Annotated in this window: 34 protein-coding genes, 3 tRNA genes and 1 pseudogene; 18 read left to right on the top strand and 20 right to left on the bottom strand. The window is 34.2% G+C overall.

Annotated elements, in window-relative coordinates; genetic code table 11:
* A partial coding sequence (locus QO182_RS17785; RefSeq protein WP_371563164.1) for a transposase occupies nt 1-201 on the top strand: 201 nt, incomplete at its 5' end.
* A 115-nt stretch (nt 202-316) separates the two neighbouring features.
* Complete coding sequence (locus tag QO182_RS17780) at nt 317-487, top strand: transposase (RefSeq protein ID WP_371563162.1); 171 nt, start codon at nt 317-319, stop codon at nt 485-487.
* Nucleotides 488-622: 135 nt separating this feature from the next.
* On the opposite strand, the gene rpsT is transcribed toward QO182_RS17780, so the two are convergent.
* From rpsT to proS, 5 genes are all read right to left on the bottom strand, one after another.
* Nucleotides 623-874 carry a 30S ribosomal protein S20 gene (rpsT, locus tag QO182_RS17775; RefSeq protein ID WP_073207384.1) on the bottom strand — a complete coding sequence of 84 codons (252 nt, stop codon included), beginning with the start codon at nt 872-874 and terminating at the stop codon, nt 623-625.
* Nucleotides 875-911: 37 nt separating this feature from the next.
* Nucleotides 912-983 (bottom strand) — tRNA-Glu (locus QO182_RS17770).
* 41 nt (nt 984-1,024) lie between these two features.
* A tRNA-Glu gene (locus QO182_RS17765) sits at nt 1,025-1,096 on the bottom strand.
* Nucleotides 1,097-1,141: 45 nt separating this feature from the next.
* Nucleotides 1,142-1,213, bottom strand: a tRNA-Glu gene (locus tag QO182_RS17760).
* A gap of 78 nt (nt 1,214-1,291) precedes the next feature.
* Complete coding sequence (gene proS, locus QO182_RS17755) at nt 1,292-2,770, bottom strand: proline--tRNA ligase (protein ID WP_371543154.1); 1,479 nt, start codon at nt 2,768-2,770, stop codon at nt 1,292-1,294.
* Between the two features lie 101 nt (nt 2,771-2,871).
* Between proS and QO182_RS17750 the strand changes: the two genes are divergently transcribed.
* The 5 genes from QO182_RS17750 to QO182_RS17730 all read left to right on the top strand — a co-directional run bounded on the left by QO182_RS17750 (nt 2,872) and on the right by QO182_RS17730 (nt 8,391).
* Nucleotides 2,872-3,843, top strand: a complete 972-nt coding sequence (locus tag QO182_RS17750; protein WP_371563160.1) for a hypothetical protein — start codon at nt 2,872-2,874, stop codon at nt 3,841-3,843.
* 51 nt (nt 3,844-3,894) lie between these two features.
* Entirely contained in the window at nt 3,895-5,397 is a 1,503-nt protein-coding gene (locus tag QO182_RS17745; protein ID WP_371563158.1) for an OmpP1/FadL family transporter, read from the top strand.
* A gap of 210 nt (nt 5,398-5,607) precedes the next feature.
* Nucleotides 5,608-6,921, top strand: a complete 1,314-nt coding sequence (gene rimO / locus QO182_RS17740; RefSeq protein WP_371563156.1) for a 30S ribosomal protein S12 methylthiotransferase RimO — start codon at nt 5,608-5,610, stop codon at nt 6,919-6,921.
* A 53-nt stretch (nt 6,922-6,974) separates the two neighbouring features.
* Nucleotides 6,975-7,448 (top strand): hypothetical protein, encoded by a 474-nt coding sequence (locus tag QO182_RS17735; RefSeq protein ID WP_371563154.1) that lies wholly within the window; start codon nt 6,975-6,977, stop codon nt 7,446-7,448.
* A gap of 40 nt (nt 7,449-7,488) precedes the next feature.
* Nucleotides 7,489-8,391 (top strand): N-acetylmuramoyl-L-alanine amidase, encoded by a 903-nt coding sequence (locus QO182_RS17730; protein ID WP_371563151.1) that lies wholly within the window; start codon nt 7,489-7,491, stop codon nt 8,389-8,391.
* A 711-nt stretch (nt 8,392-9,102) separates the two neighbouring features.
* On the opposite strand, the gene QO182_RS17725 is transcribed toward QO182_RS17730, so the two are convergent.
* The 6 genes from QO182_RS17725 to QO182_RS17700 form a co-directional block, all read right to left on the bottom strand.
* Nucleotides 9,103-10,104: an outer membrane beta-barrel protein gene (locus QO182_RS17725; RefSeq protein ID WP_371543140.1), complete on the bottom strand. Its 1,002-nt coding sequence runs from the start codon at nt 10,102-10,104 to the stop codon at nt 9,103-9,105.
* Between the two features lie 938 nt (nt 10,105-11,042).
* On the bottom strand, nt 11,043-11,453 hold the full coding sequence (locus QO182_RS17720) for a hypothetical protein (protein ID WP_371563149.1): 411 nt from the start codon (nt 11,451-11,453) through the stop codon (nt 11,043-11,045).
* An 11-nt stretch (nt 11,454-11,464) separates the two neighbouring features.
* A complete protein-coding gene (locus tag QO182_RS17715) occupies nt 11,465-12,409 on the bottom strand; it encodes an NAD(P)H-dependent flavin oxidoreductase (protein ID WP_371563146.1) in 945 nt (314 codons plus the stop codon).
* Between the two features lie 15 nt (nt 12,410-12,424).
* Nucleotides 12,425-14,038 carry a S8 family serine peptidase gene (locus QO182_RS17710; protein ID WP_371563144.1) on the bottom strand — a complete coding sequence of 538 codons (1,614 nt, stop codon included), beginning with the start codon at nt 14,036-14,038 and terminating at the stop codon, nt 12,425-12,427.
* 113 nt (nt 14,039-14,151) lie between these two features.
* Nucleotides 14,152-15,339, bottom strand: coding sequence for a tRNA 2-thiouridine(34) synthase MnmA (mnmA, locus tag QO182_RS17705; protein ID WP_371563142.1), 1,188 nt, complete (start codon nt 15,337-15,339; stop codon nt 14,152-14,154).
* Nucleotides 15,340-15,414: 75 nt separating this feature from the next.
* Nucleotides 15,415-16,125 (bottom strand): toxin-antitoxin system YwqK family antitoxin, encoded by a 711-nt coding sequence (locus QO182_RS17700; protein WP_371563139.1) that lies wholly within the window; start codon nt 16,123-16,125, stop codon nt 15,415-15,417.
* Between the two features lie 467 nt (nt 16,126-16,592).
* On the opposite strand from QO182_RS17700, the gene QO182_RS17695 reads away from it, so the two are divergent.
* Nucleotides 16,593-17,555, top strand: coding sequence for a fasciclin domain-containing protein (locus QO182_RS17695; RefSeq protein WP_371563137.1), 963 nt, complete (start codon nt 16,593-16,595; stop codon nt 17,553-17,555).
* Between the two features lie 564 nt (nt 17,556-18,119).
* Here QO182_RS17695 and yidC read toward each other — a convergent pair.
* The 6 genes and pseudogenes from yidC to guaA all read right to left on the bottom strand — a co-directional run bounded on the left by yidC (nt 18,120) and on the right by guaA (nt 26,210).
* Complete coding sequence (gene yidC, locus QO182_RS17690; RefSeq protein WP_371563134.1) at nt 18,120-20,024, bottom strand: membrane protein insertase YidC; 1,905 nt, start codon at nt 20,022-20,024, stop codon at nt 18,120-18,122.
* An 84-nt stretch (nt 20,025-20,108) separates the two neighbouring features.
* Nucleotides 20,109-21,722, bottom strand: a complete 1,614-nt coding sequence (locus tag QO182_RS17685; protein WP_371543119.1) for a CTP synthase — start codon at nt 21,720-21,722, stop codon at nt 20,109-20,111.
* 153 nt (nt 21,723-21,875) lie between these two features.
* On the bottom strand, nt 21,876-22,109 hold the full coding sequence (locus tag QO182_RS17680) for a DUF3820 family protein (RefSeq protein ID WP_074722953.1): 234 nt from the start codon (nt 22,107-22,109) through the stop codon (nt 21,876-21,878).
* 89 nt (nt 22,110-22,198) lie between these two features.
* Nucleotides 22,199-22,595: pseudogene (locus tag QO182_RS17675) on the bottom strand (OsmC family protein).
* Nucleotides 22,595-24,556 carry a LysM peptidoglycan-binding domain-containing protein gene (locus QO182_RS17670; protein ID WP_371563131.1) on the bottom strand — a complete coding sequence of 654 codons (1,962 nt, stop codon included), beginning with the start codon at nt 24,554-24,556 and terminating at the stop codon, nt 22,595-22,597. The pseudogene QO182_RS17675 and the gene QO182_RS17670 overlap by 1 nt, the downstream one beginning before the upstream one ends.
* Nucleotides 24,557-24,680: 124 nt before the next feature.
* Nucleotides 24,681-26,210: a glutamine-hydrolyzing GMP synthase gene (guaA, locus tag QO182_RS17665; protein WP_371563128.1), complete on the bottom strand. Its 1,530-nt coding sequence runs from the start codon at nt 26,208-26,210 to the stop codon at nt 24,681-24,683.
* Between the two features lie 344 nt (nt 26,211-26,554).
* On the opposite strand from guaA, the gene QO182_RS17660 reads away from it, so the two are divergent.
* Nucleotides 26,555-27,082, top strand: coding sequence for a hypothetical protein (locus QO182_RS17660; RefSeq protein ID WP_371563126.1), 528 nt, complete (start codon nt 26,555-26,557; stop codon nt 27,080-27,082).
* A 17-nt stretch (nt 27,083-27,099) separates the two neighbouring features.
* Here the strand turns inward: QO182_RS17660 and QO182_RS17655 are convergent, their stop codons facing one another.
* Together QO182_RS17655 and QO182_RS17650 are read right to left on the bottom strand one after the other, a co-directional pair.
* Complete coding sequence (locus QO182_RS17655) at nt 27,100-27,801, bottom strand: hypothetical protein (protein WP_371543112.1); 702 nt, start codon at nt 27,799-27,801, stop codon at nt 27,100-27,102.
* Between the two features lie 193 nt (nt 27,802-27,994).
* Nucleotides 27,995-28,591 (bottom strand): hypothetical protein, encoded by a 597-nt coding sequence (locus tag QO182_RS17650; RefSeq protein ID WP_371543109.1) that lies wholly within the window; start codon nt 28,589-28,591, stop codon nt 27,995-27,997.
* A 261-nt stretch (nt 28,592-28,852) separates the two neighbouring features.
* Here QO182_RS17650 and QO182_RS17645 point away from each other — a divergent pair, with 261 nt between their 5' ends.
* From QO182_RS17645 to QO182_RS17620, 6 genes are all read left to right on the top strand, one after another.
* The gene (locus tag QO182_RS17645) at nt 28,853-29,263 is read left to right on the top strand and encodes a RidA family protein (protein ID WP_371543106.1); all 411 of its coding nucleotides are present in this window, start codon (nt 28,853-28,855) and stop codon (nt 29,261-29,263) included.
* Between the two features lie 44 nt (nt 29,264-29,307).
* Complete coding sequence (locus QO182_RS17640; protein ID WP_371563123.1) at nt 29,308-30,564, top strand: voltage-gated chloride channel family protein; 1,257 nt, start codon at nt 29,308-29,310, stop codon at nt 30,562-30,564.
* 67 nt (nt 30,565-30,631) lie between these two features.
* Nucleotides 30,632-31,639 (top strand): bifunctional oligoribonuclease/PAP phosphatase NrnA, encoded by a 1,008-nt coding sequence (locus QO182_RS17635; protein ID WP_371563120.1) that lies wholly within the window; start codon nt 30,632-30,634, stop codon nt 31,637-31,639.
* Nucleotides 31,640-31,645: 6 nt separating this feature from the next.
* Nucleotides 31,646-32,317 (top strand): gliding motility-associated peptidyl-prolyl isomerase GldI, encoded by a 672-nt coding sequence (gldI, locus tag QO182_RS17630; RefSeq protein ID WP_371563118.1) that lies wholly within the window; start codon nt 31,646-31,648, stop codon nt 32,315-32,317.
* Between the two features lie 19 nt (nt 32,318-32,336).
* Nucleotides 32,337-33,461, top strand: coding sequence for a peptidylprolyl isomerase (locus QO182_RS17625; protein ID WP_371563115.1), 1,125 nt, complete (start codon nt 32,337-32,339; stop codon nt 33,459-33,461).
* 41 nt (nt 33,462-33,502) lie between these two features.
* Nucleotides 33,503-34,753 carry a peptidylprolyl isomerase gene (locus QO182_RS17620; protein WP_371563112.1) on the top strand — a complete coding sequence of 417 codons (1,251 nt, stop codon included), beginning with the start codon at nt 33,503-33,505 and terminating at the stop codon, nt 34,751-34,753.
* A 92-nt stretch (nt 34,754-34,845) separates the two neighbouring features.
* On the opposite strand, the gene QO182_RS17615 is transcribed toward QO182_RS17620, so the two are convergent.
* Nucleotides 34,846-35,286: a hypothetical protein gene (locus tag QO182_RS17615; RefSeq protein WP_371539104.1), complete on the bottom strand. Its 441-nt coding sequence runs from the start codon at nt 35,284-35,286 to the stop codon at nt 34,846-34,848.
* A 535-nt stretch (nt 35,287-35,821) separates the two neighbouring features.
* On the opposite strand from QO182_RS17615, the gene QO182_RS17610 reads away from it, so the two are divergent.
* The 3 genes from QO182_RS17610 to QO182_RS17600 all read left to right on the top strand — a co-directional run bounded on the left by QO182_RS17610 (nt 35,822) and on the right by QO182_RS17600 (nt 42,723).
* The gene (locus QO182_RS17610; protein WP_371563109.1) at nt 35,822-38,665 is read left to right on the top strand and encodes a M16 family metallopeptidase; all 2,844 of its coding nucleotides are present in this window, start codon (nt 35,822-35,824) and stop codon (nt 38,663-38,665) included.
* 24 nt (nt 38,666-38,689) lie between these two features.
* Nucleotides 38,690-40,579: a heavy metal translocating P-type ATPase gene (locus QO182_RS17605; RefSeq protein WP_371539099.1), complete on the top strand. Its 1,890-nt coding sequence runs from the start codon at nt 38,690-38,692 to the stop codon at nt 40,577-40,579.
* Nucleotides 40,580-40,857: 278 nt separating this feature from the next.
* Complete coding sequence (locus tag QO182_RS17600) at nt 40,858-42,723, top strand: PAS domain-containing protein (RefSeq protein ID WP_371539097.1); 1,866 nt, start codon at nt 40,858-40,860, stop codon at nt 42,721-42,723.
* Nucleotides 42,724-42,915 lie beyond the last annotated feature (192 nt).

Genomic DNA, 42,915 nt, shown 5'->3' with positions numbered 1-42,915 from the left:
AACTTAGCGATTAAAAGCTTTAACACTATCATGAATACTATCAAGATCAATTATGATTCTATTTTAAACTACTTCGATAACAGAAGTACAAATGCTTCAGCGGAATCTTGTAATGCTAAAATAAAAGCTTTTAGAAATCAATTTAGAGGAGTAAGAAAAGTAGACTTCTTCCTATTTAGATTAACTAAATTATTTGCCTAGTCCCCAACTTTTGTTCCTGATCCGAATTCTTTCTTTTTAGGCTAACTAATATTTATGCCTAATTTTTATCGCTCCACAGGTTTTCGACTTGATCCTTAAAAGCTTTAACACTATCATGAATACTATCAAGATCAATTATGATTCTATTTTAAACTACTTCGATAACAGAAGTACAAACGCTTCAGCTGAATCTTTCAATGCTAAAATAAAAGCATTTAGATCTCAGTTTAGAGGTGTTCGAAATGTGGAATTCTTTCTTTTTAGGCTAACTAATATTTATGCCTAATTTTTATCGCTCCACAGGTTTTCGACTTGATCCAACTTTTGCGCTTGATCCGATTTTTGCACTAATTTTAAAAAAATAAGCAAAAAAAAAGCCCCTTATAAAGGAGCTTTTTATGATATATATAAAATGTAATAATTACAATTTAGCAACGTGTTTCGTTAATTTAGATTTTAAATTAGACGCTTTGTTATCATGAATGATATTCTTTTTAGCCAATTTATCAATCATAGAAATAACATTTGACAACTTAGATGTAGCATCTACCTTATCAGTTGCTATTCTTAACGCTTTAATTGCATTACGAGTAGTTTTATGTTGGTATCTGTTTAATACTCTTCTCTTTTCGTTACTTCTGATTCTCTTTAGAGCTGACTTATGATTTGCCATTTTATTATTTTTTTTCTTTTACTATTCTATTTTTTTGTAGTCCGTAAGGGAATCGAACCCCTGTTACCAAGACGAAATCTTGGCGTCCTAACCCCTAGACGAACGGACCATTATCCTCCTAAGTTTTTTTTTCAATCTAAATTGAAATTGTAGTCCGTGGGGGAATCGAACCCCCCTTTCCTGGATGAAAACCAGAGATCCTAACCGATAGATGAACGGACCATTTCCTTTTAAAGTTCAGGAATACTTTTAGCAAAACAAAAATTGTAGTCCGTGGGGGAGTCGAACCCCCCTTTCCTGGATGAAAACCAGAGATCCTAACCGATAGATGAACGGACCGTGCTTCTGTATTGCGGATGCAAAAATACAACTATTTTTAAGACGTGCAATAGCAGATGCAAAAAAAATTGCTTTTTTTTAATAAGCCTTCGCAAAAAGGACTCTTCTAACAGAAGAATTACCAGTGAGAATACAGCTTCCCGCCTCTTCTACACCATCCAAAGGAATACATCTAATAGTAGCTTTCGTCAGATCCTTAATTTTTTCCTCAGTTACTGCTGTCCCATCCCAATGTGCTGATACAAAACCACCTTTATCATTTAAAACTGATTTAAACTCTTCAAAACTGTTAACTTCCGTTATATGCGTGTCTCTATAATTTAATGCCTTATTAAACAAATCTGCTTGAATTTCTTCTAACAAATCTCTGATATAAGTCGAAATACCATCTTTAGACTGCACTTCTTTTGTCAACGTATCTCTTCGAGCAACTTCAAAAGTTCCGTTTTCCAAATCTTTTGGTCCAACCGCAATTCGAACGGGCACCCCTTTCAATTCCCATTCAGCAAATTTAAATCCCGGTTTTTGAGTTGTTCTATCATCATACTTCACCGAAACATGTAGTTTTTTCAACTCTGCCATTAACACATTTACTTCAGCAGTAATTTCTGCCAACTGCTCATCTGTTTTATGTATTGGCACAATCACAACTTGTATAGGTGCTAAATTAGGTGGTAAAACCAATCCTTTATCATCTGAATGCGTCATCACTAACGCTCCCATCAATCGCGTTGAGACTCCCCAAGACGTTCCCCATACATACTCTTGCTTCCCTTCGGCATTTGCAAACTTAACATCAAAGGCTTTTGCAAAATTCTGACCTAAGAAATGTGAAGTACCTGCCTGCAATGCTTTTCCGTCTTGCATTAATGCTTCAATACAATACGTCTCTTCTGCTCCAGCAAATCGTTCTGTCTCCGTTTTAATTCCTTTTACAACTGGAATAGCCATGAAATTCTCAGCAAACTCAGCATAAACATTCATCATCTTCTCCGATTCTTCAATAGCTTCACTTCTTGTAGCATGCGCCGTATGACCTTCTTGCCACAAAAACTCGGCTGTTCTCAAGAACAGTCGTGTTCTCATCTCCCATCGAACCACATTTGCCCACTGATTAATCAACAAAGGTAAATCCCTATAGGATTGTACCCACCCTTTATAAGTAGACCAAATAATAGCTTCACTGGTTGGACGAACAATAAGCTCTTCTTCTAATTTCGCATTAGGATCTACCATTAGCTTACCCGGCTTGTCTGGATCATTTTTTAATCTGTAATGTGTCACGATCGCACACTCTTTTGCAAATCCTTCCGCATTCTTCTCTTCTGCCTCAAACATGCTTTTAGGAACAAATAAAGGAAAATAGGCGTTTTGATGGCCTGTCTCTTTAAACATTCGATCCAACTCTGCTTGCATTTTTTCCCAAATGGCATATCCGTATGGCTTGATTACCATGCAGCCTCTAACTCCTGAATTCTCAGCTAAATCAGCTTTGACAACCAGTTCGTTATACCATTTTGAATAATCTTCTGATCTTGTAGTAAGGTTCTTACTCATATTGAATAGTTTGGCACAAATTTTGCGTTATTTTATTTAACTAAATAGTTCCACAAAACTAACTATTTTTGCATTGTGCAACAATAAAAAACTATACAGATATGAAAACTAATATTTATCCACCCAAATCTCTTCTTCTCTCCATCTCAATTTTCATTAGTCTCTTGGTGGTTTCGTGTGGTTCTTATCAGAATAGTTCGTACTACGAAAGTGACGGAATATACGCAAACAATGAGGTTCGAAATGTAGAAAGACCATCAAACGCAAATTCAAACAACCATTATCAGGATTATTTTTCTTCACTTCAAGACGACAATCAATCTACAGAAATTTTCACTGACATAGATAACTATAACAATAGTTACAACGACTCGGATCAAGTAAATGACGATTATTACGCAGGTTGGGGAAATAACGCAACTGAAACTTCTATAAATTTAAACTCTTATAATTCTGGCTTTTCATTTGGTTTAGGATATGGCTATTCTTCTTACGGATGGGGCTACCCTAATTACGGATGGAATTATCCATATTATGGTTATTCTAATTATGGATGGAACTACCCATACAATGGATGGGGATATTCTAATTACTACGGATGGAACTCTCCTTTTTACAATTACGGCTACTCTAATTATGGTTACGGAAATTATTCTGGAAATTATTACAACAGCCGAAATTACTCTAACAATCCAAGTAGAAGAGGTTCCTCTTACTCAAATTCTGCAAACACAAACAGAAGCTATAATTCAACTTCAAGAACTTACTCACAAGACAGAAGCAGCACGAATAGAAGTTCTAATAATATAGACTTTAGAAGAAACTCAAATACAAATAGAACAAACGGCGCTTTTAACAGAAGTAGTACAAACCAAAAAAACTCTTATAGCACTCCTACTAGAAGCAGAACCAATACAAATAGTTCTAGAAGAGAAAGTACTACTCCAACCAGAACATACACACCTACACCTAATACTTCCAGAAATGAAAGCTACTCTCCTAGCAGATCAAGTTCTTCAAGTTCTAGTAGCGGCAGATCATCTGGAGGAAGCTCAAGACGAGGTGGACGTTAAGAGAAAATGACCCTCAGTATTTTATATTAAAAACTTTATTTATAAAAAAAAATGAAAAAATATTTATTTGTATTACTCGCAGGTTTTTCTTTTAGTGCTGCTCAATCTCAAGAGGTTAGTGATGCATTGCGCTACTCTCAAGACAACCTAAACGGAACAGCTCGTTTCAGAGCTATGGGAGGAGCATTTGGAGCTCTTGGCGGAGACTTATCTTCTTTGAATGTTAATCCGGCGGGATCGGCAGTTTTCATAAATAACGAAGTCACTGTTACCTTAAGTAACAATGACATTAAAAATAACTCCAATTATTTTGGGACGACGACGACTGAAAATAAAAACTCCTTTGACTTGAATCAAGCTGGAGGCGTATTTGTTTTTAATAATCAAAATCCAAATAGCAACTGGAGAAAGTTCTCTGTGGGTGTGAATTATGAAAATACAAACAATTTCAATAATTCTATTTTCTCGGCAGGAACCAATCCAAACAATTCTGTCGACGGTTATTTTTTAAACTATGCGAATGGTGTTCCACTAAGTACTCTTGAAGATTCAAGCTATGGCAGTTTAAATAATGGCGCACAACAAGCATTTCTAGCCTACAATGCCTATATAATTGATCCAGCAAGCAACGATCCAAATAATATCGCCTATAATTCAAATGTACCAGGAGGCGGAAACTACTACCAAGAAAACAGTATTAATACTGAGGGCTACAACGGAAAACTTTCTTTTAATGCTGCAACCTCTTATAAAGACAAACTATATATAGGTATAAACTTGAATTCACACTTTACTGATTTTAGAAAATACAGTAGCTTTTACGAAGACAATAGCGCCCCTTTAACTTCAGACTATACCGTTTCTAAATTGCGTTTTGATAACGAATTATATACTTACGGAACAGGATTTTCTTTTCAACTGGGTGCAATTGCCAAAGTTACTAAAGAAATACGTCTAGGTTTAGCATATGAATCTTCGACATGGTACCACTTGAGTAATGAATTATCGCAGAAACTAGTTTCTGTAAGCAGCAGCTCAACAGGAGACGACATAAATGATGTTTCTGATCCAAGAATTACTAATGTTTATGCGCCATATAAATTACAGACTCCAAGCAAACTTACAGGAAGTTTTGCCTATGTTTTTGGAACAACAGGATTAATAAGTATTGATTATGCTATAAAAGATTACAGTAAAACGAAATTCAAACCTGAAAGCGATTCGTATTACAATGGTTTGAACAACTACATGAGTAACACATTGGACAATACAGGAGAATTAAGAATAGGTGCTGAGTATAAAATTGAAAAATTGAGTTTAAGAGCGGGATACCGTTTTGAGCAAAGTCCTTATAAAAACAAAACAACAGTAGATGACTTGACTGGATACTCTGGAGGTTTAGGTTATAATTTTGGTTCGACCAAATTAGATTTATCCTATGCTTACGCCAAAAGAGATTCGCAACAAGGATTCTTTGCACAAGGTTTTACTGATGGAGCCACAATCAATACCATTACAAATAACGTAGCACTAACATTATTATTTGAATTGTAATTCGAAGTACCAAAAAAATTATTAAACCGTCTTGTTCCTATTTTAGCAAGACGGTTTTTTTAGCCCTGATAGAAGCGGCATCCCACGCATTTTTTTTGCGTGGATATAGCGTATAGCAGGAATAGCTCCATAAATAAACACTAAAAGAAAGTCAAACAAAGTTCTGTTTCAATAAAAAAACCGTAATTTTGCACTCCAATTTACAAATCTATGAGAACCAAGTCATTAAAAAAGAATAAAATCAACGTGATCACTCTAGGGTGCTCTAAAAACATATACGACAGTGAAGTGCTGATGGGTCAACTACGTGCAAACGGAAAGGACGTTGTGCATGAAGCTCCAGTTGCCGAAGAAGGAAACATTATCGTTATTAATACCTGTGGATTTATTGACAATGCAAAGGCAGAATCAGTAAACATGATTTTAGAATATGCAGACAAAAAAGAAAAAGGTTTAGTAGACAAGGTTTTTGTGACCGGATGTTTATCAGAGCGCTACAGACCAGATTTAGAAAAAGAAATACCTAATGTTGATCAATATTTTGGGACAACTGAATTGCCTGCTTTATTAAAAGCTTTAGGTGCTGATTATAAACATGAGCTTTTAGGAGAACGTTTAACGACTACCCCAAAAAATTATGCTTATTTAAAAATTGCCGAAGGTTGCGATAGACCTTGTAGTTTTTGTGCTATTCCAATTATGCGAGGGAAACACGTATCTCAAACTATTGAGAAACTAGTCAAAGAAGCCGAAGGATTAGCAAGAGATGGAGTAAAAGAATTAATCTTAATTGCACAAGACTTAACTTACTATGGTCTTGATATTTACAAAAAACGTAATCTTGGTGAATTGCTGGAAGCCTTAGTAAAAGTAGAAGGAATCGAATGGATTCGTTTACACTATGCCTTCCCTACTGGTTTCCCGATGGATGTTTTGGAAATCATGAAACGCGAGCCTAAGATTTGTAATTATATTGACATTCCTTTGCAACATATTTCAGATTCTATCTTGAAATCAATGCGCCGAGGAACAACTCAAGAAAAAACAACGAAATTATTAAAAGATTTCCGTGCGGCAGTTCCAGAAATGGCGATTCGTACGACTTTAATCGTAGGATACCCTGGAGAGACTCAAGAAGATTTTAATATTCTAAAAGACTGGGTTCAGGAAATGAAATTTGACAGAATGGGTTGTTTTGCCTATTCTCATGAAGAGAATACTCATGCTTACTTATTAGAAGATGATGTTCCTGCTGATGTCAAACAAGACCGTGCCAATGAAATAATGGAATTGCAATCTCAAATTTCATGGGATTTAAATCAATTAAAACTAGGTAAAACATTCAAGTGTATAATCGACAGAAAAGAAGGTGCTCATTTTGTAGGAAGAACAGAATTTGACAGTCCGGATGTAGATAACGAAGTATTAATTGACGCCTCAAAACATTACTTAAAAACAGGAGACTTTGCAATGATAAGAATCATTGAAGCCACTGAATTTGATTTGTACGGAGAACCTGCATAAAATCCCCAATTATCAACTAACACTAATTGACAACCAAATTTTAAAAAATAACTATGAAAACAATTCAAATCTTATTCGTTTTGGCACTTATGTTATTATCCATAGATACTGTTTCGGCACAATACGGAAACAATGGTTATGGGAATAACGGTTACGGGAACAATAGCGGAGGCTATGGTGGAAATGGTAGAATGAGCCAAATACCCCAGGCCTCAAGCCAAGAAAAGCCAAAAGAAATCCCTGTCGAAGTTACTGTGGGGAAGATAATGGAAAAAATAAAAACCGAACTTAATCTTGATGCATTACAAGAAATTGCTATCTCAAATGTTTTGAAAGAAAGTCTAAGATCTCAAGGAATTTTAATAAAAGCGGAGACTCCACAAGAACAAAAAATAGAAGAAATCAAAGCCCTTTCTGAAACGACAGACCGAAAAATTAATGAGTTTTTAAATGAGGATCAAAAAGCAAAATACAAAGCATTGAACGAAGAAAATTTAAGCAAAAAAAAATCAAAAAGAAATAGATAATTATTCTTAAAATAAAAATGACCTTTTATCCTTTTATAGTATGCAAAAATATTTTTACTCACTAATCGTTGCTCTCGTTATTGCTTCTTGCTCTACTAATCCTTACAAGGCAAGTGAAAAAGAATATGATACTAAACTAAAAACTTTTAAAGAAACAATTTCAAGTAAAGAGCCTGAGCCATTACCAGTTGTTTCAAAAACGATAATAAGTATCGATAATGTATACACAAAACAATTGTATACCTTTAAGGATACTATATCTAAGATGGGATCTACTGCTTTAGACAATGGCATCCACACGGAATGGATTGGTACCGTAAATTTTAATTTACGAAAACCTAATTACATTATTATTCACCATACAGCACAAGATTCACTTCAACAAACAATAAAAACATTTACCGTAACCAGAACCCAGGTAAGTGCACATTATGTGATTGCTGATGATGGTAGCGTAGTACAAATGTTAAATGACTACTTGCGTGCCTGGCATGCTGGAAGCGGTTCATGGGGTAAAGACACTGACATTAACTCATCCTCTATAGGTATCGAACTTGACAATAATGGATTTGAGCCATTTTCTGAGGCACAAATCACCAGCTTAATGGCACTTTTGAGCAAATTAAAAAAAGAGTATAATATTCCAACTCAAAATATAATAGGCCATTCAGATATTGCTCCTAGTCGTAAAAATGATCCAAGCGCTCTATTTCCTTGGAATACACTAGCCGAAAACGGATTTGGTGTATGGAAAAACGATATCTTAGAACCAGCTCCTCTCGATTTCAATCCGGAGTTAGCACTTCGAATCATAGGATATAGCACTACAAACCTTCCCGCTGCTATAAAAGCATTTAAGTTGCATTTTATGCAAACTGAAATTGATTCAGTTTTAAATGAGAATACTATAAATACAATTTACTCGATTTATAAGAAACAGTAAAAAATACATTAAAACACATCTTAAAAACAGTTCTTTGGCTTGTCAAAGAACTGTTTTTTTTTATAACCTAAATCTAAATTATCGTTATTACTTTTGCGTTATTATACCAAGGACATCTTCACTAAAAACACTGAGACTTATTTTGCTCAAGAATAAAATTTAAGAGATACCACTACCTTTTTTCATTTGATGTTCGTACCGTTCACTCCTAATCGCATTCATACGATTTTCATCTCGACAGGCACGGCCTACAAATCTCAAACTGGCAACTAAAATAAAGCGATTGAAGTTCTAAGGATTTCATTTGCTTTTTTCTAAAGTCCCCAATTTCTAACTTACTAAAATTGCATAGATATTCTTCCTTCGACCTTATTCTTTATGCTTATACACAAGGTCTAAAATAACACAACAACACCTCCAGAAATCCAAACACATGTTATTCCCAATATTATCAACAAAATTAACAGAACTCATTTTTAGACATTTTCTTTACAATCCTTTATATCTCATCTCGCTGACGAAACAAGATGACCGTTAAGCTCCTAATGGTATCTAAATTGTTTCTCCCAAATGAATTACTACTTTAAGGATATATAATTTCCTCATTCCAAAAACATCTCATCAATTAATATGCTTTAAACCTCTATCTAAAAAAACTGCCAACATACTTATTAGAGTATCTTGGCAGTAAAAAAAAAAAAATATATGAATTTAGAATCCGTAAACCATTGCTAAAGCAAATTGAGATGCAGATTTTGTAGGGTCACCACTAGATTTTTGAAAGATCTCTTCAGAACCACTATCTAATCTAAACTCCGGGATAAAAGTCAAACCACCCGCTTTTAAATTAGCTGAAAATGTTAACGCAGTTACTGAATCATCACCAGAACCTTCTTTATATTTAAAATACTCACCACGTAAACCTAAACTAAATTTATCGCTTACATCTACTGCAGGGTATAACGCTATTCCTGTATAACCTACTTCACCATCATTTGAAAAATCAGCAGCGTTTAAACCCAATTTGAATTTCTCAGAAATTTGGAAAGAAGCTGTTAAGTCAACTATAGTACCACTAACAGAACCATCCATAAAGTTAAGGTAAGCGCTTACTCCCTCAGTTGGAGCAAAAGATAACTGAGCTCCAAATGCATTTAAACCTTTAATTGGATCTGCTTTGTACATATTCCAAGTATCATTAAAAGCTCCTACCATCAAACCTACTTTGTCAGAAATCGCATAATTCACTTTAACACCAGCATTTTGAAATGGTCCATTTGTAAATAAATATGAAGTTGAGTAGTGAAAGTTCGCTACTGGAGATATTACTTCGTATCCGATAAATGTACCCATAAAACCAGCTGTAAAGCTCAATTTATCAGTAGCAGCATAAGAAACATATAAATTTTGAATGTGGAATGAGTTTTCATCAGCTCCATCCCCATTTAATATTGACTGATATTGACCTCTTGGACCAAAAGAAACTTCACCAACGAACGATGCTTTACCTGTTGTCTTTTTCAAAGTAACATCAAGCATCCCTAAAGAAACTGAATTTTGATCCGTTGCAAAACTAGTTCCTATATTTTCTTTCTTAGCGAAATCATATTTATAGTAAACATCTCCAGAACCCGAGATTTCTAGTGGAGTATCCTGTGCGAATGCCATGTTTCCTGTCAGCACTAAAGCTAAAATTACAATTACTTTTTTCATCATCATTTTGTTTTGGTTAGTTATTATTTTGGTTAGTTATTAGTGTAATAATGGTTGTTTTTAACTTTTCCTTGGGACGAATTTATTAACTTTTATTCTACTTAAATAAATAAATTATGAATTTTTGATTTGATTTCGAAAGAATTATTGATTACAAAAAATCACTTCAAAAAAACAAGAAATACATATTTTAGGCGATAGAAAAATAGTATATCCATAATCCATTTTTAACCAATTACCCCTATATCATACTAACAATCACGACAAAAAATCTATTTTAATGCCTTAAAATTAATTTAAAAACAATAACAACCACATATACCCCCATTTAAATAAGAGGTAGTTAAAAATAAGTGTATTTTTAACTAAACACGAAAAAAAAAATCAATTCTATAAAAACAAACCCACTAAATCCTAATGAATATTTTATCTAAATTATAAAATCAAAGAAAAAATCAAACCTATTGTATTGTAGAAATCTCGACGAAATTGTCTTAACACAATACCATAAAAACACTTGTGAAAACCATCTACTTAAACTACTTTCGCAAGCCAGTCTAACCTTTTATACATAAAATTTTTGAGGTGCTTTCTTCAATTAGACTTAGATATTGGAATCCGATTCAGATCAAAAAATATAAATCGATTTTAAATATTACACCACCACTATAAAGTATTTCAAAAAAAAATAGCTGTCCTTGGTTGTGCTACAATCTGCAAAATCTATTTTTTGACTATAACTTTTACAACTCTGAACAAAGCCGTAGTTTTTTTTCACATTGTAAAAAAGGCTATGCACAAAAAAAGCGATTGTTGAATAGATTTTACCCTATTCAACAATCGCTTGTCTTATAAACAGCAATACCTCTGCGGTAGCTTATTTAAAATTTACTAGAAACAACGTACGAGAATGTAGATCAGTTTTGATTTCTCCAACTCTATAAATTAAAAATATTATATAGAATAATCCTATTTCCGTAATTAATATACAATTGCTTTCTATTACCTTGGTGTTTCCTGGTTATTATAGAAACAGTACAATCGTCACCATTATTATCCTTACAGGTAAAGGAGTAAACCACATCCGTATCATTTTCCTCAGTTGGCTGATACTCTACGATTTCAAACAACTGAATAATTTCAGAGTAAATAACAATTCTACTTTTATCTGTATCCAGTGAAACTACAACATTTACTAGTTTTAAGTCAGACCATTTTCCCCATTTTCCTCTTTCGTTTTTTTCCAAAACGCTAACTCCTGAAGTTTTAAATTTATAATTCTGGCTGTAGGTCTGCTGTAATCCTACACCCAAGAATAGCAACACTATATATAATTTAATTTGCTTCATGATTTAAACAATTAAAAATCAAGATTAATTACTTCCTTTCTTGCCATATTATAGTCTGTCATCATTTCTAAAACGATTCCTTCTGCCGACTTTACTTCGTGGATCAAACCTGCTATTTGACCAATCTCCAACTCGCCTTCAATTAAATCTCCTTCAAACATCCCACGCTTTGCCCTAGCTCTACCTAATAAAGTTATTAATTCGTCCTTTGTTGGACATTGCTCATATAAATTTTGAACGTCCTGAAAGAATTTATTTTTTATTAAGCGAACAGGAGCCAGCTCTTTTAAGGTTAGTTGAGTACCTCCTTCTTTAGTATCTACAATCGTTTTCTTAAAATCATCATGAGCTGATGACTCCATCGATGCTGCAAACCTACTGCCCACCTGAACGCCATCTGCTCCCAATATCATTGCAGCAAGCATACCTCGCCCGGTTGCAATACCTCCTGCCGCAATAACAGGAATTTTTATTTGCTCTTTTACCATCGGAATTAGCGCAAAAGTAGTCGTTTCATCTCTTCCATTATGACCACCCGCCTCAAACCCTTCGGCGACTATAGCATCAACTCCAGCATTTTGAGCTTTTAATGCAAACACAGTACTACTGACAACATGAACTACGGTTATACCATTTTCTTTTAAATATGGAGTCCATGTTTTTGGATTTCCAGCCGAAGTAAAAACAATTTTCACACCTTCTTCGACAATAATTTTCATGATTTCTTCAATGTTGGGATACAACATAGGAACATTCACACCAAAAGGCTTAGATGTTTCTTTTTTACATTTCTGAATGTGCTCACGTAATACTTCTGGATACATCGATCCCGCACCTATCAGCCCTAATCCCCCAGCATTGCTTACTGCACTGGCTAATTTATGTCCGCTTACCCATATCATTCCTGCTTGGATAATTGGATATTTGATATTAAAAAGTTCTGTAATTTGATTCATCTAGTAGCTAGGTTATTATTTTTTTATTATTTTTCCGATTTTCGAAAAAGCCTCTGATTCAATTTTATAGATATAAATTCCGTTGCTTAGTGATTTCAGTGAAAAAGTATCAATTGAACTACTTACCTGACGCTCCAAAACTTTTTGACCTAAGATCGTATAAAAACCAACAGTTCCTTTATTAAAGCTTTCTGGAAATTCAACCGAAATAAAATCAGAAGTTGGATTTGGATAAGCTACAAAATAATTTTTAGCAAAATCATTTACCGAAAGTGTTAACGGTAAGGTCGAACTAAAATCTGGAATACCATAACCATATTGCGCCGTAGGTTCAGTATATCTGTCAGCCGATTTAATAATTAAAGCTATGATTTCTTTATTTGTTTTCAACGGGTATGCCTGCCAAAATGAAGCGACCATACCCGCCATAATAGGTCCTGAAAAAGAGGTTCCATTTGCTGTAACGATATCGCCAAATTCATTTGACAAAACAGCCGATACGCCTTGTGCCATTACGTCTGGTTTTATTCTTCCATCATAAGATGGTCCAATCGAACTAAAAGAAGCTCTTGTTTTTGCTGAATTAACTGCGCCAATTGCAAGTACGGATACGGCATCAGCTGGTGCTCCTATATGAGGATTAGAAGTACCACCTTCATTACCTGCAGATGCAACAACAATCATCCCTTTACTAAAAGCGATTTCAGCACCTCTAGATATAAAAGCTGTAGTTCCATTCATATCATTGTAAGTGTGATTATAAGCAGAGTTGTCAAATTCAAAGTATCCCAAAGAAGTATTAATAACATCTACTCCTAAGCTATCTGCTTTTTCAGCTGCCTCAACCCAAAGTGATTCCTCAACTGGATTTTCAGTTCTAACATCTTCTGTAATAAATAAGTAGTACGATGCATCTGGAGCAGTTCCTACCAATTTATTTTCTGTATAGCCTCCCATAGTCGAAAGAACTGATGTACCATGAGAATCTGAAGTATACACATCTGAATCGCTCAATACAAAATTATAACCACCCAAAATTTGATTGTTATCTCTTAGTCTTTGAAAAGGCTGAGTAGTATTTACTCCTAAAAAACCCGCATCTAGAATAGCGATTATTTTTCCTGTACCTGTGTAATTTTGTTTATGTAGCACATCACCGTGAAGCATCTTAATTTGGTTATCAGATGAACCGTAAGAATAATCAATTTTAGTCTTTCTTGTCTTACTTTGTTCTTTTTGCTTAAATACCTTAGCTGTTTTCCCTGCTTGATTCAATGTTTTGTTAGCAAAATCCACTTTATCTACAAAATCGAATCCTTTTAACGAATTTATCAAGGCTTGGGTTCCACGAACATGAATCGCATTCATCCATTTTGATTTTGCCATAACAGTAATCCCCGCTACCGCTTTTACCTGATTTATGAAAGTGGCATCAATAGGGACATCTTTTAGATCAATTGCTATATTTTGATTTGTTCTTCGATCTAAAGATCTTTGAGACAACATCTGTAAAGGCGAATCAAAATAGGACTGTTGATTTGATTTTACATTAAAATAAACCCATGCATCTTCCTGAGAAAAAGCTATTGTACTTAGGGATAACAATAAGAATAGAAAAAACTTTTTCATGGTCAACTTTTACATTCGACAAAACGATACTTTCCAATAATCAACTCATAAAACAAATGAACGAATCGTGTGAAAAGTTATATTGTAATTTATTTTAGAAATAAAATACTAATCTAAGAAATTACTCCCGAACCAACTAATTCATCTTCTATATACCAAGCAACAAACTGCCCTTCTGTGATAGCCGATTGCGGCTCGCGGAAAGAAACATACATTCCGTTTTCAAACTGATGTAAAGTAGCTGCTTGTAACGGTTGCCTGTAACGTATTCTTGCCATAACTTCCATTTCTTCACCATTTTCCAAAGTCATATCCGTACGTACCCAATGCACTTCAGATTTTTCTATAAATAAGCCCTTTCTAAACAGTCCTGGATGTTGACTACTCAAACCTGTATAAATCGTATTAGTCTCTACATTAGTGGCAATAATGAACAATGGATCTTTATTCCCTCCCACATTTAATCCTTTTCGTTGACCAATAGTGAAATAATGAGCTCCTTGATGTTTTCCTACTACCTTCCCCATATCAGGAGTGTATACTATTTTATTCGAAGCCAATGCTAACTCTTCCTCTGGAGACAATCCTTCTTGCTCTTTTTTGGCATATACAGCATCGTCTTTATCAATTTGAATAATTGACCCTTCTTTTGGCTGCAATTTTTGTTGCAAAAATTCAGGTAAACGAACTTTGCCTATAAAGCACAAACCTTGAGAATCTTTCTTCTCGGCAGTTACCAATTCCATTTCAGCAGCAATTTCACGTACTTCAGGTTTGGTTAATTCACCTATTGGAAACAAAGATTTTGACAATTGCTCTTGTGATAATTGACAAAGAAAATAGGATTGATCTTTATTATTATCAGCACCAGCAAGTAATTGGTACACCGTTTCACCATTGACTTCGATTTCACTTTTTTTACAATAATGACCTGTAGCTACATAATCAGCTCCCAAGCTTAAAGCTATTTTCATAAAAACGTCAAATTTTATTTCGCGGTTACAAAGTACGTCAGGGTTTGGAGTACGTCCCTTCTCATATTCATTGAACATGTAATCCACGATTTTCTCCTTATACTCTTCACTTAAATCAACAGTTTGAAAAGGAATCCCTAGTTTTTCAGCAACTAGCAATGCATCATTACTGTCTTCTAACCAAGGACAATCATTAGATATGGTAACAGAATCATCATGCCAATTTTTCATAAAAAGACCTATCACTTCATATCCTTGTTGCTGCAACAAATACGCGGCAACACTTGAATCTACACCTCCAGAAAGTCCTACTACAACTCGCTTCATTTTATACTCTTTATTAATTTTTACAAGACTGCAAAGTTACAACGTTTTTATCACAACAACTGTTGAAGGATACACTTAATTACCCTTGGATTTATATGCATTTCCCGGAGTGCTCATGTTCGTTTCTTTTACTAATTTTCCATTTGTAAAAAACTGCCAAATACCCGCTTTTTTCCCATTTAAAAATTTACCCTTAGAAACTACATTACCTTGAGGATCTTTAAAAATAGCTAGTCCATTGTATTCATTGTTCTTATAAATTGATTCTTCGAGTACCATTCCATTCTCTGAAAAACTTTTGTACAAACCGTCTTTTACATTATTTTTATAATTGATTTCTTCCGCAATTTTACCGCTTGGATAGTACACGGATCGTAAACCTTCTAACTTCCCATTCTTGTAATTCTCGAGAGTCATAACCGTTTTTGCCGCCAAATGAAAGTACCTCCATTCTCCAACAAACAATTTATTAATTACCTTACCTTCACTTACCTTATTCTTTGCTTGGTCATAAAATATAGTGTAGGCTGAATTATCTGCAGCATTAAACTCTCGTGTGGCAATTATCGATTTAGCTTTCGTATCATCAAAAAAATTAAATACTCCCACTTCTTTTCCATGTTCGAAAGTACCCTCGTATTTTGGCCTTTTAGATTCTTCGTAAAATCCCTTCCAAACTCCATTTTTTTTTCCTTTTTCATCAACCTTATTATAATCTGACTGAGCGATTATACTATGACTCGATAAAATTAAAAATAGAAGGAAACAAAATTTATAATCTTTCATTGTATTGTAAAATTTAAGGCTATTACTATGAAACAAAATTACTGCTTTTATATGTAAACGTTTTTACTATTTATTTTATTATTTCTTAATCCTTATTAAAACCCCTAAATAACATTTGAACAAATCCAACTACTCACCAAGCTGTTTTCATACCACCAATTCTCATTTATATTATCGAATGACATATGCCTAAAAAAGAAAACTTCGATGACTCCATAAGAACTCCTACTAAAACAGCCTTCACATTTGTTTAACATTTGAGAAATAAAAAAAACAAGCCAATTCCACATTAAAACATATATAGTTGATTATAAGAGTACTAATAAGTTTTCAATGCTACTCTATTAAAGATAAACGTGTTAAAAAAAAAGCATAAATTTTTATTTTGTTTATCATTTTTACATAAAAATTGAACAAAAATGTAAAAACTATACTTAATTTAGTAAAAACATTTAAACATAAAAAACATGAAAACTTTATTGAAAACGAAAATTTTTACTTTGATTGTCCTTCTTTCCATCTTTGCAACCTCCTGTAATGATGATGACAATAACACTCCTCCTGAAGACAAAACAATCACAGGAATCGCATCAAAAACAGCTGACTTAAGTATTTTGGTTCAAGCATTGACAAAAGCCGAGCTGGCAGTTACTTTACAAGGAAGCGGACCGTTTACTGTATTCGCACCGACCAATGCTGCATTTACAGCTTTTCTTTCATCTGCCGGATACGCCTCCATAAATGATGTTCCAAAAGCTGCTTTAACACAAATTTTATTAAATCATGTTGTTAGTGGTGCTGTAAAATCCACAGATTTAACAACTACTTATATCAAAACTTTAGCCAAAGGAACCGCTTCGACTACAAACTCCTTAAGTATGTTTGTAAACACAGCTGGAGGAAAGGTAATGCTTAATGGTGTTGCAACAGTTATAACTGCTGATATCATGGCTTCTAATGGTGTTGTACATGTAGTCGATAAAGTTATAGGTTTGCCAACTATTGTAACTCATGCTATTGCCAATCCTAATTTCACTTCCTTAGTTGGTGCTTTAACGGGAGCAGGTCAACCTGATTTTGTAACCATTTTGTCAGGAACAGGGCCGTTTACGGTATTCGCTCCTACTAACGCAGCTTTTACAGCTTTAAATACAGAATTAGCCCCTGGAGGAATTGCAAGCGTTTCTGCTGCAAATTTGACGAAAGTGCTACAATACCACGTGGTATCAGGAAATATTCTAGCTGCAAGTTTAACAGAAGGTCAAGTTGTTGCTACGCTTCAAACTCCTCAAACCTTTAAAGTTCTATTGACAGGGGGAGCCAAAATTGAAGATGCAAGAGCCAGAAAATCTACTATCATTGCAACTGATGTACAATGTTCTAATGGAGTCATTCATGCTCTAGACAAAGTGCTTCTACCTACTTTTTAAAAAATGAATTTATTAAAAACAGAAAAGCTCCCATAACTGGGAGCTTTTTTTATGAAGTAGAAACAATTATTTCTTTTAATGCTTTGCTTTTTTGAGTCTCATACTGTTCCATAACTTTTGAAATTTACGTTGAAGTTTTTGCCTTGTTAATTAGACTCTTTTTACTTGCTCTTTTGAATTTGAGCCTGAAGGACATCACTCTCAATTCTACAATTCTACTACGAAGTTAACCCCTACAGCAATCGCATGCGTTTCTAACGACAACTCCACAAAAGCTCTAAGACCATTTGGTATCAGGAAATATTCTCCCATCTAGTTTCACAGAGGGTCAAATCGTCGCTACGTTACAAACTACCCCAAACCTTTAAAATTTTATTGACAAGGCGAACTAAAATTGGAAATAAAAAAACCAGAAAAGCAGAAATCACTGCAACTCATGTACATACTCCAATGGAGTCATTCCTGATCTAGACAAAGTACCACTACCTACTTTTTAAAAAAAGGAATTTACTAAAAACAAAAAAGCTCCCAATATTGGGAGCTTTTTTTATGATGTAGAAATTACTATTTCTTTTGGTCTTTTGCTTTTTGAGCCTCAGCTTGTTCCATAACTTCTTGAAGTTTACGTTGGAACTTACCTTGTTTCTTAGGCTCTTTTTTCTTGTTCTCTTGAATTTGAGCATGAATCTTATCACTATCAATAATATAATTCTTAATCACAAGCATGATTCCTATTGTAATAGTATTAGAAACAAAATAATACAAACTCAATCCTGAAGCATAGCTATTGAAGAAAAACAACATCATTAATGGCGAAACATAAATCATGATTTTCATCATTTTTGCCATATCTGGCATCCCTTCTTGTGTAGGAGCGGCCATTTGTTGATCTCCAGTCGTCATTTTCATATAAAAGAAAATAGCTATCGAAGCAAGAATAGGAAACAAACTAATATGATTCCCGTATGCTGGAACATGAAACGGCAACTCATAAATGGAGTCAAAAGAAGATAAATCGTCTGCCCAAAGGAATCCTTTTTGTCTCAAGCTTATTGCCGAAGGAAAGAATTGAAATAAAGCATAGAATATCGGGGCCTGCATCAGTCCCGGTATACAACCTGCCATAGGATTCACGCCCGCTTTATTGTAAAGCTTCATTGTTTCCTGTTGTTTCTTCATTGGGTCTTTTTTGAATTTTTCCCCAAGCTCATTAATTTCAGGTCTCAATACTTTCATTTTTGCCTGTGACAAAAATGATTTGTATGTAATAGGGGACATCGCTAGTTTAACTAATACGGTAAACACTATAATAGCCCAACCATGTTGAATAAACGAACTTAAGAAACCAAACATCGGAATAAAGGCATGACGGTTAATCCATCCAAAAATACCCCAACCTAAAGCAACAATATCTTCTAGATTTTTTCCATAACTTTTCAATAAACCGTAATCAGTTGGACCGTAGTACCAATTCATTTTTTGATCAATCTCACCGTTTTTAAACGCTAAAGGAACAACTGCTTTAAATTGTTTTGTAAAAATTGTATCAACTTTATCATCTTTAACTAAATTATTTGAAAATAATTCTGCTTTAGTGAAAGGTACATCTGATACTAAAATAGAACTAAAAAAGTGTTGCTTATAAGCAATATAAGATACATCTTCAACTGTTTCCGTTTTGTCGTTTCCAAGTCCTAAATAATTACTTTTCCCTTCTTCATGTTCGTAATAAAGCTGCGCATAACGATTTTCGTAACCAATACTCTTCTCATTAGTATATGTTTTCAAGTCCCACTCTAGGTTTAATGGCTTAGATGTATTTAATACTTTACTCAATCCTTGAGACTGAATATTAAAGTCTAACATATAATCATTTGCCTTTAAAACATACTTATATTCTAAATATTCATTTGCACCCGCTTTCAAACGCATACTTAAAATTTGATCCTCACCATTTTTTGTTAAAGTTGGTTCAAAGTATAAATCCTTAGTATTTAAAGTACGGTTGTCACTAGTTAGCAACTGTACATTTAAATTAGCGTTGTTGTCTTTAATCAACTCCACTAATTGTCCAGAACCTTTTTTAAATCTTTCGAATTTTTTTAAAGTAGCTTCAACAATATATCCACCTTTATTAGCAATTTTTAACTTAACTAATTTATTTTCGATAGTAGTAAAACCTTCTTTAGCAGATGGCAATGTAGCTGAATAAGCAAAATTTCCAAGCTTTTTTTCTAATTGTGCTAATTGCGTAGAATCTCCAGTCACAGCAACAGCAGCTGTTGCTTCGGCAACTACTTTATCGTTTAACTCTTTAGTTTTAGTTTCCTTAATCACCATCTCCTTTTGCGCTTTCTCAGCAGCAATTGCCTTAGGGTCTGGTTGATTTTGATACATTATCCAAAGTAATATCCCAAAAATCAATACAAAACCAATTATCGAATTCGGGTCAAATTTCTTCTGTTCCATTATTATAAAATTATTTATGTTTCATCGCTTATCGTTTGCCAATAAACAAAAGTTAGATTCCATTATCGTATTGAAATACTGAAATTATTTCTTTTTTGCTTTTACAGCAGCGGCTACAAAATTCACAAAAATAGGATGTGGATTTGCAACGGTACTTTTATATTCTGGATGGTATTGTACACCAATGAAAAAAGGATGATCTTCCAATTCCACGATCTCAACTAAACCTGTATCTGGATTCACTCCTGACGCTTTCAATCCTGCATTTTGCAATTCATCAACGTAAGCACTGTTGTACTCATAACGGTGACGGTGACGTTCAGAAATTGTTGACTCTCCGTAAATTTTATAAGCTAACGAGTCTGGTTTGATATCACATTTCCAAGCTCCAAGACGCATTGTTCCTCCTTTGTCAGTTACATTCTTTTGCTCTTCCATTAAATTCACTACAGGATGCTTAGTTCCCTCGTTCATTTCTGTCGAATTAGCATCAGCATATCCTAAAACATTTCTGGAGTATTCGATAACAGCCATTTGCATTCCCAAACAAATTCCGAAAAACGGAACTTTATTTTCACGTGCATAACGAACTGCTTCTATCTTTCCTTCAATCCCTCTTTCACCAAAACCTGGCGCTACAAGCACACCGTCAAGATCTTTGAATTTCTCTTCGATATTTGAGGCGTTAATATACTCAGAATGGATTGAAATTATATTTACTTTAGTCTCATTTGAAGCCCCTGCATGAATAAACGCTTCTAAAATTGATTTATAGCAATCTTGCATTTCTACATACTTACCAATCAATCCGATGTTTATGCTATGCTTTGGGTTTTTTATTCTTCGTAAAAAAGTATTCCAATGTTTCAAATCTGGAGCTGCTTTTTTAGGCAAGTCTAATTTCTTTAAAGCAACAACGTCAAGACCTTCTTCTAACATTAAATTGGGCACTTCGTAAATAGTCGCCGCATCAATAGATTGAATAACCGCTTCTCTTTTCACGTTGCAAAATAAGGCTAATTTATTACGAATTTCATCTGAAATTTCATGCTCCGTTCTACAAACTAAAATGTCAGCTTTAATTCCGCTCTCCATTAAAGTTTTTACTGAGTGTTGTGTAGGTTTTGTTTTCAGCTCTCCTGCTGCAGCTAAATAAGGTACTAGAGTTAAGTGAATAACAATTGCATTATGCTCCCCTAGATCCCAAACAAGTTGACGTACAGATTCTATATAAGGCAAGGATTCTATATCCCCAACTGTTCCACCAATTTCAGTTATAACAATATCAAAATCACCTGAATTACCAAGCAATTGCATTCTGTCTTTTATTTCATTGGTGATATGAGGAACTACTTGTACTGTTTTTCCAAGAAATTCTCCTCTTCTTTCTTTTTCAATAACTGAAAGATAAATTCTTCCTGTAGTAACATTATTGGCTTGAGAAGTAGGAACATTCAAGAAACGTTCGTAATGTCCTAAATCTAAATCAGTTTCAGCACCATCATCCGTAACATAACATTCTCCATGTTCGTATGGGTTTAAAGTACCCGGATCAACATTTAAATAGGGGTCGAATTTTTGGATAGTTGTCCGATACCCTCGTGCTTGTAACAATTTTGCCAATGATGCTGCGATTATACCTTTCCCTAAAGAAGAAGTCACACCGCCAGTAACAAAAATATATTTCGTTTGATTCATGCTGTTGTTGTTTGTATTGTAGTTGTGTCAAAAACTCGGCAAAAATACGATTATAAATTGAGAATATGCTAATTTGAAAATGAGATAATTCGGAAAATTGACAATTCCTTAATACAAACCCTTTTAAACAAAAAACCTCCCTAATTTCTTAAATTAGTGAGGTTTTGGATATCTTTTTTTAATATTTCTTATCAATTCCTCCAGTCCATTCAGCTTTAACTCATATATAAGTTTTAATTGCTCGCCTAATTCTCCCTTGGGGAAGCCTTTGTTATTATACCATACTACGTAGTACTCAGGTAAATCGATTAAGAACTTTCCTTCGTACTTTCCAAAAGGCATTTTTGTATGGGCTAATTTTATAAGTTGTTGTTGATTTTTATCCATTAAGAATGAAGTAGTAGATTTGAAGATAGAAGCGGGAGTTAGAAAATTCAAACGTTTAACTCCCAAACCTCTAAGCTATTTAATTATTTCTAGTTAAAAGTGATTCGTTTTCCAATTTTAGGATTTAAACTCAAGAAAATAGCACAAGTCATCGCTGTCTTTTCTATAATAATTTCGCCTTTTTTGATCTGCACTGATATTCATATCAAAGACAATCTCTATTGTTCCAATTCGTCTTGGCTCGGCGTTCATGATTTTTTTAACTGAGGCTGTAGCTCCGGTAATATCCACATTGATATCTCGGCCTTTTATTCCCATAACGTCATTATACAACTCGCTAAAGCATTTGCAACGGTATCGTTAGGCAAAAAAGCCTCTCCTTTTTCCGTTATTATCCAAAGGAGCATCCGAAACAATTTCATTTCCTGATTGTAAATGTATCGATGATGTTCTTAAATTTCCTAAGTAGGTTACTTTTAACATCATTAGTTTGCTTCTTTAATAGTCATATCCGTGTCATAATACAAAATAAAAACACCTTTATTAGTGTATCCACCATCTTCTTTTCTATAATATTCGAATTTATTTTCTCCTCGTTTTGTCGCCGCTGAATTTACAGTCTCTTCAAAACTTTTATTTTGAACCAATCGAATCATAGTATCAAAAGTCATATCAAAACCACGAGTAGCGTAATCACTAGGAAAAATATTGTTTGCCTTTCTGAACTTTTTTTCGAAAATTGCCACTTCAGGAGATACATAATCACTAGTAACCGACGGATACATTAATTTCAGTTTCGTAAGATTCGTAAATTTAATTTCATCAGTATCTAATGTTTCATTAGGCTCTAAAATCACCAATTGTACTTGATATGCAGGCATAGAACTCAACATAGCTGCTATAGTCGTTTTTATCATCCAAGTATTCCCTGTTTCCATTACAACATAATTCATTCTACCTTTAACTAACATACTTTTTAGACTTTCTGAAGATAAACTCCCATTCTCTTTAAAAGCAACGAAGAGAACTTCTTTTTGGTATTGTTTTATGTATTGCATAATAGACTCCTTTTTCTTGTCTACTACAGCTATAATATTACCATTTCTTGCACGCATGTAATCAAACATCGCCCCCTTAATAACTTCATTCGTAGGTATCGTCTGATATAAATTAGCAAAAGGATTCCCAATATCTTTTGATAGTGGAGAAATAACTGGTACATTATTCATACCCACTAACTGCGCCGCTGCCTCAGCATTACTTTGATAAAACGGACCAATTATCGCATTAGCGTTTACAAGATTTTTACTTTGAATTAGTGCCGCGACATCAGAACTGTTTTTAGTTTCACGAGAATCATAAATCTCGACATCGATAGGAAGCCCCAAAGTTTTAGCTGAATCAATTGCTATTAGAGCTCCAGCATAAAAGTCTAAAGTCATGTTTAAAAACTTATCTTTTTTCAAACGGCTATAAGTAGAGTTTATAGTATCCCCCTCTATATTAGCAAGATTAAAAGGCAAAAGCATAACCATTCTTTTACGGTTATCGTAAGTAATCTTTTTAGACAAAGACTTGTATTCCTTTTTATCGTCAATTGAGACTGGAGTTTTAGAAGGAATTCTCAAAAGCATCCCTATTTCAACTCCGTTGTTAAGGTCTGGATTAAGTGCAATAAGTTCCTCTTGGGTCATATCAAACATCTTTGACAAACTGTATAGCGTTTCTTTAGGCTTTACTTCGTAAGCAACATAATCAATAACTGTTAAAGCACTTTTAAGGTTTTGTTTCTCCTTTTCGTCTTTTGACTCTACTTTCTCAGTTACTTTCTCTACAACTTTTGGAGCTACCCCTTTAATTATCAGTCTGTATCCAATAGGTAAATTACTAATCACTTCAGGATTGCGTTTTTCCAATTCCTCAATAGTAATTCCATATTTCTTAGAAATAGAATATTTCGTTTCCTTAGCAAGTACATCATGATAAATAAATTTATCTTGATTTACGATAGTATTTTTAGGAGAATTTTTCGGAGAATTTTTTGAAGGAATGGTAAGGGTTTGCCCTATTTGCAACCCATCGTTTTCAAGAAATGGATTTACTCTTTTCAAGTCTTCATCAGAAATCCCATATTTCTTTTCAATTCCGTACAAGGTTTCTTTTGCAATTACTAAATGAGACTGCCCCTGTACAATTGTTTTAGTCGGTACACTTGTAATTTGCGCCCCTGCTTTATTTGGAATCAGCAAAACACTGTTTGGCCTTAGACCACTTTGTGCATCTGGGTTTAATTGATAAATATCAAAAGGAGTAACGCGATACTTTTGTGCTATTTGATTGATAGTTTCTCCTTTCTCCACTTTATGCGTAATGGGTTTTTCTTGTGAAAAAACGTTTGTGGTAAAGAAGAAAACAGTTATGTAGATTGCAAAAAAATACTTCATCATAGTAGGTATATATATTATTGGTTCAAAGATAACAAAAACGGTACCAAATTTTAATTAAAAAATTGGTACCGTTTATATATAGATCATTAAAATTTAAATTTTTAATATAGACAATCAATAGGTCCTATTCCCATTCAATTGTTGCTGGTGGTTTTGAACTAATGTCATATACCACTCTATTAACTCCTTTCACTTTATTTATAATATCATTAGATACTTTCATTAAGAAATCATAAGGTAAATGTACCCAGTCAGCTGTCATACCATCTGTAGATTCAACTGCACGTAAGGCAACTACTTTTTCATAAGTACGTTCATCGCCCATTACTCCAACACTATTTACAGGAAGAAGAATTGCTCCAGCTTGCCATACTTTGTCATACAATCCCCAAGATTTCAAACCATCAATAAAAACCGCATCTACATCTTGTAAAATACTAACTTTTTCAGGCGTGATATCTCCTAAGATTCTAATAGACAATCCAGGTCCAGGAAAAGGATGTCTTCCTAATAATTCTGGATCAATTCCTAATGAAGCCCCTACTCTACGTACCTCATCTTTAAAAAGCATACGGAGTGGCTCTACTATTTTCAATTTCATATAATCAGGTAAACCACCTACATTATGGTGAGATTTTATTGTCGCTGAAGGTCCTTTTACAGAAACCGACTCAATTACATCAGGATAAATGGTTCCTTGTGCTAACCATTTTACGTCTTCAATTAAATGAGATTCATCATCAAAAACTTCTATAAATACTCTACCAATAATTTTACGTTTGGTTTCGGGATCACTTACTCCTGCCAATTCTGACAAGAAACGATCTCCGGCATCTACTCCTTTAACGTTTAAACCCATTCCTTTGTATTGATCTAATACACTTTGGTATTCGTTTTTACGAAGTAATCCGTTATTCACAAAAACACAGTATAGATTTTTACCAATAGCTTGATGTAATAAAACCGCTGCTACAGTAGAATCTACTCCGCCAGAAAGACCTAAAACCACTTTATCATTTCCAACTTTCTCTTTCAACTCCGCAACCATTTCTTCAACGAAAGCATTTGGAGTAAAATTTTGAGGAACTTCGGCAATTTTTACTAAGAAATTTTCCAGCATTTTTGATCCATCTGTAGAGTGAAAAACTTCTGGATGGTACTGAATAGCATAAGTTGTTTCGCCCTCAATTTTATAAGCTGCAAATTCAACATCGTGCGTACTAGCAAGCTTTACGCCATTAGTTGGCAAAGCTTTTATACTGTCACTATGACTCATCCAGACTTGGCTACCCTCTGAAACACCTTCAAAGAAAACTTCATCCTCTTTAATATAAGATAAATTAGCTCTACCGTATTCTCTCGTATTTGAAGCTGCTACTTCCCCACCACTAAAATGAGCTAAGTATTGTGCTCCGTAACATACGGCAAGCAGAGGTAGTTTACCTCTAATTTGAGATAAATCTGGATGTAGCGCATCTTCTCCTCTAACAGAAAAAGGGCTTCCACCAAGAATTACGGCTTTATAACTTGATAAATCACTCGGAAAATGATTGTATGGGAAAATCTCGCAGAATATATTTAATTCGCGAACTCTACGCGCAATAAGCTGTGTATATTGCGATCCGAAATCTAAAATAAGTACGTTGTGTTGCATGCGCAAAAATACTTTTTATATTCGGAATTGAAAAATTGAATTTTGAAAAATTGTAAATTATTTTTCCGTCGTAACATTTATAATAATAAAAAAGGGGGAAACTACTAAAATAAAACTAACCAACACTTCGATTTTAAGCTTAATTATGATATAATATAAGAAATAACTACATATGAAAAACAGCTACATATAAATACAAAAAAAAACACAAGCTACTAGCATATAATTGTTTACAAAAAAACCGATAAGCAAAAAAGAAAAATATAAAGACAGAAGCCTCTTCATTAAAGCATTACTCCTTTTTTATTAATTACTTTTGCAATGAAAAAAAAAAAAAAAACATTTTGAAAAAATATATTTATACAGCCTTTGCCACTTTAAGCCTTTTTATCGTTTCCTGCAGTGTTGTAGATCAGTTACTGACATTTACTGTTTCCAATCAAACAGAGTTTAAAATCGCAAGTAATTTTCCGCTTAACATTGCTAGTGGAATAGTAACGCCGGATGTCCCTACAAACTCTAGCGCCGAATTTGAAAACAACAACACAAAAGCTAATTTAGTCAAAGATGTTAAATTGAAGGAATTAAAATTAAGTATCACAGATCCTGATGGTAAAACCTTTAGCTTTCTAAAATCAATCCACATCTATATTTCAACTGATGCAAATGATGAAATAGAGTTGGCTTATTTGGAAAATATCAGCGCTACAACAAACACGATAGTTCTTACTCCCACTTCTGAAAAATTAGACAATTACATCAAAGCTTCCAGTTATAAATTGAGAACGGAAGCAGTCATTAGGGAAACACTGACTACAGATATTACGGTAAAAGCAGACATGAAGTTTAAAGTTACAGCAGATCCTTTCTAGTATATAAAAAAAAACTTTTACTCTTTTATAAATGTAAATTTAGATTTGACTCCGGTATCAAAATTATTCCATAAATCAGACAGTAATAAATTTCCTTCGTTATCATAAATATAAAAAGCTCCTGTATTTCCTCCCAAAGCCCCTCGGTTTAAGGCCTGTAACTCTAAATAATTAAGTCCCGCTTGAAGATCTATTTTGATGTCCTTGAAACTTGATTCTAAGTATAAATTATTTGCTACGACAGCACTCTTATAATTGTGTATAACGGTAGCCTTTATCAAATCTCCGTCAATTGCACCATAATCTCGCACTCGAATCACTAAAGATTTTGACTTTGTACGAATGATTCCAAAATCCAAGTCTTTTAAATTGAGATACGATGTATCCTCCTTTAAGCCACTACTTACTAATGACTTCTCAATACTCTTGTTCATTTTATCTCGTATTTCATCACCTGGATTAATAAAATCATTGGTTTGAATCATAGAAATAGGATCAGGATCACCAATTTTAAAATTAGTACTCTGAAATTTAACTTCAGGCTTTTTTAAAATATTTGGAGCTACAATATCTGGTGGCGCAACCGTTGCTGGCATTGCTTTTTTAGTTTTAATGCTTGTATCTAAAGGAGGTATTGCTTTAAACTTAGAACTAAACTCAGTTTGAGAATAGCTGTTTATTGCAAAACACATCATAATAACCAATAATATCTGTTTCATATTATACTACTTTGTTTTTAAATACTCTAAATATCAAGTTGCGACAAATATACCGTGCTTTCTATTTAGAAAACAAAACCTTAGACTAACATTAAATAAAAATTAACCTAATTTAGCAATGAAACACATTCTAGGCTTAGTATCACCATCCAATTCCTCATTGTTTTAAAAAAATTAACAAACTACTTATAGATTATTGTTTGTCTACAATTATTGTAGCCTTGTAACCTTCGCCTATATTCCATTGACTTGAAGAGATCAACTTTCCATTATCGTCATAAACTTCAAATTCTGCCGTATTTGGTGAGGCAAAACCTTCATTTAAAGCTTCAAAATCTATTCTATTAATCCCTTTTTCAAGTTTTATTTCAAATCCTTTAAATTCTCCTTCCAATAAAACTTCATAATCTACCACTTTATAGTTTACGTAAATCCTAATTTTATCACCATCAACATAAGCTGCATCGCGATACCTAACTTTTGCTGTTTTAGAATTGGTTTTAAAAAGACCTAAATCTTGATTTCTTCTATAAACTTCTGAAGCAATTATAACATCATTTTTGGGGACTTTAAAAGTGTTTTCTGGTATAGCAGCAGCAACATACGGTATAACCTGGGGTGGTCCTGGATCTCTAGGAACTACTGCCTCAACTTTCAATTCTTTGCTTTTAGGAGGAACCGCTTTAAATTTACCTTTAAATTCTTCCTGAGAATAACTATTAGAAATCATTCCTAATAAAAAAAGAAAAAAGAAAATTTGCTTCATTTTAATTGTGTATCTATTTATCATATGTTCATTTTTTTTAAAGTAAAAAACCAAAATTATAAAAACATAAAAATGGTATACTTTATACTTCCTTTTATAACTTCAAATTTTCAATAATAGTATGTTTTAGTAAATAAAATATGCTAAAGCAGCCCTTTCAAAATCGAACTTATTTATATAAAATCAGTATTTTTTATTTTAATATTTTTTATAAATTGCAAAAAATATACCAAAAACTAGATAACCAAATACCATTCCTTAATTAACAAGCTAAAAACTATCAAAATGAAAAGAGAAAACATATTAACAGGTTCGCCTTGGGAAGATAAAATGGGCTATTGTCGCGCTGTACGTATTGGGAATATTATTGAAGTTTCAGGAACCGTAGCGATTGTAGATGGAGAAAAAGTAAAAGCAGATGATGCTTACTCTCAAACATTTAATATTCTTGAAAGAGTAGAAAAAGTACTTGAAGATTTAAATGCAAGCATGAAAGATGTCATTCGCACCCGAATTTTTACTACTGACATCACTTCCTTTGAGGCCGTTGCTAAAGCACATGCACATTTTTTTAAAGAAGTAAAACCTACTACCGGTTTTTATGAAATTAGTAAATTAGTAGCTCCTGAATATCTTGTAGAAATTGAATTTACAGCTGTACTTCCTGAAAAACACAATATTTCCGAAGGAATATAATACTTTAGCAAAAAATTGCTTGGGTAATACCGATGTTGAAAAGAATGAATTTAGAAAAAATAAAAAAAATTGTAGAAGGAGCTCTCAAATGGATTTTCATTTGTGTTTTGATAGGTTTTTTGTCTGGCTCAGCCTCTGCTTTTTTATTAGTGGCGTTAAATTGGGCTGCTCAATATAGAGGGCAGCACAACTGGATTATTTGGCTTTTGCCAATAGGTGGATTAGTTATAGGATTAGGATATCACTATTATGGTCAAGAAGCAGTAAAAGGAAACAATTTATTATTAGAAGAATATGAAACTCCTAAAAAGAGGATTCCTTTAATAATGCCTCCGTTAGTGTTAGTAGGTACGATCATTACCCATTTCTTTGGAGGCTCAGCCGGTCGTGAAGGAACTGCTGTGCAAATGGGAGGTGCAATAGCCGATCAGTTTACGGGCCTTTTTAAACTTGATAATTCAGACAGAAGAACAATTATCATACTCGGAATCAGTGCGGGATTTGCTTCCGTTTTTGGGACACCGTTGACCGGTGCTTTATTTGCTTTAGAGGTACTCTACTTTAGTAAAGTGAGTTTCAAAAGCATTATTTTATCTTTTTTAGTAGCCTTTATGGCGTACTACACAGTCGAATTCTGGGAAGTACAACACACCCATTATACAATTCCTGTCGTCCCTGCATTTACTTTTAAATTACTGCTTTGGATTATTCCTGTTAGTATATTGTTTGGACTAGCAGCCATGCTTTTTTCAAGAAGCACTCATTTTTGGGGTGCATTATTTTCGCGAACAATCCAATATCCGCCATTGCGTCCTTTTGTGGGAGGGATACTACTAGCATTCGCAATGTATTTCATCGGAACCACAAAATACCAAGGTTTAGGTGTCCCTATAATTGTCGAATCATTTTCTAATCCAAGTGGATATTATGACTTTTTACTAAAAATATTATTCACTGGATTTACTTTAGGTGCTGGATTTAAAGGAGGTGAAGTTACTCCCTTATTTTTTATTGGCGCCACCATGGGAAGTGCCTTATCCATTTTTGTCCCAATGCCTATTGCTCTTTTGGCTGGAATGGGGTTTGTAGCTGTCTTTTCAGGAGCCACACATACCCCTATTGCCTGTACCGTTATGGGAATGGAACTCTTTGGTATAGAAAGTGGATTATTTATAGGGATTGCTTGTTTCACAGCTTATTTAGCCTCGGGACCAATAGGTATTTACAATTCACAAATTGTAAAAGGACCTAAATATCATTTGTATGAAAAATTCAAAAGAAGAAGATTAGACAATTTTTGAAATGAAAAACAACGTTAACTTCTAAATATTTTCAACTTTACATTAAAAAAATGTAATTTCGCACACTATGAAAATACAAGACATTCAAGCGATACAGTTGTTATTAGCAACACCAAAAAAAATTGCAATCATTCCACATAGAGGACCTGACGGGGATGCTATGGGTTCTACTTTAGGATTATATCATTTTTTATTAAAAAACAATCACGAACCTATCTTGATTGCTCCTAATGAATTTCCGGAGTTCCTTTCTTGGCTTCCAGGCTCAGAGGCCATTAAAATATTCGAAAAAGACAAAGAAAATTGCACTAAAATACTAGAGACCGCCGATCTTATTTTTACGCTAGACTTTAATGCCTTGCACCGTGTAGGGGGTGATATGGAGGCTGTTTTAGCCGTGATGAAGGCGCCATTTATAATGATTGACCATCATCAAAAGCCAGATGACTATGCTGCTTATACTTATTCAGACACCTCTTTTGGTTCTACTTGTGAAATGCTGTACAACTTCATTTCCTTTCTTGGTAAAAAAGAAGATATCGATAAGACTATAGGAACCTGTATTTATACTGGAATTCTAACCGACTCTGGTTCTTTCAGATTCCCAGGAACTACAGGAAATACACATAGAATTGTTGCTGATTTAATTGATTTAGGTGTTGAGAACACTAAAATACCCAATTTACTTTTTGAAAATAGTTCTTACAGTAGATTGCAACTATTGGGTAGAGCACTTCAAAATTTGAAGGTAATTTCAGAACATCATGCAAGCTATACTACCCTTACTCAGGATGAATTGAATACCTTTGGTTATGTGAAAGGAGATACGGAAGGCATCGTAAACTATGGTTTGAGTATAAAAGGAATTGTATTTACAGCCATTTTCATCGAAAATAAGGACGAAAAAATAATCAAAATATCTTTCCGTTCACAAGGAGACTTTGATGTAAATCAATTTGCAAGAGATCATTTTCAAGGTGGAGGACACCGCAATGCGGCTGGAGGAAAATCAGAAGTATCCATGGAAGAAACAGTACGTAAATTTGAAGATTTAATAACAAAACTAACAATATAAGACATCATGAAATTTAGTCCTATTATTGCAATTGCTTTATTTTTTTTTCTTACGGTTTCCAGTTGTAAACAGCAGCAGGAAGCCCGAAGACCAATTTCACAAACTTCAGGAAGTTTCATGAAAAAATCAGTGGTAAGAAATAAAAAATTAGTGGCTGGCGAAGAAGATCAGATCAAGAAACTAATGAAAAGCGATCCAGAAGTGGATTATATTGCTTCTTCAAAAGGCTATTGGTATTCTTATGAAACTGCAAATGAAATAGACACCCTAAGCCCAAAAAGAGGAGATGTCGTTTTCTTTGATTATGAAATAAAAGACCTTAGTGGTGCTGTCATATACTCTGAATTAGAATTGAGACCACAAATATATTATGTCGATAAACAGGACATTATGATGGGATTAAGAGACGGAATCAAACTAATGCATAAAAATGAAAAAGTAAATTTTCTTTTTCCTTCGCATATGGGGTTTGGTTATCATGGAGACAATAAAAGAATTGGTGTAAACCAGCCTTTAATCTGTACTGTTACATTACACGATTTTAAACCGGAAGCCGTTTATAAAAAACAATTGGAAACAAAATCAATTACTACAGTTCCAACTTTAAAAAAGGCACAACCAGACAGTACCCCACAAGCAGCAGCTCCAATAAAAAAAGCAAAAGACACTTTAAAATAGTAAGTTAATCACTATCGTTATGAAAAAAAGAATCCTATTCGTATTACTTGCAATTGCTACACTATATTCCTGCAATGAGGAAAACAGCAATCTTCCAGATGGTTTATATGCAAAACTAGAAACTAGCAGAGGAACTATAATAGTAGCTTTAGATTATAAAAAAGCACCTATTACTGTAGCCAACTTTGTTACTTTGGCCGAAGGTAAAAATGATTTCGTTACCAATGATAACCTGAAAGCAAAACCATTTTATGATGGCCTGAGGTTCCACAGAGTTATTAAAGATTTCATGATACAAACTGGAGATCCATTAGGTACAGGTTCAGGTGATGCCGGATACAAATTTAAGGATGAAATTACCGATTTGCGTTTTGATGGTGGTGGCGTTTTGGCAATGGCAAATAATGGCCCTGCAACTAATAGCAGTCAATTTTTTATTACGCATGTTGCAACCCCATGGTTAGACGGTAAGCACACCATTTTTGGACATGTAGTTGATAAAGGAATGAATGTTGTAAACTTGATTGAACAGAACGACTACTTGAATAAAGTTACAATTATTCGAAAAGGAGAAGCTGCAAAAAAGTTTAACGCGGTAAAAACATTCTACGATTACTTCTCTGTGGAGTCTGAAAAGCAAAAGCAAAAATTGGCTTTAGCAGAACAAAGCAAAAAAAAATACGACGAGAAATATAAAGATGTTCGTGAAGACAAGGTTAAATATTTTAATGCCTTAAAAAGTAAAGCAACAAAAACTTCTACCGGCCTTAAATATGTAATCACTCACAAAGCAGGGGGCAAAAAACCTGCAAAGGGTGCACCGCTATCTATTCATTACGCAGGTTTTCTGGAAGACGGTCATCTTTTTGATACGAGTATAGAAAATGTAGCTCAAACTTATGGGAAATTTGATCCAGACAGAGCTGCTCAAAATGGATATCAGCCTATTCCTTTTCAGGCAGGAAAAAAAGATGGCATGATTCCTGGTTTCATTGAAGGGTTAGAAAAATTATCTTTTGGTGATAAAGCAATTTTGTTCATCCCCTCTCACTTAGCCTACGGTGCTGGTGGCGCGGGAGATGTAATTCCTCCTAATGCAAATATCGTTTTCGAAATCGAATTAATGGAAGTAATGCCTCAATAGCCGAATAGATCTTTATAAATTATTCCTTAAATAAATATAAAATGAAACTTAAACTTCTATTTTTAATGTGCATCGGAATGATAAGTGCACAGGCTCAAACCACAAAAAAAATAGTCCCTACTAAGAAACCTGTCTCAGCAGTTAAGGCCGTAGTAAAAGCTCCAGTTGTCGAAGGTATCTTTGCAACTATTTCTACAACTAAAGGCGATATAACCACTCAGTTAGAGTTTGAAAAAACACCTGTTACGGTTGCTAATTTCATTTCGCTTGTTGAAGGAAAAAACACTTTTGTTACAAATGATAAATTGAAGGGGAAACCTTTTTATGATGGTTTAAAATTTCACAGAGTCATCAAAGACTTTATGATTCAGGGAGGAGATCCTACAGGAAGTGGTGGTGGTACTGCTGGCTACGCTTTTAAAGATGAAGTCACTGACCTGAAGTTTGACAAAAGTGGTGTTTTGGCTATGGCCAACTCTGGTCCAGCGAGCAATTCCACTCAGTTTTTTATAACTCATAAAGATACGCCATGGTTAAACGGAAAGCACACTATTTTTGGCCATGTAACTGAGGGCATGAACGTCGTAAATGCGATTGCTCAGGGTGATGCGATTACAAAGATAACTATTACAAGAAAAGGTGCTTTGGCAAAAAAGTTTGATGCTCCAAAAGTATTCTCCGATTATTTTTTAAATAAAGAAGAAGATGCTAAGAAACAAGCATTAATCGATGCAGAAAATAAAGCGAAGCAAGTAGCAGCTGAAGCAGGAAACAAAGCGAAGCAAGCAGCGGCTGAAGCAGAAAGTAAAAAAGTCTATATGGAAAAATATGCGCCGGTAATCGCTTCAAAAAAGGCTTATTTCGCTACTGTAAAAGCAACTGCTACTACAACACCTTCTGGATTGACTTACAAAATAGTTCAAAAAGGTACAGATGTAAAACCGATTGACGGTAGTACTTTCTATTTTCACTATGCCGGTTATTTTGAAGATGGAAGCTTATTTGACAGTAGCTATGAAGACGTAAATAAATCGTACGGTAAATACGATCAGTATAGAGCCGCACAAAACGGATACCAGGCTTTTCCTTTTCAAGCAGGAAAAAAAGAGGGTATGATTCCTGGCTTTTTAGAAGCATTATCTTTAATGTCTTATGGAGACAAGGTAGTCGCTTTTATCCCCTCTAAGCTAGCTTATGGGGAACAAGGTGCTGGTGGTGTTATACCGCCAAATACGACCCTGATTTTTGAATTGGAAATGTTCGAAAAACCAACAACAACACCAAAACAATAACAATAACATAAAGACTTTTAATGAGACTTTAAAACAAAAACCCGATACATTAAAAATGTATCGGGTTTTTGTTTTATAGAGTTCTCTAACTATTATTTGCTCTTAAACTTCCAGTCAAATTCATCTTTTTGATTGATGATTGCACCTACTTCCACTTTTACAACCTCATCAAATTCTGTTTGAAAGATAATCCAATTATCTTCATTAAAATAGTTTTCGAAAGTATCAAATTCTTCCTGAGTGAATTTGGCTACTCCTTTTGCAGCCAATTCTTTTTTGACTTCACTGATTTTTCTATTAATCACTTTATGTCCGAATAACTCTAAATTTGGATTAGAAGCTACCATATACCCTAGTTTAAAGTCCTCCTCTTTGTAGAATGTCAAACGTATTTTAAGTGTATTATAAGCAAAAATAACGTTGTCATCTTCATCCTTATAGTTTCTATCCGGTTTACCGTATATCGCGGTAACATCCTTTTGTTTCATCCCGAAAATGAGTTGATCAATTCCGTTCTTTAAGTTTATTTTCATTATTGAGAAAGATTTAAATTTTTAAAACTAAACGACAAAGGTATTTCCTTTTTTAAGATTAAACTCCCTTTTCAAAATTAAAGTTAAACTGCATAGACTATCAATAGCAATAAACTCCCAAAAGATAAAAATGAATAAAAATTTTGATTACTTCTTACTTCTCTTCTTTTTATTAAAAATCTTCTAAACGCTATCAAAAGTACGATTAATAATAAGCCATATCTTATCTAACATTTCCTGAATTATTTAATTCTAAAATCTTTCAGAATGAGCAAAGAGAAACAGTAATAGAAACTTCTGCTATTAAATTATTTTAAATTTTACTATACACTGAAAAGAGAATAATCATTATGTCAAGAGATAAAATCTTACATTAATTACAGGAAACGCTATTTTTCATTAACTTAGTTCCCGATATTAAAAAAGTACACCAACTTCATTTTTTTTACCAAAAAAACAAGAGATGATTCTAACAACCTTGGAATCTAATTTTAATAACTCCGTTTAATAAATAACAATAATTTAAAATTTCAAAATGAAATCACTCCAATTTCTAACCCTCCCAATTTTCTTATTCACTGTATTAGTTTCTTATTCACAAAACGAAGCCAAAACGACGAAAACAAAAGAGTTCAAAGTAGAATTTGAACAATTCTCCTTAGACAATGGCCTGCATGTCATTATGCATATTGATCGATCTGACCCCGTAGTTGCGGTTGCCTTAACTAGCCATGTGGGATCAGCAAGAGAAAAAGCCGGTCGTACTGGTTTTGCCCATTTATTTGAACATCTTTTATTTTTAGAGTCAGAGAATCTAGGAAAAGGTGGTTTGGATAAAATGAGTGCCCGTATTGGAGGTTCTGGTGCCAATGGTTCCACGAGCAGAGACCGCACAAATTACTTTCAAACTGTTCCAAAAGACGCCTTAGAAAAAATGATTTGGGCAGAAGCCGATAAACTAGGCTATTTCATTAATACGGTGACAGATCCAGTTCTCGCTAAAGAGAAGCAAGTCGTAAAAAACGAAAAAAGACAGAGCTACGACAATAGACCTTATGGGAATAATTTTGCAATAATCAATAAAAATTTATATCCTGAAAACCATCCTTACCATTGGGAAGTAATTGGTTCTTTAGAAGATTTACAAAATGCATCTCTTCAAGATGTAAAAGATTTTTACAACCGCTGGTATATTCCTAATAATGTAACGCTAACCATCGCGGGGGATTTTGATGTAAAACAAGCCAAAGCATGGGTGCAAAAATATTTTGGCGAAATTAAACGTGGTGAATCTATTCCTAAAATGGAAAAACAGCCCGTAACCCTGACTAAAACTAAAAAATTCTATTTTGAGGATAATTTTGCTCGTTTGCCTCAACTTACACTAACCTGGCCCTCTGTTTACGAATACCATCCTGATAGTTATGCACTAGAAGTTCTGGCCAGTTATCTTTCTAAAGGCAAGAAAGCGCCTTTATACAAAACACTGGTAGAAGATAAAAAACTAACCGATGAAGTTGAATTATCACAATACAATTCTGAAATAGCAGGACAGTACATCCTTAATGTTGTTGCTTTCGACAAAACAGATTTGAATACCGTGATGAATGGAATTAACGAAGCCTTTAAAAACTTTGAAAGCCATGGTATTTCGCAACAGGATTTAGATCGAATTAAAGCAGGACAAGAAACTGCATTTTACAACGGACTATCTAGTGTTTTAGGAAAAGGCTTTCAGTTAGCCCAATATGAAATCTTTGCAGGAACTCCTGATTTCATTAATCAAGACGTAAAAAACATCCTTGCTGTAACCAAAGAAGATGTGATGCGAGTTTATAAAAAATATATAAAAGACAAACATTTCATTGCGACTAGTTTTGTACCAAAAGGCGAAGCTAACTTAGCTTTGGAAGGGTCCACTTTAGCAAAGGTCGCTGAAGAAAAAATCATTGAAGGTAAAGAAGAATCATTTGACGCAAGTATTGCCGCAACTTATGAAAAAACACCTTCGAGCTTTGACCGAAGTGGCGAACCTGCCTATGGCGAAAGTCCTGAGGTTGTGCTGCCAACAGTATGGAAAGAAAAATCACCGTCAGGATTAACACTCTTAGGAATAGAAAACTATGAAGTGCCGTTGGTAAAATTTCAAATGCAAATAAAAGGAGGGATGTTACTGGAAAACCCCGCTAAAATTGGTGTTTCAAATATGCTAGCACAGTTACTTACTAAAGGAACTCAAAATAAAACGCCCGAGCAATTAGAAAATGCGATCGAAAGCCTTGGAGCCACCATTAACGCATTTGCAACCGATGAATCCATTATGATTACTGGAAACACACTGGCAAAGAATTACAATGAAACAATAAAATTAGTTCAGGAAATTATATTACAGCCTCGCTGGGATACTAAAGAATTTGATTTAATAAAACAAAGTACATTAAGCCAAGTGCTACAGCAAAAGGCGGATCCAAATAGTATTGCGAAAAATGAGTTCAAAAAATTAATTTACGGAAAAGAATCACTTTTATCGAATAATCGAATTGGTACTGAGAACTCAATTAACAGCATTACCCTTGATGATTTAAAAACGTATTACAACCAAAACATTTCACCTTCTGTTACTAATTTCCAAATTGTAGGAGCCGTTTCAAAATCGCAGGTGAATAGTTCTTTAGCTACTTTAAATAAAAACTGGAAGTCTAAAGAAGTTGCTATCCCAACAATGAAAATTGCAGATGCACCAGCAAGCTCTAAGATCTATTTCTACGATGTTCCCGGTGCAAAACAATCAGTAATAAGAATTGGATATCCAGCGCTTGCTGCCACAGACGCAGATTTCTATCCTGCTGACATTATGAATTACCGTTTAGGAGGAGGTAGTTTTGCATCACAGCTTACGCAAGAACTGCGTGAAGGAAAAGGTTACACTTATGGAATTGGCTCGTCTTTTGACGGTTCGAATAACAAAGGTCCTTTCACTATTTATAGCGGAGTACGATCAAATGTAACTTATGAATCAGTAGGATTAATAAAAGAGATCATCGAAAAATATGGTACTAATTTCAATGAAAACGACCTCAATATCACAAAAGGATATTTGATTAAAAGCAATGCCAGAGAATTTGAAACAATGGCCTCTAAATTGAACATGCTTTATGAAATAAGCAACTACAACTTCCCAGTTGATTACGCTAAACAAAGGGAGAATACAGTAAAAAACATTACAATTGCAGATATAAAAGCGCTTTCTGACAAGTATCTAAACTCCAGCAAGATGATTTATTTAATTGTAGGGGATGCAGAAACTCAATTGAAAAAATTAGAGCAAATTGGTTTTGGAGAACCAGTTCTTTTAAATAAAAAGACAACTAATAATTAAACTAAACAGAATAAAATTCAGCTTATGAAATTGCCAATAGACGATAAAAAATTTCTCTTTCTACTTTCTTCCGTAACAATTGTTATCACTTTAGAAATTTTGTCGATTATTGGCATACACATTCCTATGCCCTACGCACCTTATATTTTCGCCGCATTTATTATAGGTATAGGTCACGAGGTTTTGATGAATGGTATAAAAGCAATTTTTAAACTTAAATTCAGCAGCATTAATTTACTGATGACCATTGCTGTTGTTGCTGCCTTTTATTTAGGCGAATATCCCGAAGCGGCAGTTGTTATTGTCCTTTACGTTTTAGGTGAACGTCTGGAGGATATTGGTCTTGAGAACTCAAAATCGGCATTGGACCAATTAGTGAATATAGCCCCAAAAACCGCTTTTGTAAAATTAGAAAATAAAAATATTGCAGTAAATAAAGTTTCTGTAGGGACTGTCATTCAAGTAAAACCAGGTGAAATGATTCCATTAGATGGAAAAATAACATCTGGAGAAACTACCGTTGATGAAGCAGCAATTACCGGAGAACCTATCCCAAAAGACAAACGCCACGGCGATATTTTATTTGCGGGAACGCTCAACAAAAATGGTTTTATCGAAATGGAAACTACAACCCTTTCCATAGACACGACCTTTGCAAAAATAATTCGGCTGACATTTGAAGCTGCAGCGTCCAGAGGTGATACCCAAAAATTTATCCAACGCTTTTCTAAATTCTATACGCCTACAATAATCGCAATGGCGGTTTTGGTTTTTGCAGTCCCCGTTTTCATACTGCACTTGGATTTTGATCTGTGGTTGAAACAAGCCATTACGCTCTTAGTGATTGCCTGTCCATGTGCACTTGTAATCTCTACACCGGTTGCTATCTATGCTGCTATAGGAAATGCTTCCGCAAAAGGGGCTCTGGTAAAAGGAGGGAAATACATCGAGGCCATGGCTCAAGTGAAAGCAATTGCCTTAGATAAAACCAGAACCATCACTTATGGTACTCCAATTGTTACCGATGTTTTTCCGTTAAACGGAACTAGCCGCGAAGAATTGTTAGCTTGTACTGCTGGAACAGAAGTTTTCTCTGAACACCCATTGGCGCAAGCCATCGTAACAGCAAGCAAAGCGGAGGGATTTGAACCGCATAAAGCCGAAGGTTTTAAAAGCATCATGGGGAAAGGAGCTATTGCAAGGTGTTTAGTTTGTGAGAATGAAACTGTTTATGTAGGCAAACTTGAATTCATTCGAGAATATCATGAAGTAAATGAAGAGGCTGAAAAAATTGTCGAACAATTAGCTTCCGAGGGTAAAACAAGTGTAGTTGTCAGTTTTGGTAAAGGCGTAGCTGGTATTATTGGTTTGACCGATGCCATTAAACCGGATAGTATTACTGCTATAAAGGAATTGCAAGCACTTCATATCGAATTAATAATGCTAACGGGCGACAGTGAAAAAGCAGCTCACTATGTTGCTAAAAAAGTAGGTGTTAAAAAAGTATTTGGAGGCTTGCTTCCAGAAAACAAATCGGAGGAAATGAGTGCCCTACTAAAAGAATATGGTAGCGTCGCCATGGTGGGTGACGGTATAAACGATGCGCCGGCTCTTGCATTGAGTACCGTGGGGATTGCAATGGGAGCTGCTGGGAGCGATACCGCAATTGAAACGGCCAATATTGCCTTGATGAACGATAAACTTTCCCTTATTCCGTTTTTGATTCGTCTCAGCAAAAAAACCTTGCTAAGAATAAAAATCAATACGATAGGAGCCATCACGGTAAAAGTAATTTTTATCGCATTAGCCTTTATGGGCTATAGTAATCTGGTTTTTGCAATTGCTGCAGATGTTGGCGTTACTTTGGTTGTAATTTTATTGAGCCTAAACTTGATGAAATTTGAAAACAAATAAAGGCCAACTAATCTCTTGCTTAAAAAAAATATAGCTATCAACTGACTTTCCGTTTTTAGGGGATAAAAACAAGAAAAAATTAATTAGAAATTCCGAATCAATTTTCAGAATTAAAATTTAGTAGACCATCTACTGATAATCCTTTTTGTGTAGTCTTTCACTTTAAAAAAATTAATTTTGAGATAATAAATTGGATATAATTCATTAACTTTCATACTGATAGACAAGTAACCCTTGCCTTATCAAGCTTTTTAAAAATTAAATTAAAATGTTAGATAATGAAAATATCGTTTGAAAAAAAAATCTTTCTAGGATTTGTTATAAATGTACTTGTAGTCATTGCTTCAGGATGGATTTTCATTTCACGTCTTGACAAGCAAAGAGACGAAACATTGGATGCGAGATTAGATTGGATAGAGGTTGCTTTATTTGCACTATCCATCATTTTATTAATTGTTGTCTATTTTATTATTCATTCGCAATTAAAAGCTAAAAAAGCATCTCAAAAATCACTATTCGACAACAGGCAATTACTTCAGTCTATTATTGACAATACATCCAATCCCATTTTTATAAAAAGAATAAACGGAGAATATATATTGATCAACAAACAATTTGGCGATCTATTTAAAATATCGAATGATGAAATCATAGGAAAAACAGACTTTGATTTTTTACCAGAAACTGTTGCTGACACCTACAGAAACTCCGATATTGAAGTCGTAAAAAAACTACGTGAATTGAAGACCGAAGAAACCATACAGCAAAAAGATGGCGACCATACATACATAGCTGTAAAGTTCCCTTTATATGATTCAACTGGAAGAATCTATGCCATCGGAGGGATATCTACCGATATTACTGAAAGAAAGGAAATGGAGAAGTCTTTAATTGCATCTGATAAATTCTTTACTATGTCGGCAGAAATGATGATTATTGCTTCATCAACTCACTTTGTTAAAGTAAATCCTGCTACAGTTAGAATACTAGGTTATTCTGAAGAAGAGCTATTAAGCCAGCCCTTCCTCAACTTTGTTTATCAAGAAGATAAAACAAATACAGAAGGGGAAGTGGTTAAACTGGAAACTGGAGCTACTACGACACAGTTTAAAAACCGATATATAGGTAAAAACGGATCTATCAAATGGATTCAGTGGTCTACCTTTCCTGACGTAAAAACGGGTTTATTGTATGCCGTTGCCACTGATGTAACCCAATCGGTTGAAATTGAAAAATCATTAAAAGCAGCTGATAATTTTTTCAATATCTCATTAGATATTATGATTATCGCTTCTAGGGAAAATTTTGAAAAAATAAATCCTACAATGATTAAAACGTTGGGGTATTCTGAAAAGGAGCTTTTAAGCCAGCCCTTTCTCCACTTTGTACATCCTGATGATAAGGAAAGTACCCAAAAGCAAATTGAAACGATTCGAGATGGCTCCCAAGTACTGGAGTTTAAAAATAGGTGGATTTGTAAAGACGGCTCTACTAAATGGCTTGTTTGGTCTGCCATTGCTGACTCAAAAACGGAATTAATGTATGCCGTCGCTCGAGATATCACAACACTTGTACAATTAGAACAAGAGCAACAACAGGCAATTGATGAACTTTATGAAAACGAACAAAAATTAAGACTGATTCTAGAGAATATAAGCGAAGGTATTATTGTTGCAAATGCACAGAAAAAAGTAATCATGGCAAATTACAATGCAAATGAAATGTTTGGAATTGAAGAAGATGATCTTATATCACCTAATATTTCAGACCATTTCGAACTCTACTTTCCTGATGAAAAGACTGTTTTTCCTTCACAAAATTTACCCATGGAACGAGCATTAAACGGAGAAATCACAAATGATATCGATGTGGTCCTGTGGAACTCTGCTAAACGCGAAAAAAAACGAGTTCTTATTAGCGGCAGACCATTAGTAGATCAGGATAACAACGTAGTTGCTGCTGTTGTTACTATAAAAGACATTAGTAAATACAAACACTTAGAGGAAGAATTAAAAAAAACAGAAACAAAATACCGACAATTAATTGGTTTTAGAAAAGAGGAAGATGAGAAAGAGGAAATAAAAGAAGATAATGATACAAAAGAAGAAGATGGCAAAGAAAAAGAATCCAAGCTTGGAGATTAGTTTAAATCTGTTATAGCATCAACAAGACGCTGCTTAACATCCCCAAACCACTCTTCTCTAAGGATGCTTAAAATAATAGTATCGCGTCGCAAATCGCTATTGTAAGTTGGCATATGGACACTGTCCCGTAAAGTGTGTAAGTTAAAAAAATAGGGGTTTGCCTTTTTAATTAAAGTTGAACCCTTTTTTCAA

It is taken from the genome of Flavobacterium sp. Arc2, from assembly GCF_041431385.1.
In the GTDB taxonomy this organism is placed as follows: domain Bacteria; phylum Bacteroidota; class Bacteroidia; order Flavobacteriales; family Flavobacteriaceae; genus Flavobacterium.
This window is presented reverse-complemented; position numbering and strand designations above follow the sequence as displayed.

Bases quoted from the DNA above. Each gene is read 5' to 3' on its own strand.
- QO182_RS17780 (WP_371563162.1), top strand. From the start codon at position 317: ATGAATACTATCAAGATCAATTATGATTCTATTTTAAACTACTTCGAT.
- rpsT (WP_073207384.1), bottom strand. From the start codon at position 874: ATGGCAAATCATAAGTCAGCTCTAAAGAGAATCAGAAGTAACGAAAAG.
- proS (WP_371543154.1), bottom strand. From the start codon at position 2,770: ATGAGTAAGAACCTTACTACAAGATCAGAAGATTATTCAAAATGGTAT.
- QO182_RS17750 (WP_371563160.1), top strand. From the start codon at position 2,872: ATGAAAACTAATATTTATCCACCCAAATCTCTTCTTCTCTCCATCTCA.
- QO182_RS17745 (WP_371563158.1), top strand. From the start codon at position 3,895: ATGAAAAAATATTTATTTGTATTACTCGCAGGTTTTTCTTTTAGTGCT.
- rimO (WP_371563156.1), top strand. From the start codon at position 5,608: ATGAGAACCAAGTCATTAAAAAAGAATAAAATCAACGTGATCACTCTA.
- QO182_RS17735 (WP_371563154.1), top strand. From the start codon at position 6,975: ATGAAAACAATTCAAATCTTATTCGTTTTGGCACTTATGTTATTATCC.
- QO182_RS17730 (WP_371563151.1), top strand. From the start codon at position 7,489: ATGCAAAAATATTTTTACTCACTAATCGTTGCTCTCGTTATTGCTTCT.
- QO182_RS17725 (WP_371543140.1), bottom strand. From the start codon at position 10,104: ATGAAAAAAGTAATTGTAATTTTAGCTTTAGTGCTGACAGGAAACATG.
- QO182_RS17720 (WP_371563149.1), bottom strand. From the start codon at position 11,453: ATGAAGCAAATTAAATTATATATAGTGTTGCTATTCTTGGGTGTAGGA.
- QO182_RS17715 (WP_371563146.1), bottom strand. From the start codon at position 12,409: ATGAATCAAATTACAGAACTTTTTAATATCAAATATCCAATTATCCAA.
- QO182_RS17710 (WP_371563144.1), bottom strand. From the start codon at position 14,038: ATGAAAAAGTTTTTTCTATTCTTATTGTTATCCCTAAGTACAATAGCT.
- mnmA (WP_371563142.1), bottom strand. From the start codon at position 15,339: ATGAAGCGAGTTGTAGTAGGACTTTCTGGAGGTGTAGATTCAAGTGTT.
- QO182_RS17700 (WP_371563139.1), bottom strand. From the start codon at position 16,125: ATGAAAGATTATAAATTTTGTTTCCTTCTATTTTTAATTTTATCGAGT.
- QO182_RS17695 (WP_371563137.1), top strand. From the start codon at position 16,593: ATGAAAACTTTATTGAAAACGAAAATTTTTACTTTGATTGTCCTTCTT.
- yidC (WP_371563134.1), bottom strand. From the start codon at position 20,024: ATGGAACAGAAGAAATTTGACCCGAATTCGATAATTGGTTTTGTATTG.
- QO182_RS17685 (WP_371543119.1), bottom strand. From the start codon at position 21,722: ATGAATCAAACGAAATATATTTTTGTTACTGGCGGTGTGACTTCTTCT.
- QO182_RS17680 (WP_074722953.1), bottom strand. From the start codon at position 22,109: ATGGATAAAAATCAACAACAACTTATAAAATTAGCCCATACAAAAATG.
- QO182_RS17670 (WP_371563131.1), bottom strand. From the start codon at position 24,556: ATGATGAAGTATTTTTTTGCAATCTACATAACTGTTTTCTTCTTTACC.
- guaA (WP_371563128.1), bottom strand. From the start codon at position 26,210: ATGCAACACAACGTACTTATTTTAGATTTCGGATCGCAATATACACAG.
- QO182_RS17655 (WP_371543112.1), bottom strand. From the start codon at position 27,801: ATGAAACAGATATTATTGGTTATTATGATGTGTTTTGCAATAAACAGC.
- QO182_RS17650 (WP_371543109.1), bottom strand. From the start codon at position 28,591: ATGATAAATAGATACACAATTAAAATGAAGCAAATTTTCTTTTTTCTT.
- QO182_RS17645 (WP_371543106.1), top strand. From the start codon at position 28,853: ATGAAAAGAGAAAACATATTAACAGGTTCGCCTTGGGAAGATAAAATG.
- QO182_RS17640 (WP_371563123.1), top strand. From the start codon at position 29,308: ATGAATTTAGAAAAAATAAAAAAAATTGTAGAAGGAGCTCTCAAATGG.
- QO182_RS17635 (WP_371563120.1), top strand. From the start codon at position 30,632: ATGAAAATACAAGACATTCAAGCGATACAGTTGTTATTAGCAACACCA.
- gldI (WP_371563118.1), top strand. From the start codon at position 31,646: ATGAAATTTAGTCCTATTATTGCAATTGCTTTATTTTTTTTTCTTACG.
- QO182_RS17625 (WP_371563115.1), top strand. From the start codon at position 32,337: ATGAAAAAAAGAATCCTATTCGTATTACTTGCAATTGCTACACTATAT.
- QO182_RS17620 (WP_371563112.1), top strand. From the start codon at position 33,503: ATGAAACTTAAACTTCTATTTTTAATGTGCATCGGAATGATAAGTGCA.
- QO182_RS17615 (WP_371539104.1), bottom strand. From the start codon at position 35,286: ATGAAAATAAACTTAAAGAACGGAATTGATCAACTCATTTTCGGGATG.
- QO182_RS17610 (WP_371563109.1), top strand. From the start codon at position 35,822: ATGAAATCACTCCAATTTCTAACCCTCCCAATTTTCTTATTCACTGTA.
- QO182_RS17605 (WP_371539099.1), top strand. From the start codon at position 38,690: ATGAAATTGCCAATAGACGATAAAAAATTTCTCTTTCTACTTTCTTCC.
- QO182_RS17600 (WP_371539097.1), top strand. From the start codon at position 40,858: ATGAAAATATCGTTTGAAAAAAAAATCTTTCTAGGATTTGTTATAAAT.